48 protein-coding genes, 1 other RNA gene and 1 pseudogene (2 of these 50 cut by a window edge) are annotated in these 57,671 nt (G+C 66.3%); 17 read left to right on the top strand and 33 right to left on the bottom strand.

Features of this window, described 5'->3' with window-relative positions; translation table 11 throughout:
• Positions 1-256 carry the 5' portion of a hypothetical protein gene (locus K9B35_RS06065; protein WP_224920903.1) on the bottom strand. It extends 74 nt beyond the left edge of the window, so only the first 256 of its 330 coding nucleotides appear in the window; its start codon is at positions 254-256; its stop codon lies off the left edge, out of view.
• A gap of 141 nt (positions 257-397) precedes the next feature.
• Between K9B35_RS06065 and K9B35_RS06060 the strand changes: the two genes are divergently transcribed.
• Both K9B35_RS06060 and K9B35_RS06055 read left to right on the top strand, forming a co-directional pair.
• Positions 398-1,714 carry a bifunctional folylpolyglutamate synthase/dihydrofolate synthase gene (locus K9B35_RS06060; RefSeq protein WP_224920902.1) on the top strand — a complete coding sequence of 439 codons (1,317 nt, stop codon included), beginning with the start codon at positions 398-400 and terminating at the stop codon, positions 1,712-1,714.
• A gap of 67 nt (positions 1,715-1,781) precedes the next feature.
• Positions 1,782-2,231 carry a DUF6628 family protein gene (locus K9B35_RS06055; protein ID WP_224920901.1) on the top strand — a complete coding sequence of 150 codons (450 nt, stop codon included), beginning with the start codon at positions 1,782-1,784 and terminating at the stop codon, positions 2,229-2,231.
• Here K9B35_RS06055 and K9B35_RS06050 read toward each other — a convergent pair.
• The gene (locus K9B35_RS06050; RefSeq protein WP_224920900.1) at positions 2,228-3,871 is read right to left on the bottom strand and encodes an AmpG family muropeptide MFS transporter; all 1,644 of its coding nucleotides are present in this window, start codon (positions 3,869-3,871) and stop codon (positions 2,228-2,230) included. The genes K9B35_RS06055 and K9B35_RS06050 overlap by 4 nt on opposite strands.
• A gap of 66 nt (positions 3,872-3,937) precedes the next feature.
• Positions 3,938-4,372 (bottom strand): response regulator, encoded by a 435-nt coding sequence (locus tag K9B35_RS06045; protein ID WP_224920899.1) that lies wholly within the window; start codon positions 4,370-4,372, stop codon positions 3,938-3,940.
• 64 nt (positions 4,373-4,436) lie between these two features.
• Here K9B35_RS06045 and K9B35_RS20340 point away from each other — a divergent pair.
• The 4 genes and pseudogenes from K9B35_RS20340 to K9B35_RS06025 all read left to right on the top strand — a co-directional run.
• A pseudogene (locus K9B35_RS20340) lies at positions 4,437-5,237 on the top strand (pseudouridine synthase); the annotation flags it as partial.
• A 569-nt stretch (positions 5,238-5,806) separates the two neighbouring features.
• Positions 5,807-6,346 carry a 16S rRNA (guanine(966)-N(2))-methyltransferase RsmD gene (gene rsmD, locus K9B35_RS06035; protein WP_224920897.1) on the top strand — a complete coding sequence of 180 codons (540 nt, stop codon included), beginning with the start codon at positions 5,807-5,809 and terminating at the stop codon, positions 6,344-6,346.
• A gap of 17 nt (positions 6,347-6,363) precedes the next feature.
• Positions 6,364-6,540 (top strand): stability determinant, encoded by a 177-nt coding sequence (locus tag K9B35_RS06030; protein ID WP_224920896.1) that lies wholly within the window; start codon positions 6,364-6,366, stop codon positions 6,538-6,540.
• A complete protein-coding gene (locus K9B35_RS06025) occupies positions 6,530-6,808 on the top strand; it encodes a type II toxin-antitoxin system RelE/ParE family toxin (protein ID WP_224920895.1) in 279 nt (92 codons plus the stop codon). Before K9B35_RS06030 ends, K9B35_RS06025 begins: the two co-directional genes overlap by 11 nt.
• Positions 6,809-6,848: 40 nt before the next feature.
• Here the strand turns inward: K9B35_RS06025 and K9B35_RS06020 are convergent, their stop codons facing one another.
• From K9B35_RS06020 to K9B35_RS06005, 4 genes are all read right to left on the bottom strand, one after another.
• Positions 6,849-8,951: a catalase gene (locus K9B35_RS06020; protein ID WP_224920894.1), complete on the bottom strand. Its 2,103-nt coding sequence runs from the start codon at positions 8,949-8,951 to the stop codon at positions 6,849-6,851.
• Between the two features lie 81 nt (positions 8,952-9,032).
• Complete coding sequence (locus K9B35_RS06015) at positions 9,033-10,298, bottom strand: MFS transporter (RefSeq protein WP_224920893.1); 1,266 nt, start codon at positions 10,296-10,298, stop codon at positions 9,033-9,035.
• Positions 10,299-10,333: 35 nt separating this feature from the next.
• On the bottom strand, positions 10,334-10,549 hold the full coding sequence (locus tag K9B35_RS06010; protein WP_224920892.1) for a hypothetical protein: 216 nt from the start codon (positions 10,547-10,549) through the stop codon (positions 10,334-10,336).
• A 60-nt stretch (positions 10,550-10,609) separates the two neighbouring features.
• Positions 10,610-11,737 carry an aspartyl protease family protein gene (locus K9B35_RS06005; RefSeq protein ID WP_224920891.1) on the bottom strand — a complete coding sequence of 376 codons (1,128 nt, stop codon included), beginning with the start codon at positions 11,735-11,737 and terminating at the stop codon, positions 10,610-10,612.
• A 106-nt stretch (positions 11,738-11,843) separates the two neighbouring features.
• Between K9B35_RS06005 and K9B35_RS06000 the strand changes: the two genes are divergently transcribed.
• A complete protein-coding gene (locus K9B35_RS06000) occupies positions 11,844-14,174 on the top strand; it encodes an ATP-dependent helicase (protein ID WP_224920890.1) in 2,331 nt (776 codons plus the stop codon).
• 74 nt (positions 14,175-14,248) lie between these two features.
• On the opposite strand, the gene K9B35_RS20160 is transcribed toward K9B35_RS06000, so the two are convergent.
• The 3 genes from K9B35_RS20160 to K9B35_RS05990 all read right to left on the bottom strand — a co-directional run bounded on the left by K9B35_RS20160 (position 14,249) and on the right by K9B35_RS05990 (position 15,281).
• Positions 14,249-14,377 (bottom strand): hypothetical protein, encoded by a 129-nt coding sequence (locus K9B35_RS20160; RefSeq protein ID WP_263622346.1) that lies wholly within the window; start codon positions 14,375-14,377, stop codon positions 14,249-14,251.
• Entirely contained in the window at positions 14,374-14,670 is a 297-nt protein-coding gene (locus K9B35_RS05995) for a type II toxin-antitoxin system ParD family antitoxin (protein WP_224920889.1), read from the bottom strand. The genes K9B35_RS20160 and K9B35_RS05995 overlap by 4 nt, the downstream gene beginning before the upstream one ends.
• A gap of 218 nt (positions 14,671-14,888) precedes the next feature.
• Entirely contained in the window at positions 14,889-15,281 is a 393-nt protein-coding gene (locus K9B35_RS05990) for a hypothetical protein (RefSeq protein ID WP_224920888.1), read from the bottom strand.
• 180 nt (positions 15,282-15,461) lie between these two features.
• Between K9B35_RS05990 and K9B35_RS05985 the strand changes: the two genes are divergently transcribed.
• Positions 15,462-15,911: a hypothetical protein gene (locus K9B35_RS05985; protein WP_224920887.1), complete on the top strand. Its 450-nt coding sequence runs from the start codon at positions 15,462-15,464 to the stop codon at positions 15,909-15,911.
• A gap of 21 nt (positions 15,912-15,932) precedes the next feature.
• On the opposite strand, the gene K9B35_RS05980 is transcribed toward K9B35_RS05985, so the two are convergent.
• Positions 15,933-16,367, bottom strand: coding sequence for a hypothetical protein (locus K9B35_RS05980; RefSeq protein ID WP_224920886.1), 435 nt, complete (start codon positions 16,365-16,367; stop codon positions 15,933-15,935).
• 3 nt (positions 16,368-16,370) lie between these two features.
• The gene (gene tpiA / locus K9B35_RS05975; protein ID WP_224920885.1) at positions 16,371-17,117 is read right to left on the bottom strand and encodes a triose-phosphate isomerase; all 747 of its coding nucleotides are present in this window, start codon (positions 17,115-17,117) and stop codon (positions 16,371-16,373) included.
• Positions 17,118-17,272: 155 nt separating this feature from the next.
• Here tpiA and K9B35_RS05970 point away from each other — a divergent pair, with 155 nt between their 5' ends.
• Both K9B35_RS05970 and trpE read left to right on the top strand, forming a co-directional pair.
• Positions 17,273-19,219 (top strand): SurA N-terminal domain-containing protein, encoded by a 1,947-nt coding sequence (locus K9B35_RS05970; RefSeq protein WP_224920884.1) that lies wholly within the window; start codon positions 17,273-17,275, stop codon positions 19,217-19,219.
• 5 nt (positions 19,220-19,224) lie between these two features.
• Positions 19,225-20,739, top strand: a complete 1,515-nt coding sequence (gene trpE, locus K9B35_RS05965) for an anthranilate synthase component I (RefSeq protein ID WP_224920883.1) — start codon at positions 19,225-19,227, stop codon at positions 20,737-20,739.
• On the opposite strand, the gene K9B35_RS05960 is transcribed toward trpE, so the two are convergent.
• Complete coding sequence (locus tag K9B35_RS05960) at positions 20,740-21,165, bottom strand: hypothetical protein (protein WP_224920882.1); 426 nt, start codon at positions 21,163-21,165, stop codon at positions 20,740-20,742.
• A 364-nt stretch (positions 21,166-21,529) separates the two neighbouring features.
• Between K9B35_RS05960 and K9B35_RS05955 the strand changes: the two genes are divergently transcribed.
• On the top strand, positions 21,530-22,894 hold the full coding sequence (locus K9B35_RS05955; protein ID WP_224921118.1) for a class II 3-deoxy-7-phosphoheptulonate synthase: 1,365 nt from the start codon (positions 21,530-21,532) through the stop codon (positions 22,892-22,894).
• Positions 22,895-22,914: 20 nt separating this feature from the next.
• On the opposite strand, the gene K9B35_RS05950 is transcribed toward K9B35_RS05955, so the two are convergent.
• The 12 genes from K9B35_RS05950 to K9B35_RS05890 form a co-directional block, all read right to left on the bottom strand.
• On the bottom strand, positions 22,915-24,675 hold the full coding sequence (locus K9B35_RS05950; protein WP_224920881.1) for a hypothetical protein: 1,761 nt from the start codon (positions 24,673-24,675) through the stop codon (positions 22,915-22,917).
• Positions 24,675-26,381, bottom strand: a complete 1,707-nt coding sequence (locus tag K9B35_RS05945; RefSeq protein ID WP_224920880.1) for an Hsp70 family protein — start codon at positions 26,379-26,381, stop codon at positions 24,675-24,677. Before K9B35_RS05945 ends, K9B35_RS05950 begins: the two co-directional genes overlap by 1 nt.
• A gap of 89 nt (positions 26,382-26,470) precedes the next feature.
• Positions 26,471-31,018, bottom strand: coding sequence for a CHAT domain-containing protein (locus K9B35_RS05940; RefSeq protein WP_224920879.1), 4,548 nt, complete (start codon positions 31,016-31,018; stop codon positions 26,471-26,473).
• Between the two features lie 72 nt (positions 31,019-31,090).
• Positions 31,091-31,487, bottom strand: an RNA gene (rnpB, locus tag K9B35_RS05935) — RNase P RNA component class A.
• Positions 31,488-31,504: 17 nt separating this feature from the next.
• Positions 31,505-32,140 carry a DUF2306 domain-containing protein gene (locus K9B35_RS05930; RefSeq protein WP_224920878.1) on the bottom strand — a complete coding sequence of 212 codons (636 nt, stop codon included), beginning with the start codon at positions 32,138-32,140 and terminating at the stop codon, positions 31,505-31,507.
• Positions 32,137-32,502: a hypothetical protein gene (locus K9B35_RS05925; RefSeq protein WP_224920877.1), complete on the bottom strand. Its 366-nt coding sequence runs from the start codon at positions 32,500-32,502 to the stop codon at positions 32,137-32,139. Before K9B35_RS05925 ends, K9B35_RS05930 begins: the two co-directional genes overlap by 4 nt.
• A 25-nt stretch (positions 32,503-32,527) precedes the next feature.
• The gene (gene ilvD, locus K9B35_RS05920; RefSeq protein ID WP_224920876.1) at positions 32,528-34,249 is read right to left on the bottom strand and encodes a dihydroxy-acid dehydratase; all 1,722 of its coding nucleotides are present in this window, start codon (positions 34,247-34,249) and stop codon (positions 32,528-32,530) included.
• A 7-nt stretch (positions 34,250-34,256) separates the two neighbouring features.
• Complete coding sequence (locus K9B35_RS05915) at positions 34,257-34,988, bottom strand: N-formylglutamate amidohydrolase (protein WP_224920875.1); 732 nt, start codon at positions 34,986-34,988, stop codon at positions 34,257-34,259.
• Positions 34,985-35,713, bottom strand: a complete 729-nt coding sequence (locus K9B35_RS05910; RefSeq protein ID WP_224920874.1) for an enoyl-CoA hydratase/isomerase family protein — start codon at positions 35,711-35,713, stop codon at positions 34,985-34,987. The genes K9B35_RS05915 and K9B35_RS05910 overlap by 4 nt, the downstream gene beginning before the upstream one ends.
• Positions 35,714-35,888: 175 nt before the next feature.
• Positions 35,889-36,722 carry a 4-(cytidine 5'-diphospho)-2-C-methyl-D-erythritol kinase gene (locus tag K9B35_RS05905; RefSeq protein ID WP_412103445.1) on the bottom strand — a complete coding sequence of 278 codons (834 nt, stop codon included), beginning with the start codon at positions 36,720-36,722 and terminating at the stop codon, positions 35,889-35,891.
• Complete coding sequence (locus K9B35_RS20275) at positions 36,719-38,239, bottom strand: tetratricopeptide repeat protein (RefSeq protein ID WP_318245954.1); 1,521 nt, start codon at positions 38,237-38,239, stop codon at positions 36,719-36,721. The genes K9B35_RS05905 and K9B35_RS20275 overlap by 4 nt, the downstream gene beginning before the upstream one ends.
• A gap of 73 nt (positions 38,240-38,312) precedes the next feature.
• A complete protein-coding gene (locus K9B35_RS05890; RefSeq protein ID WP_224920872.1) occupies positions 38,313-39,974 on the bottom strand; it encodes an electron transfer flavoprotein-ubiquinone oxidoreductase in 1,662 nt (553 codons plus the stop codon).
• 115 nt (positions 39,975-40,089) lie between these two features.
• Here K9B35_RS05890 and K9B35_RS05885 point away from each other — a divergent pair, with 115 nt between their 5' ends.
• The 3 genes from K9B35_RS05885 to moaB are packed head-to-tail and all read left to right on the top strand — an operon-like array spanning position 40,090 to position 43,113.
• Positions 40,090-40,824 (top strand): uracil-DNA glycosylase family protein, encoded by a 735-nt coding sequence (locus tag K9B35_RS05885; protein WP_224920871.1) that lies wholly within the window; start codon positions 40,090-40,092, stop codon positions 40,822-40,824.
• Positions 40,821-42,596 (top strand): lytic transglycosylase domain-containing protein, encoded by a 1,776-nt coding sequence (locus tag K9B35_RS05880; RefSeq protein ID WP_318245953.1) that lies wholly within the window; start codon positions 40,821-40,823, stop codon positions 42,594-42,596. The genes K9B35_RS05885 and K9B35_RS05880 overlap by 4 nt, the downstream gene beginning before the upstream one ends.
• Positions 42,586-43,113, top strand: coding sequence for a molybdenum cofactor biosynthesis protein B (moaB, locus tag K9B35_RS05875; RefSeq protein WP_224920870.1), 528 nt, complete (start codon positions 42,586-42,588; stop codon positions 43,111-43,113). Before K9B35_RS05880 ends, moaB begins: the two co-directional genes overlap by 11 nt.
• A 113-nt stretch (positions 43,114-43,226) precedes the next feature.
• On the opposite strand, the gene K9B35_RS05870 is transcribed toward moaB, so the two are convergent.
• A complete protein-coding gene (locus K9B35_RS05870; RefSeq protein WP_224920869.1) occupies positions 43,227-44,429 on the bottom strand; it encodes an MFS transporter in 1,203 nt (400 codons plus the stop codon).
• Between the two features lie 130 nt (positions 44,430-44,559).
• On the opposite strand from K9B35_RS05870, the gene K9B35_RS05865 reads away from it, so the two are divergent.
• On the top strand, positions 44,560-45,630 hold the full coding sequence (locus K9B35_RS05865; protein WP_224920868.1) for a PA0069 family radical SAM protein: 1,071 nt from the start codon (positions 44,560-44,562) through the stop codon (positions 45,628-45,630).
• On the opposite strand, the gene K9B35_RS05860 is transcribed toward K9B35_RS05865, so the two are convergent.
• The gene (locus tag K9B35_RS05860) at positions 45,627-47,579 is read right to left on the bottom strand and encodes an ATP-binding protein (RefSeq protein ID WP_263622345.1); all 1,953 of its coding nucleotides are present in this window, start codon (positions 47,577-47,579) and stop codon (positions 45,627-45,629) included. The genes K9B35_RS05865 and K9B35_RS05860 overlap by 4 nt on opposite strands.
• Before the next feature lie 306 nt (positions 47,580-47,885).
• Here K9B35_RS05860 and K9B35_RS05855 point away from each other — a divergent pair, with 306 nt between their 5' ends.
• Together K9B35_RS05855 and K9B35_RS05850 are read left to right on the top strand one after the other, a co-directional pair.
• Positions 47,886-48,329, top strand: coding sequence for a helix-turn-helix transcriptional regulator (locus K9B35_RS05855; RefSeq protein WP_224920867.1), 444 nt, complete (start codon positions 47,886-47,888; stop codon positions 48,327-48,329).
• Between the two features lie 102 nt (positions 48,330-48,431).
• A complete protein-coding gene (locus K9B35_RS05850) occupies positions 48,432-48,974 on the top strand; it encodes a DUF4199 domain-containing protein (RefSeq protein WP_224920866.1) in 543 nt (180 codons plus the stop codon).
• Between the two features lie 37 nt (positions 48,975-49,011).
• Here K9B35_RS05850 and K9B35_RS05845 read toward each other — a convergent pair whose 3' ends face one another.
• From K9B35_RS05845 to K9B35_RS05820, 6 genes are all read right to left on the bottom strand, one after another.
• Entirely contained in the window at positions 49,012-50,607 is a 1,596-nt protein-coding gene (locus K9B35_RS05845) for a long-chain fatty acid--CoA ligase (protein ID WP_224920865.1), read from the bottom strand.
• A gap of 82 nt (positions 50,608-50,689) precedes the next feature.
• Positions 50,690-54,172: a DNA polymerase III subunit alpha gene (dnaE, locus tag K9B35_RS05840; protein ID WP_224920864.1), complete on the bottom strand. Its 3,483-nt coding sequence runs from the start codon at positions 54,170-54,172 to the stop codon at positions 50,690-50,692.
• Positions 54,173-54,401: 229 nt separating this feature from the next.
• Complete coding sequence (locus K9B35_RS05835) at positions 54,402-54,881, bottom strand: glutathione peroxidase (RefSeq protein WP_224920863.1); 480 nt, start codon at positions 54,879-54,881, stop codon at positions 54,402-54,404.
• Positions 54,878-55,561: an ABC transporter ATP-binding protein gene (locus K9B35_RS05830; protein ID WP_224920862.1), complete on the bottom strand. Its 684-nt coding sequence runs from the start codon at positions 55,559-55,561 to the stop codon at positions 54,878-54,880. Before K9B35_RS05830 ends, K9B35_RS05835 begins: the two co-directional genes overlap by 4 nt.
• Positions 55,554-56,804 (bottom strand): lipoprotein-releasing ABC transporter permease subunit, encoded by a 1,251-nt coding sequence (locus K9B35_RS05825; RefSeq protein WP_224920861.1) that lies wholly within the window; start codon positions 56,802-56,804, stop codon positions 55,554-55,556. The genes K9B35_RS05830 and K9B35_RS05825 overlap by 8 nt, the downstream gene beginning before the upstream one ends.
• Positions 56,805-57,324: 520 nt before the next feature.
• Positions 57,325-57,671 carry the 3' end of a TonB-dependent receptor gene (locus K9B35_RS05820; protein WP_224920860.1) on the bottom strand. The gene runs 2,143 nt beyond the window's last position, so 347 of the gene's 2,490 nt are visible here — the last part of the coding sequence; the start codon falls outside the window, past its right edge; the stop codon is at positions 57,325-57,327.

Below are 57,671 nucleotides of genomic sequence, written 5' to 3'. Positions count from 1 at the left end.
GCACGGCATTGTGCTCGTCGCCCGCCCGCATATACGCCCAACTCTGGTTGATCTTATCCTTCATCACCGCATTCGCGCGTGCATTCTTCACAAAGCGATCAGCGCATTTGAGAAAATGCTCATAGTAAACATCGAGGTTACTCTCGTTCACCTCTTCATTCGGGTAGTCGAGCGTAGAAAGACAGAACCATCCCAAGCCGTCAACAAACTCGCCCCGCGTCTCGGCTTGAGCATAGTAGTAGGAGATATCTTTCATCAAATCCGCCCTCCCGCCCTGGCAAACGCGGTGTGAACACAGTTGCGCAACACCCCTAAGGGACACTCTCGCCTCTCTCATCGAGTCCCTCGCCACACAAGCCCCTCCCCACCGCCCCCACACCCGCTATACACCCCCGCGATGCCCGACCACGCGACCTCCTCCCACCCCGCCGTCCAACGCCAGCTCGACCGTCTCTGGGCGCTCGGCCCCGGTGCCGATGTCCTCGGTCTCAGCCGCATTACCGCGCTGCTCGACCGGATCGGCAACCCGCACCTGCACCTCCCCCCCGTGCTCCACGTCGCGGGTACCAACGGCAAGGGCTCGACCTGCGCCTTCCTGCGCGCTGCGGTCGAGGCCGCGGGCCTCACCGCCCATGTCTATTCCAGCCCGCATCTCGTCCGCTTCAACGAGCGTATCCGCCTAGCTGGCCGGCTGATCGACGACGCCACCCTCGCCGCCCTGCTCGAACAGGTGCTCGACGCGGGCGGTGACATCGGCGCGAGCTTTTTCGAGGTGACGACCGCCGCCGCCTTCCTCGCCTTCGCCCGCACCCCGGCGGACGCCTGCATTATCGAGGTTGGCCTGGGCGGACGCCTCGACGCCACCAACGTCATCCAAACCCCCGCCTCCTGCGCCATCGCCCAGCTCGGCATCGACCATCAGGCGTTCCTCGGCGACACCGCCGAAGCCATTGCCGGCGAAAAGGCCGGCATCGCCAAGCCCGGCGTCCCGCTCGTCACCATGTCCTATGGCGACAGCGTCACCGCCCGCATCGCGGAGGTCGCCACAGCCGCGCAAGCCCCGGTCCACGCGCGCGGCACCGCCTGGGACTTTACCGTCACGCCCGATCGCCTGCTCTACCGCGACGCGCAGGGCGAGGTCGCAACCCCGCTCCCCACCCTCGCCGGCCCGCACCAGCCCGCCAACCTCGCGCTCGCCATCGCCACGCTGCGCCATCAGAGCAGCCTGTGCATCCCCGACAACGCCTTCGCCGCAGCCGCCACCGCCGCCCGCTGGCCCGCGCGCATGCAGCGTCTGACCCCCGGCCCGCTCCACGCGCGCCTGCCCGCCGGAGCCGAAATCTGGCTCGACGGCGGCCATAACGAAGCCGCCGCGCAATCGGTCAGCGCCACGCTCGCGCAGGTCGCGAACGGCCGCCCCGCGCACCTGATCCTCGGCATGTTGTCAAACAAGGACGCGACCGGCCTGCTCGCCCCCTTCGCCCCGCTCGCCGCCAGCTTCACGGCGGTCCCGGTCCCCGGCCACGCGCACCACGATCCGGCGGACCTTGCCGCCACCGCCCGCGCGCTCGGCATCACCACGACCGGGATCGCGCCCGATGTCCCGACCGCGCTCGCCAGCCTGCAAACCGCCGACGCCCCGCTCGTCCTGATCCTCGGCTCGCTCTACCTTGCAGGCGAAGTGCTCCGGGAAAACGACGAACTCCCCGACTGATGCTTATTGCGATTGACTATCAATAGAAGAATGGCAGACTGGCACTCCAGAGCAAGGAGTCGCCCCGTTGCGCCACACACCCGCCCGCCCCCTCACCGCCGAAAGCCTCGGCAACGCCCTGCCGCGCGTCCAGCCCGAAGACCCCGCCGCGCGCCTGTTGCTGTTCGGCATCCGTCAGCTCGGCGCACACGGTCTCAATGACGCGGCCACCGCCCACGCCTTCATCACCGCATTCGGCAAGGAGTTCCGCCGCCCACTGCTGCTGCTGCGCACGCTGATGGCAGAGATGTCGGCGGCCAGCTCAGGCCCGATCCAGATCGCGCCATGGTGCTGCGCGCGCATGACCGCGTCGGAAGGCGCGCTGATCGAGGTCGTCGCCAACGTCGAACGCGACAGCGAACGCGCCCGCCTCCTGCTCGGCGATTTGCTAGGCATCCGCCGCGTCGACGGCATGCTGGCCACCGCCCACGCGCTCGCCAACGCCTTCGCCGATTCCGGAATGCCGGTGGAGGTTTAGGTCGCGCGCTCCGCCGTCTCGGTCGCCGCGGTCCCGATCGAGCGATCGACCAATCCGGCGCGCATCATCCACCAGAAGATGACGACGCCCGGCAGCGCGAGCAGGGTCGTGAGCAGATAATAGTTCACATAACCCATGCCCTCGATCAGCCGCCCCGCGCTGGTCCCCGACAGGAACCGGCCAAGGATGCTCGCCGCCGCGGAAAGCAGCGCGAACTGCGTCGCGGTGAAGCTGAGGTTGCACAGCGCCGACAGGTACGCGACCACGCACACCCCGCCGACACCGCTCGCGAAATTCTCGAACCCCATCGCCAGCGCCATGCCGATGTTGCTCTTGCCGCTCGCCGCCAGCCACGCAAACGCGGCGTTGGAAATCATCATCAGGAACAGGCTCAACAACACCGACCGCTTCATGCCCAGCTTCACGTACAGCACCCCGCCGACGAAAATGCCGGCCAGCAGCGCGATGAACCCGACGAACACGTCGTAAAACGCGATCTCGCTATTGGTGTAGCCAAGGTCGTTGAACAACAGCCGCAGGGTCAGGTTCGCCAGCGTATCGCCCAGCTTGTGCACCAGCACGAACAGCAGCACGACAAGCCCGCCGTCGCGGCGGAAGAACTCCATCAACGGCCCGATCTTGCCGCTTTCGATCGTGGTCATCGCGATCGGCGTCAGGCTCGCGATCCATAGCAGCACCGCCGCGCCCAGCCCGCACAGCCCGATCGCCACCGGGTCGCTCCAGCCAAACCACAGCCCCGCCGCGACACCCGCGACCGGCACCAGCCCGGCCCAGGCCAGCGCGCTCGGCCTGCCCGCGTCGCGCGCGCGTCGCGCGGTCAGGTCGAACAGCGGGAACAGATACCCGACCAGCACCATGTTGGAGAGGATGTTGACCCCCAGCGCCTGATCCATCCACCGCGCGCCCAGATACAGCGGCACGAACGCGAGGATGAAGGCGAAATACGGCTTTTGCCCCATCCGCTCGGGCCATTCGCGGAACACCTTGCGCTCGGGCTCGCCGACGATCAGCCCGGCGAGCACCGCCGGAAGCGCAAAGATCGCGCACGCGGCATAGGCAACGCCCCAGCCCGCGCCCTCGGCGACATAGAGTGCAAGTCCCCCCGCCGCCGCCGATCCGATCCGCCAGCCATATTGCGACATGCCCGATCCGACGCCCAGCTGGCGCGGCTCGAGCAACTCGATGCGATAGGCGTCGATCACGATGTCGAACGTCGCGCCCGCCAGTCCCACCATGATCGCCGCCGCCGCGACCCAGCCAAGCGATGCGGTGGGGTCGAGGCTGCCGAGGAAGATCACCGCCGCCGCAACCAGCGCCCCCGTGACGATCAGCCAGCTGCGCCGCGCGCCGATCGCGCCCAGCACGGGAATCCGGAACTTGTCCACCACCGGCGCCCACGCCCATTTGAGGTTGTAGGCGAGGAACGTGAGCGCGAATGCGGTGACGGCCGACTTGGTGATCCCGTCCTGCGCCAGCCGCGTCGTCAGCGTCGCGCCGATCATTGCAAAGGGGAAGCCGGACGAAATGCCGAGCGCAAGCGCGGCGAGCGGCGCCTTTTCGAAATAGGGCCGGATCCCGTCGATCAACGATCCACTGGCCGGCGTCACCGCGTCACTCATGCAATCCCCCACGCTTTCGCCGCGGACCCTAGCGACAAATTCGACGCTGCAAAGCCCGGCGAAGGATTATTGCGCGACGGGCTGGAACAGGCGCAGGGCGGATGGAATGCGCTTGGGCGTGCGCCCGTCGGTCAGCGCTTCGCAAATGTCGATCGCGGCCACCAGATCGCGCTGCTTGTAGGGTTTCATCAGGCAGCCAAGCCCGATCGCCTCGAACTCGTCGGGATTGCGCCCGGTGACGATCAGCACGGGAATATTTTCGGCACAGGCGGCATGGGCAACATCTTTGCCACTGCCATCGCGCAGCCCCAGGTCCACCAGCACGATGTCGGGCTTCTCAACCGCGATGATATGCCCGATCGCCTCGCCCACCGAATCGGTCGTGGCGACGACTGTAAACCCTTCTTCCGACAGGAAATGTTCGGTGTCGAACGCCACCAATGGCTCGTCCTCCACGATCAGCACCCGAACGATCCGCCGCTTCTTCTTCCCGAACACCATGACCCACCCGAACGTTACGGTCCAACAACGCGTTAGGCCCACTCCGGGTTCGCCCGCGCACAAGATTTTTGCGCGAAACCGAAACCCGCTGTATCGCGCGCCAATGTCCCCTTCATCCACCAATGAATCTGAACCGCAAGGTACCAGGTCCGGCGAGCGTATCGCCAAGCTGCTTGCCCGTGCCGGAATCGCGTCGCGGCGAGAAATCGAACGCATGATCGCCGAGGGTCGCGTGGCGATCAACGGTCAGGTCCTGACGACCCCCGCGACGGTCCTGACCTCGCTCCACGGCGTCACCGTCGATGGCGAGCCGGTCGCGGCTGCGGCGCCCGCCCGTCTGTTCCGCTTCCACAAGCCCGCCGGTCTGCTGACCACCGAACGCGATCCGGCTGGTCGCCCAACCATCTACAGTCGCCTGCCCAAGGGCCTTCCGCGCCTGATGCCGGTCGGCCGCCTCGATCTCGCGACCGAGGGGCTGTTGCTGATGACCACCGATGGCGAGCTCAAGCGCCAGCTCGAACTCCCCGCCACCGGGGTCGAGCGCAGCTACCGCGCCCGCGCTTACGGTCAGGTCAGCCAGGAGCAGCTCGAAGAACTGATGCTCGGCGTGGAGATTGAGGGCATCCGCTACGGCTCGATCAACGCCAACCTCGAACGCCGCACCGGCGCGAATGTGTGGATCGAACTGACCCTGACCGAGGGCAAGAACCGCGAGGTCCGCCGCGTCCTCGAACATCTCGGTCTCAAGGTCAGCCGCCTGATCCGCACCCGCTACGGTCCGTTCGAACTTGGCGACATGCCCGTCGCGGCGGTGGACGAGATTCGCCAGCACGACCTGATCGTGTTTCGCAAGGCGCTGACCGGCCCCGGCGGCGGCAAGGCCGCGTCGAACCTGCAACTGTCGGGCAAGTCCAAGGCAGTCGACGCAGACCCCGAGGAGGTGCCCAGCGCACCCGCCACCGCGCTCCCCGCCAACCGCGCCGAACGCCGCAAGGTCGGCGCGCAAATCAGCGAGCCCGAAGCCTACAAACCCGCGCGGCCCCAACGGCCCAAGGCCGAAAAGAAAGGCCCCGAGAAATTCGGCGTCGCCCAACGCCGCCGGCATCAGGCCGCGGCGGAAAGGCAAGCCAACCCTGCCGCGTTCGGCGAAGGGCAAGGCGACCGGCACCGCGCGAAGCGGGGCGCCACGCCTGACGCAGCTGCGAAATCCCCTCGCCCCCCGCGGCAAGACTCGCCCGGCCGCCCCCTTCAACAGAAGGGCAAGCCGTTCAACAAGCCAGCACCCGCGCGTCATGCCCAGCATGACGACGACGCCGGCCCGCTGCTCGACCGGCCCAAGCGCGCCTTCCGCCCCAATGATCGCCGCCCCGGCACCCCTGCGGGACCACGTCCGCCCGCTGGCAAGGGCGGCCCAGCCAAACGAGGCCCCCGCAAATGAGGATCATCGCCGGCACCTTCCGCGGCCGTCCGCTGGTCGCGCCCAGGGGCGAAGCCACCCGCCCCACCGCCGACCGCACGCGTGAGGCATTGTTCTCGATGCTCACCAGCCGCGTCGGCAGCTTCGAGGGGCTGGCCGTCGCCGACCTGTTCGCGGGTTCGGGCGCGCTGGGGCTTGAGGCGCTATCGCGCGGCGCCGCGTCGTGCCTGTTTGTCGAACAGGATCGCGCCGCACTCGACGCCTTGCGCGCCAATGCCGACAAGCTCGGCATCCGCCCCGACATCCGCGCCGGATCGGTCCTGTCGCTCGGCCCCGCAGCCAAGCCGCTCGACCTGATCATGATGGACCCGCCCTACGGCACCGGCGCAGGCGCAGTCGCGCTCGACAAGCTCGCCCGCCTCGGCTGGACCAGCCCCGCAACCTGGGTCAGCATCGAAACCGCGAAAGGCGAAAAGGTCGAGGTGGACGGCTTCGTCACCGATACGGAGCGGGTTCATGGCAAGGCGATGCTGACGATCTTGCGCGCCAGAGCCTGAGCGCGCATAATTAAGGCATGGGAAAGCTCGACCCAATCATCTCGGAATTCGACACCGAGGAGGACGCGCTGGCGTACGACGCTTGGTTTCGCGCCCAGGTAGAGGCGGCGCTCAATTCGACCGAGCCGGATATCTCGCACGAACAGATGAAGGCTGAGATTCGCGAGATCATCGAAAAGCACGGTGGCGCATAAACTCGTTTGGTCGGCGGATGCCCGGCGCGATTTGCGCGACCTGTTTATGTTCGTCGCCGTTCGAAACCGCGACGCTGCTCATCGGCTGGAACAACTGATTGTGGATGGTGCGGAGCGCGTGGCGGCGCTTCCACTCGCCTACCGCCCAGGCCGCGCTCCCGAGACGCGCGAGGCCATTCTCCACCCAAATTATCTTTTGATTTATCAGGTAGATGATCGTCGTGTTCGAATCTTACGTGTCCTTCACGCGCGCCAACGCTACCCATAAGGCGACGGCGGCTCCCCAACTGGAAGCCGCCGCTTAAGCATCAGGGTAGCATCCGCACGCCCGGCTCACGGTCCCAATACCGCTTCGCCGCCGCTGCGATGAACCCGTCATCTAGGCCCATCACACCCTCGTCAGGCTCCACGCCCGCCTTGTCGAGCAGCGGCTGAGCCTCGTCACTCGCCGCAATCGCCTTCAAATGTGCGAACGCGTCCATCACGAACTGCACCGCTGCGCCTTCCTTAAGCAGCATCGCGGTGCCTTCCTTCGACAGCGCGATCACCACCGCATCCGCCATCACCGACGGATAGCCCGCCAGCTGCGCATCCGCCTTCAGCAACGACCCATCCGACATCTTGGCACCGCCGACCTTCGGCGCGACGATCACCGCGCGCGCACCCGCGCCCTCGATCGCCTTGGTCATCTTGGCGACCGCAGCCGCGTCCGATCCGTCCGCGACCAAAATCGCGATCGACCGGCCGACAATGTCCTGCGGCTCCAGCGGCCCGTCGATGATCCGCAACGCCGGTGACAGGTCGAAATCCTGCACCTCAGCTGCGGCCTTCGACGCCTTGGGCACCGGCATCCCGATCCCGCCCGCCACGCGCTTGGCCAGATCCGGATCGACATTCACCAGATTGGCCACCGTCCGGACCCGGATATGCTCGAGCCCGACCTTGGACAGCTCGAACACCAGCGCGAACGCAACATGCGCCTGCTCCGCCTCGGCCAGCGAGCGATAGAACATCCGCGCCTGACTATAGTGATCGGCAAAGCTTTCCGGCCGCAGCCGCAGCTTGTCGCCCTGCTCCTGCTCGGCATCGCGGCCCGGATGCGTCTCGAACCCCGTCACCGGGCATTCGCGTGGCCCGGTCACTTCGCCCGCCATGTCCAGGCTATTCGGCTCGTAATTCGCGCGCCCCTTGGGCACGTTCATCTGCATCCGCCCATCGCGCTGGAAATTCATCACCGGGCATTTCGGCGCATTGATCGGCAGCTGGTGGAAATTCGCGGTCCCCAAGCGGCTCTTCTGCGTGTCGAGATACGAGAATAACCGCCCCTGCAGCAGCGGATCGTTGGTGAAGTCCAACCCCGGCACGATATTCCCCGGGCAGAACGCGACCTGCTCGGTCTCGGCGAAGAAATTGTCGGGATAGCGATCCAGCACCATCCGCCCGATCGGGCGCACCGCCAGTACTTCCTCGGGGATGATCTTGGTCGGGTCGAGCACGTCATAGGGCAGGCTGTCGGCGAACTCTTCGTCGAACGCCTGAATGCCCAGCTCCCATTCAGGGAAATTGCCCATGTCGATCGCCTCGAACAGGTCGCGGCGATGGAAATCGGGATCGGCCCCGGCGATCTTCACCGCCTCGTCCCAACAGGTCGACTGCACGCCCTGCTTGGGCTTCCAGTGGAATTTCACGAACGTCGACTTGCCGGCGGCATTGACCATGCGGAATGTGTGGACGCCGAAGCCCTGCATCGTGCGCAGCGAGCGCGGGATCGTGCGGTCGCTCATCGCCCACATGATCATGTGCATCGATTCGGGCATCAGGCTGATGAAGTCCCAGAAGGTATCGTGCGCCGACGCCGCCTGCGGATAGCCGCGATCCGCCTCCATCTTCACCGAATGAACGAGGTCCGGGAATTTGATCGCGTCTTGGATGAAGAACACCGGGATGTTGTTGCCGACCAGATCCCAATTGCCCTCTTCGGTGTAGAATTTGACCGCGAACCCGCGCACGTCGCGCGGCGTATCGACCGACCCTGCGCCGCCCGCCACTGTCGAAAAGCGCGTGAACACCGGCGTCTTCTTGCCCTTCGCGCTGAACAGCCCGGCCTTGGTCAGGTCGGACAGGTCCTCATAGCTTTCGAAATAGCCATGCGCCGCAGAACCGCGCGCATGCACGATCCGCTCAGGGATCCGCTCATGGTCGAAGTGAAAGATCTTCTCACGCAGCACGAAGTCTTCGAGCAGCACCGGCCCGCGCACGCCCGCCTTCAGCTGGTTCTGATTGTCGGACACGCGAATGCCCTGATTGGTGGTCAGGTGATCTGCGCCCGCATGATCGCCCTGTTCGGGCACGCGCTGATGCGTTTCGCCACCATTGCCAAAGTCGGTGTCGAACTGTGTTTCGTCTGCCATGTGGGAAGCCCCTTGTGATGTCTTCCCCGCTCAACGGGCAGCATCGGGCAAGGGTCCACCGACTAACGTGGATCAGTGCGATTACGCTGCGTCGCGTCCTTTCAGCGCCAGCAAAGCGATCAGACTCAGCACCGCCGCTCCGCTCAGATACCAGCCGACCGGCGCCAGCCCCGCGTCCATCGCCAGCTTCTGCGCGATCACCGGGGTCAGCCCGCCGCCGATCACCCCCGCGACGTTGAACGCCATCGACACACCGGTATAGCGCACCCGCGCCGGAAACAGGTCGGTCAGCCAGGCGCTCAGCGGCCCGTAGACGAACCCCATCGCGAACAGCAGCAACGCCAGAAACGCGAACACCCCGCCCAGCCCGGCGGCCATCAGCGGCGCAATCACGAACCCCGCCAGTGCAACCATCACGCATCCCCCGGCGAGCACCCGCCGCGGGTCCCAGCGCCCATCAGCAGCCCATGCGGCAAGGTAGATGCCCCCAGCCATGAACAGGATCGCGACCAGCTGAACCCCCAGGAAATCCTGCATCGGATAGCCCAGCGTCTTGGTCCCCCAGCCAAGCAGGAACGCGGTCGCGATATAATAGGTCGCGAAACAGCATACGGCGCCCAGCGTCCCGCCCACCAGCACCGCTCCGTGCCGCGAGACGACCTCGCCCAGCGGTACCTTGGCCGGCGGCGCTTCGGCCAGCGACGCCTTGAACTCGGGCGTCTCGCCCAGCTTCAGCCGCACCCACAGCCCGACCAGCACCAAAGCCGCCGACAGCGCGAACGGGATGCGCCAGCCCCAATCGGCGAACTCAGCCGGGCTCATCCAGCTAAGCAGCAGCAGGAACAGGCCATTGGCAGCGATGAACCCCGCCGGCGCGCCCATCTGCGGCGCGCTGCCGAACCGCGCGCGCCATCCCGGCGGCGCATTCTCGACCGCGAGCAATGCCGCCCCGCCCCATTCGCCGCCCAGACCAAAGCCCTGCCCGAAACGCAGCACACACAGCGCCAGCGGCGCGACGATGCCCGCCATCTCATAGGTCGGGAGAAACGCCACCAACGTGGTCGACAGGCCCATGGTCAGCAGCGACGCGACCAATGTCGCCTTGCGCCCAATCCGGTCGCCATAATGGCCGAACACTGCGGCACCCAGCGGACGCGCAAAGAACGCAACGCCCAGCGTGGCAAAGCTCAGCATCTGCTGAACCCCGGCATCGCTTTTGGGAAAGAAGATCTGCCCGAACACCAATGCTGCGGCGGTCGCGTAGATGTAGAAATCGTAGAACTCGATCCCCGTACCCACGAAACTCGCCCACAGCGCGCGCCGTCGCCGCGTCCGGTCAGCGTCCATCCATGTCCTCCCCGTGCAGGCGCCCCCCGGCGCCGTTACTTCTTGTTTTCATAACAGGTCGTGCGCGTCACCTGCACCACCTTGCCGTCCTTGTCCTTGATCTCGTTGCGGCCCTCGACGCACGGCTTCTGCTCGGGCTGCTGCCCCTCGAACCCACCGGTCCGCCACCCGACATACAGCGCCACCCCGGCGAGTGCCGCGATCAGCACCAGCCTGCGTTTGTCGAACCTGCGCTTCAATTTCTCCAGCATTTCGCCTCCCTGCCCCAAGCAGGATCACGGTGCAACGCGTCCGTTCGCGCCCCGCCAGGGTTAGAGGAAATCCTCCAGCGTCAATGCCACCGAACGGCTCGCCCCGTCCCGCTCGACCGTCAGCGGCAGCACGGTCCCCACCGGCCCGGATGTCTCGCGGATCAGGCGCTCGAACGGCATCCCCGACAGCTGGTCGCCAGCCTTGATCCCGGCCTTTTCCGCCGGGCTCCCCGCACCCACGACACCGACCACCGTCCCCCGCCCCGCGCGATCGAGCCACATGCCCGCGCGGTTGTAGCGCGCCGGCTGCGCAGCCTGGCGGTTACGCGTCAGCAGCACCGCGCCATCGCGGTTGCTGGTCGCGATGTTGAACTGGCGCAGGATCGGCAGGCCGATAATCCCGGTGTCGAACTCGTCCCAATCGGGCTTGTCGCGCATCTGGATCACCGGCCGCGCGATCGTCGCACCGGCCAGTTCCAGCCGATCGGGCCGGATCACGCGCGTCTCGCCACGCGGCGCCGCCGGCGTCCAGCGCGGCGCATCCCACAGCCCCGCAGCCTCCGCGGTCTTGCGATAGATCCGCATGACGGTCGGCATGCCGGTATCAAGCCCGAATCGAAAGCTGCGCCCGTTCAGCGCAGCATCGGCGAACAGGAAGCGTTTGTCCGCCGTCGCGCCCTTCTGAACGATCGCCTTGTCAAACCGCGTCGCGCCGGCAAGCGTCGGCAAACCGCCCTCATAGGCGCGCCACAGCCCCGCATCGAAATCAAGCTCGCCATCCGCCAGCGTCAGCACCCAGGCGGGAAGCGACCCGATCGCGCCATCGCCCAGATCGCGGTCGATTCCGGCCAGCTCGAGCGTCTCGAGCCGGATGCGCCCGCCCAGCATCACGTCCTTCGCCTGAAACACCGGATAGTCGGTATTGCCCCAGGCCAGCCTCAGCCGCTTGCTGCCGATCTTCTTCAGGCCCATCGTTTCGGCGATCCCGGTGTTGATCAGCCCCATCTGCCCACCGGTATCGAGCGCGAGCAGGAAAGCGCGATTCCCGCCGAACATCGCCTCGACCAGCACCCGGTCCTCGGTCAGCCGAATCGGCACGCTGTAGGACGTGGCCGCCGCCACCCGCGTCGCGCCGCCCAGCGCCCCTGCCGCCGCCCCGATCAACAATGGCCGCCGTCCGATAATCATTGCCGATCTCCTTGAGGATACACGATAAAGCCTCCCCCAGCTTGATGACGATAGCAAGACGGCAATCGCGCTTGCCCCGACTCGCCGCGTTCCCTACCTGTTCACAATGTCCGTACCTCAGCCTTCCGCCGACGATCCCCCCTATCTGCGCGGCCTCAATGCGCCGCAGCGTGAAGCCGTGCTCACCGTCGACGGCCCCGTTCTCGTCCTCGCCGGCGCCGGCACCGGCAAGACCGCCGCGCTCACCGCCCGCCTCGCGCACCTGCTCTGGACGCGCCGCGCTTACCCGTCGGAGATCCTGTCGGTCACCTTCACCAACAAGGCCGCGCGCGAGATGCGCGAACGCGTCCGCCACCATGTCGGCGACTCGGTCGAGGGGATGCCGTGGCTCGGCACCTTCCACGCGATCGGTGCCAAGATGCTCCGCCGCCACGCCGAACTGGTCGGGCTGCAGAGCAACTTCACCATCCTCGACACCGACGACCAGCTCCGCCTGATCAAGCAGCTGATCGTCGCCAACGACCTCGACGAAAAGCGCTGGCCCGCGCGCCAGCTCGGCGGCCTGATCGACGGGTGGAAGAACAAGGGCCTGACCCCGGCGATGCTCGACGCGGGCGAGTCCGAACATTTCGCCAATGGCAAGGGCCAGTCGCTCTACCAGCAGTACCAGGACCGCCTGCGCGCGCTCAACGCGTGCGACTTTGGCGACCTGCTGCTCCACATGCTCACCATCCTGCGCACCCATCGCGACGTGCTGGAGCAGTACCAACAGCGCTTCCGCTACATCATGGTGGACGAATATCAGGACACCAACAGCGTCCAGTATCTCTGGCTCCGCCTGCTGGCGCAGGAGCGCAAGAACATCTGCTGCGTCGGCGACGACGATCAGTCGATCTACAGCTGGCGCGGCGCGCAGGTCGAAAACATCCTGAAGTTCGAAAAGGACTTCCCCGGCGCCAAGGTCATCCGCCTCGAACAGAATTACCGCTCCACCCCGCACATCCTCGCCGCCGCCGGCGCGGTGATCGCCAACAATAGCGGCCGCCTCGGCAAGGAACTATGGACCGAGATCGACGAGGGCGAAAAGGTCCGCGTCATCGGCGTGTGGGACGGCCCGGAGGAAGCCCGCCGCGTCGGCGAGGAGATCGAATCCGCCCGCATCCGCACCGGCAAATCGCTCGACGATTTCGCCATCCTCGTCCGCGCCCAGCACCAGACGCGCGAGTTCGAAGACCGCTTCATCGCCACCGGCCTGCCCTATCGCATCGTCGGCGGCTTCCGCTTCTACGAGCGCGCCGAGATCCGCGACGCGCTCGCCTATCTGCGCTTGGTCCAGCAGCCCTCCGACGACCTCGCCTTCGAACGCATCGTCAACGTCCCCAAGCGCGGCCTGGGCGACAAGGCGATCGCCAAGATCCACATGCTCGCGCGTTCCGAGGGCATCCCGCTGCTCGTCGCCGCCGCACGCATCCTCGACACCGACGAACTGACGCCGCAGGCCCGCCGCGCGCTCGGCAGCTTCGTCGGCGACGTCGCCCGCTGGAGCCAGATGCTCCGCGCCCCCGTCCCCGATGGCGAGGCAGTGCCCGAAACCCGCATCGGCCACCTCCCCCACACCGAACTCGCCCAGATCATCCTCGATGAGAGCGGCTACACCGCGATGTGGCAGGCGGACCGCACCGCCGAAGCCGCCGGCCGCCTGGAAAACCTGTCCGAACTCGTTCGCGCGATGGAGGAGTATGAAACGCTCGGCGCGTTCCTCGAACACGTCTCGCTCGTCATGGACAATGACGCCAGCGCCGACGAGCCCAAGGTCACGATCATGACCATCCACGCCGCCAAGGGGCTGGAATATGACACCGTCTTCCTTGTCGGCTGGGAGGAAGGCGTCTTCCCCAGCCAGCGCTCGCTCGACGAAGGCGGCCTCGCCAGCCTCGAGGAGGAGCGCCGCCTCGCCTATGTCGCGATCACCCGCGCCCGCCGCCTCGCCACCATCTTCCACGCCGCCAACCGCCGCATCTACGGCCAATGGACCAGCAGCATCCCCAGCCGGTTCGTCGGCGAGCTGCCCAAGGCGCATATCGAGGAGGAATCCACGATGACCGGCGGCGCGAGCCTGTGGCGCGCCAACTGGAGCGAACACGCCGACCCCTTCGCCCATGTCGGCCGAGGCACCGGCCGCGGCCCCGGCTGGCAACGCGCCGCCGCGCCCTCGTCTAGCTTCACCACAGCCCCCAAGCGCGTGGTCGAAAACCGCGGCAGCGCGGTCAGCCTCGGCAACAAGGGCCGCGACGACCTGTCGCTTGGCATGCGCGTCTTCCACCAGAAGTTCGGCTATGGCGAAATTGTGGAGATCGAAGGCAACAAGCTGGAGATCGAGTTCGAGACGAGCGGGCGGAAGCGGGTGATGGACAGCTTCGTGACCATCGACGCCTAAGAAAAGCCCCTCCTCTTCAGAGGAGGGGTTGGGGTGGAGGAGTCATGGCAGAAAGCGGGGCGACATCGCCCCACTCAGTCCGCCAACCAAGCTTCCACATAGCGGGTCGCGATTTCCGGCGTGGCGCGCTCACCGATATACGCTTCGATCGCAGCGAGCTGATCCCGCGCCTGCTGCCCCAGCTCGACGCGATATCGCCTCACTCAGCGGCGTTCCGCGCATCCCGCGCCTGCTGCAAATACGCGCGCACTTCCTCGACCGAATAGGTGCGCTCCGTCCCAGCCTTGAGGCGGTCATAAGTAGCTGCGACTTCGGTCTTCAGCCAGCGCTCGACCTCGGCATCCCAGGCCGGATCATCGTCCCGCTCCGCCAGCGCCCGCAACCCGTCCGCCACCACGTCGCTCACACTCGCATACTCCCCCGCACTGACTCGCGCCTCAACGGCGTCGGCCAGATCTTCGGGCAGTTCGATATCAAGGCGGCGGGTGGACTCCATCGGATGACCTCTGGCGCTATGCGGGGAGGATATGATGGAAGGCGGGGCGGTTCAAGCGAACGCTGAGCTGCCCTTATATCCTGATCTTGTCCATGCGTTTCAGAATTGGCTCAGGAAAGATATCAAGTCGTTTGGCATGCAGATCGACCAAGAAAACCGCCAAGTCACTTTCGTTCAGGCCCGCCGGATATATCGAGATATTCTCAACGCAAGCATCGTTAGAGACAAGCTCTAAGTTCTGGTACGGCATTAACCGCGTAACGGGTGGGCCGGAGTTCGGGGGGGGCATAACCTTTCATATCCCCCATCTCTTCGAAGGTCATCGAATGGTAAGGGTAGCGCTGAAACAGTAGATTTCGGAATCCCCAGTTGCGCATATAGACCCGTTCATCATCCCAAGCCACCCGATAGCCGCTGTGATTGGTATAGATCAGCAATGCCAGTCCGCCCCCTAGCGATGCCATCAACACCGCGACATCATACTGCTTGGTTTGGAAAACTGCGCTCCAGGCCGCGATCAGCATGACTGGAATCCCGTACCCAAGAACGATCTTCATCGGGGTGGGGAGTTTGTGACGGATCCACTGTACTGAACGATCGGCATCACTCATCTACTGATATCCTCATTGTGGACATTGCCAACGCCACATGTGCTGGCACGCCCCCTTAATGTGTCTTGATGCTAGGCAAACCGCGCAGCCGCAAGCGGTCAGGGCCCTTTCGAAATCAAAGCGAACAAACCAAAAACAAACCCTTTCCTACAAGCCCCGTTCCAGCACATAAACTGGTGGATGAACGACTCACCCACCCCGCCCGCCCCGCCCTCCACCGGCCTGTCTGACGAGGATGAAGCCATCCTCGCCTTCACGCCCGCCCCCACCTGTGGCCGCGCCGATGGCTGGACCGCGCTCCGACAAACGGACTTCATCCACGCCCTCGCCGTCATGGGCACCGTCACCCGCGCCTGCAAAGCCGTAGGAATGAGCCGCCAGACCGCGTACAAACTGCGCGAGCGGCCCGAGGCGGCCGACTTCGCCCGCGCCTGGGATGCGGCGTTGATGATGGGCTATGACCGCATGTTCAGCATGGCGATGGACCGTGCGCTCAACGGCGTCACCCGTCCGCGCTATTATCGCGGGCGTCAGATCGGCACGATCACCCGCCCCGATTTCCGCATGGCGATGGCCGCGCTCGCCGAACCGCCCGAAGTGCCACAGCGCCATCGCAAACTGACAGAATGAAGCGCGTTGCGCGGAACTTCGTCAGTTTCCCGCCGCCGCCACGCTGCGCTCCACCCGCACCGCGCCAACCGCCCACAGCGCCCACGCGATCAGCAACGGCTGCGCCAGCAAGCGCGGCACATGGTACCATGCCGACAGCCCCGTCCCGCTCCCGCCCAGCCACGCCAGGTCGATCATCGCGTGCTGCACATTGGCCGGCCACACGCACAGCGCATACAGCGCCAGCGCCCAGCCCGCCGCCAGCCGCCACTTCCGGGTCATCAGCGCGGCGGCACAGATCAGCTCGGCCGCGCCGGTGGTCAGCACCACCTCACGCGGATCCCATGGCACCCATGCCGGCACGATCCGCACCATCGCATCGGTAAACAGGAAATGCGCCACCCCCGCCGCCGCATAGAACAGCGCGAGCAGCCACCGCCCGATCCGCCGTCCCCGCGTCTCAGGCAGCTCTGCCATCGCCTACAGCGTCGCCGCCGCCGCGATGATCGGCACGAACTTCTCGGCGGTCAGGCTCGCCCCGCCGACCAGCGCGCCGTCGACATTGTCGACCGCCAGGATGCTCGCCGCATTCGCCCCGGTCACCGACCCGCCATATAGGATGCGGATCGCCTCGGCCTTTTCCGCGCCGACCATCATGCCCAGCTTGGCGCGGGCGATGGCGTGGATCAATTCGATTTCCTCCAGCGTCGGGGTGCGCCCGGTGCCGATCGCCCAGCGCGGCTCATATGCCAACGTGAACCAGCTGCCGTCCGCATCCTCGGGCACCGATTTCTCGATCTGCGCCTGGACCACCCGCTCGGCGCGGCCGGCATTGCGCTCTGCCTCGGTCTCCCCGACGCACAGGATGACGTTGAGGCCATGGCGATGCGCCGCCGCCGCCTTGGCCCAGGCGTCATGGCTGGTTTCGTTCTGGTCCGCCCGCCGCTCGCTATGCCCGACGATGGTCAGCGTGGCGCCGGCATCCTTCAGCATCGGGGCAGAGATGCAGCCGGTATGCGCGCCGTTGTCATTCTCATGGCAATCCTGCCCGCCGATCGGCATCCCGCCCGCGACGGCCACCGCCGGGGCGATCAGCGTCGCCGGGGGGCACAGCGCGACATCGACGCCGGGATTGGCCGCCGCCGCTTCGGCAATCGCCGCGACTTCGCCGAGCGAATCGGTGACGCCGTTCATCTTCCAATTGCCCGCCACCAGCTTGCGCCGCATCCCGCTTCCCCGTCCTGTCCACTATTGGACAATCGCGATAGGCCGCAGCGGCAGGCCGCACAAGCACCTTGCCCGCCCACGCTACCGTTGTCGCTTGATGCCCGTGCCCCTCACCCCTAAAGCGGGGCCAATCCTTCCCATTTCAGCGGGTTTTCATGCTCACCAATTTGCGCCGCGTCATTTTCTCGACCCCCGGCAAGATCGTTGCCCTGCTGCTGCTGGTGGCACTTGGCGTCGGCTTTGCGATGATGGACGTTCAGAGCCTCGGCGTCGGCGGCGCATCGTCCAGCGGCGCGCTGGTTCAAGTCGGCGACAAGAAGCTGACCGAGCAGGAGTTGCAGGACCGCCTCCGCAACGCGTTGGAGCGGGTGCGTCAGCAGCAGCCGATGCTGGACATGGCCCAGTTCGTCCGCACCGGCGGGTTCGATCAGGTGCTGAACCAGGTGATCGACGGCATGGCGCTCGAGGAATATGCTGCCCAGCAGGGCATGGCCGTTTCGACCGCCGCGATCGATGGCCAGATCGCATCGATCCCCGCCTTTCAGGGCTTCGACGGCAAGTTCAGCCAGCAGCGCTTCGACCAGCTCCTGTCGGAACAGCGCCTGACCGCCGAACAGGTGCGCAACGACATCCGCCGCGAAACGCTGGTCCAGTGGCTGATGGCCCCGATCGCCAACCCCGGCCCGGTCCCGGCCGAGCTGGCGACCCCCTATGCCTCGCTGATGCTGGAGCGGCGCAAGGGTTCGGTCGGCTATGTTCCGATCGGCGCGATTGCCCCCGGCACCCCGCCGACTGGTGCCGAGATCCAGGCCTATTACCAGAAGAACTCGGGCCGCTACACGCTGCCCGAGCGCCGCGTGGTCCGCTACGCCGTCGTCACCCCGGCGCAGTTCGAAGCTGGCGCGAAAGCGACCGACGCGGAAATCGCCGCCGAATACAAGAAGAACGCCGCGCAATATGCCGCGACCACCCGCCGCAATCTCGCGCAGATCATCGTCGCGAACGAAGCCGCGGCCAAGGGCATCGCGGCAAAGGTGAATGCCGGCACGTCGATGGCCGACGCCGCCAAGGCCGCTGGCCTTCAGGCATCGACGCTGCAGAATGCCGAAAAGGCCGCCTTTGCCCGCGCCAGCAGCACCGCGATCGCCGACGCCGCCTTTGCCGGTGCACAGGGCGCCGTCGTCGGCCCGCTCCGCTCGCCGCTCGGCTGGCACATCGTCCGCGTCGAGAGCATCGAACAGGTCGCCGGCAAGTCGCTGGATCAGGTCCGCGCCGAGCTCGCCGACACGATCGCCAAGAACAAGCTGGCCACGGCACTCGCCGATCTGCGCGCCAAGATCGACGGCGAGATCGCCGGGAATTCGACCTTTGACGAACTGGTGGCCGGCTCGAAGCTCAAGGCGGAAACCAGCGCTCCGCTGTTCCCCGATGGTCGTGCCGCGCTGGCCGGTGAAACCGCGCCTGACCCCACGCTGGCGCAGATCGCTCAGGCTGGGTTCTCGATGGAAGCAACCGACGATCCCCAGCTGATCCCGCTGGGCGGAGAAGGCGCCTTTGCGCTGGTCAAGACCGACCGGATCATCGCCGCCGCACCCCGCCCGCTCGCCGAAATCCGTCCCAATGTCGCCGAGGATCTGGTCCGCAGCCGTCAGCTTGACGGCGCACGCAAGGCCGCCAACGCGATCCTCGCCAAGCTGAACAAGGGCATGCCGATCGCTCAGGCGATGAAGGAAAGCGGCCTCAACCTGCCTGCGATCCAGCCGCTCGACGCCTCGCGCGGCCAGCTGTCGCAGATGGGCGACCAGCTGCCCCCGCCGGTCCGCCTGATGTTCAGCATGGCGGAGAAAAAGGCCAAGACCATCCCTGCACCCGAGCAGGGCGGATACTGGATCGTCCAGCTCGACGATATCGAAGAGGGCAATGCCAAGGGCAACGCCGACCTGATCGGCCAGACCCGCGGCCAGCTCGCCCAGCTGATCGGCAATGAATATGTCGAACAGTTCGCCGCCGCTGCCCGCAAGGCCGTGAAGGTCAAGCGCAACGAAGCCGCCATCGCCGCGCTCAAGGCGCAGCTGAGCGGTCAGGCGACGGGCGGCAACTGATCGCGATGCGCGGGGGGATTGAAGGGATCGATGCCGCCCGCGCGGCGCTTGCCGCTGGCCGGCCTGCGCTGATCTGGCGGCGACAGCTGGCGGATACCGACACCCCGGTCGCTGCTGCACTCAAGCTGATCGAGCCGGGCCGCGGCGACTTTTTGCTGGAATCGGTTGAGGGCGGCGCGGTGCGCGGCCGCCACAGCATGATCGGCCTCGCCCCCGACCTCGTCTTCCGCGCCCATGGCGAAGCGGCTGAGGTCAATCCGAGCTGGCTCACCGACCGCAACGCCTTCGCCCCGGCAGATGCGCCGACGCTGGATGCCTTTCGCGCGCTGGTCGAATCGTGCCGCATCGACGTCCCGGCTGAACTGCCGAGGGCGCTGGCCTGCCTTGTCGGCTATTTCGGCTATGAGACGATCGGACTGGTCGAAACCCTGCCCCGTGCCGCGAACGACGCGCTGGGGCTGCCCGACATGATCTTCGTCCGGCCGACCGTGATCCTGATCTTCGACCGGCTGGCGGACTCGCTGTTCCTCGTCGCGCCGGTCTGGCCCGATGCGGCGCGCGATCCGGAGCAGCAGATCGAAGCCGCCGCCGAGCGGATCGAGGCAACCGCCGCGCGCCTGTCCGCTGCCCCGCTCCCACCGCGCGCCACTGCCCACCCGACCGACGTGGTGCCGCAGCCGGTGGTGCCCGCCGCCGACTATGCGAAGATGGTCACCCGCGCGAAGGAGTACATCACTGCGGGCGACATCTTCCAGGTCGTCCTCGCCCAGCGCTTCACCGCGCCCTTCGCGCTGCCGCCGATCGAGCTGTACCGCGCGCTGCGCCGCGTGAACCCCTCGCCCTTCCTCTATTTCCTCGACCTGCCCGGCTTTGCGCTGACCGGGTCCAGCCCCGAAATCCTCGTCCGAGTCCGCGACGACGAGGTGACGATCCGCCCGATCGCCGGCACCCGCCCACGCGGCAAGGATGCCGCCGAAGACGTGGCGAACCGCGACAGCCTGCTCGCCGATGCCAAGGAACGCGCCGAGCATCTGATGCTGCTCGACCTGGGCCGCAACGATGTCGGTCGGGTGGCGGAGGCCGGATCGGTCAAGGTCACCGACAGCTACACCGTCGAATTCTACAGCCATGTCATGCACATCGTGTCGAACGTGGTCGGCAAACTGCGCCCCGATGCCGATGCGCTCGACGCCCTGTTCGCGGGTTTCCCCGCCGGCACCGTCAGCGGCGCACCAAAGGTCCGCGCGTGCGAGATCATCGCCGAACTCGAACGCGACCAGCGCGGCCCCTATGCCGGCGGCGTCGGCTATTTCTCCCCCGACGGATCGATGGACAGCTGCATCGTCCTGCGGACCGCGATCGTGAAGGACGGGACGATGCACGTCACCGCCGGCGCGGGCATCGTCGCCGACAGCGACCCGGTCTATGAACAGCGCGAGTGCGAGGCAAAGGCCGGCGCACTGTTCGCGGCCGCACGCGAAGCCGTGACCCGCGCAGCCGAGCCCGGCTTCGGCCAGTAACTAATCGTCGAGTTCGGAGCCGCGCGGCATCGCCGCTTCCTCGTCCTTCTTCGCCTTCATCTCGGCCTTCCACTGCTGCAGCATCCGGATTGTGCAGCCGCTCTGGCCATAGCTGCCGATCGGGCTACAACTGCCGGGCAGCGTCGCGCGGTTGACCTCATCGACGAGTTCGGCGCGGCGGACCCAGCTCGTCCCCTCCGGCCCCGGCTCCGTCTTCCGCAGCGCCTTGGGAATGCGGAACGGCGAGTCACCGGGCCGGGCGCAGATCACCACCTCGTCGGGCCCGTCGGGCTTCGGGCATGATTCCTCGCCATACAGCAACACGCTACGCACCCGCTGTGGCGGCGCGCTGCCATCAGCGCTCTCCCCTTCCTGTGCCAGCACGGGGGAAGCGGCCAGCAATGCGATCAGGAAGGGACGGATCATACAGGTCTCCACGGCTACATCCCGCGTATCGCACGCCGCCCGATTAAGCTTCGCTGAACCGCCGTGCACAGGCGCAACGACATTTACCCCGGCCGGGTGAATTTCGCGCTTGCATTTATTTACCCCGCGCGGGTAAGGCCGCGCCATGACAACGTTAGCCGGTTCCAAAATTCGTCGCTTCCGTGAGGAACGCTCCATGTCGCGCGCCGCATTCGGCGCTTGGTTCGACACGCCCGGATCGACCGTGCAGGGCTGGGAAGAGGACGGAAAACGTGCCTCCCCCGCCGTTCTCAATCAGATTGCCGCGAATGGTATCGCGCATCATCAGGACTGGTACGTCCATGTCCGCAATTTGGAGCAGGCGATGGACTGGACCCCTGACAGCTGGACCCGTGCCGAAGCTCGGCAGCTGCCGATTTACCCCGACAGCGCTGCGCTGACCGCTGCGACCGACACGCTGTCCAATTTCCCCCCGCTGGTCTTTGCGGGCGAGGCGCGCGCGCTGACGCAGGAGTTGGCCCGCGTGTCGCGCGGCGAGGCGTTCCTGCTGCAAGGTGGCGACTGCGCCGAGAGCTTTGCGGAGTTCCACCCGAACAACATCCGCGACACGTTTCGCGTGATCCTCCAGATGGCGGTCGTCCTCACCTTCGCCTCGAAGCTGCCGACGGTGAAGCTGGGCCGCATGGCCGGCCAGTTTGCCAAGCCGCGTTCGGCGGATACCGAGACGATCGACGGGGTCGAACTGCCCAGCTATCGCGGCGACAACGTCAACGACATCGCCTTCACCCCCGAAGCGCGCATCCCAGATCCGCAGCGGATGATCCGCGGCTATACCCAGTCGGCGGCGACGCTGAACCTGCTGCGCGCGTTCGCCAGCGGTGGTTATGCCAACCTGCATCAGGTCCACAAATGGACGCTCGACTTCATGGGCCGCAGCCCCTGGGCCGACAAGTTCGCGAACGTCGCCGACCGCATCGGCGAGTCGCTCGACTTCATGGAGGCGTGCGGGATCAACCCCGAAACCGTACCGCAGCTCAAGCGCACCGATTTCTACACCAGCCACGAAGCGCTGCTGCTCCCCTATGAGCAGGCGTTGACCCGGCAGGACAGCCTGACCGGCGACTGGTACGATACCAGCGCGCACTTCCTGTGGATCGGCGACCGCACCCGCTTTGACGGGTCGGCGCATGTCGAATTCCTGCGCGGGATCGGCAACCCGATCGGCATGAAGTGCGGGCCGAGCCTTGAGCCCGACGCGCTGCTACGCATGCTCGACACGCTCAATCCGACGCGCACTCCGGGCCGGATGACGCTGATCACCCGCTATGGCCATGACAAGATCGAGGACGGCCTGCCCAAGCTGGTGCGCGCGGTGAAGCGCGAGGGGCATCCGGTGGTGTGGAGCTGCGACCCGATGCACGGCAACGTCATCAAGGCCGCGAACGGCTACAAGACCCGCCCGTTCGATCGCATCCTCGCCGAAGTGCGCGGCTTCTTCGCCGTCCACCGCGCCGAGGGCACCTATGCCGGCGGCATCCATGCCGAGATGACCGGACAGAATGTCACCGAATGCACCGGCGGCATGATCGACGTCAGCGAACACGACCTTGCCGACCGCTACCACACCCATTGCGACCCGCGCCTCAACGCCGGGCAGAGCATCGAGCTCGCCTTCCTGCTCGCCGAAATGCTCAACGAGGAGATGAGCGAGCGGCGCAAGGCGGCGTAAGGGCCAGCCGATCCCGCGGGCTACAGCGCCCGTAGGATCGGGAGCCCTTGCTTTCGCGGCATCCGCAGAACGGCGTCAAGCAGCGCAATCCTGACCGCGCAGCGATCGGTCGCATCGCCGTCGCCCCTCATGCTTGCACGGACCCGCGCTTCAGGCAAACGCGTACGGGTCAGGACGTCCGCCACGATTTCACCCGGAATCGTGACCTCGCTCCCGCCCGGTGCGAAGGGAGCCTTGGCGGTGCGCAGCACACGCTCCTCGATCTCCCGCTCGCGTCGCTGAAACTCAACCCTGCCTGCCACGGGTGGCGTGTCCCCTCGCTGCAGATAGTCGTCACACAAGACGACGCCCCGCTCGCGATAGGCCTGCGCCCATGCGACGCGGTTGCGCTGATAGTCGGCCACGTCCTCGTAACCACCGCCACGGATTGCCATGACCAGCCGCTCGCTCAGCGCGGCGGCCAACCGATCCTCGAAGCTACCCATGCCCCGGCCTTCCTCTGCGACCACGATCCAGTTGCTCTTGAGCATCTGTGCCAGCTCCGGATTTTCCTGCTCGGCAACCGCAAGCGTGAGGTCAGTATAGCCCCGCGCCCGCAATGCATTGTCGATCTGGAAGCGCTGCTGCGTCAGATCAGGCGCGATGTAACCAGGGCCGGCGACTTCGCTCGGCGGCAGCGGCGATCGGCTCATCTCCTGTGAACATTTACCGAGGACCGACAGCAACAGGAATCCGCCCACGACAATCTGGACCCACGGAAAGCTGCCCCATTCACGCTTGGTTTCCCACAGGGCGACCCGCGTCCCGTCGAAATGCTGCTCAAGGTCGGGATTTTCGCTTCGCACATGCTCAAGCAGCTCACGAACATGCTGGCGCTTGACGCCCCAGCCGCGCCGCGAATGCTCATGCGCGTAAGTCGTAAGTTCGGTCCACGCCTTGTTCCAGGGATGCTCCGGCTTTGAAACCGTCTCGATGAACTCGAAGACTTTCAGGCGGCGGTTGATGAACGCCACCGCCTCCCCCTCGCCCAGCTCCCCGGCGCGCTCACGCCAGCGGAAAAAAGCTGCGGCAGGCGCCATCAGGCAGTTCGACGCCGGCGCGCCATGCGCAATGATGTCGGCGCACCAGCGCTCAACATCGGCGTAATAGTTCATTTCACCGATGCGACGGCCATGCTGGATACCGTCAAAATGCTCCAGCAGCATGCGTTCCTCATCGGCCGACGGCATGGTGTCGCGGCGAACGCCATCCTGAAACAGGATCGCGATGATGGCCTCGAAATGATCGAATTCCGGTTCCGATCCGGCGATCGCGCCAAAGGCCATGATGGTCTGCGCCACATGCGCGTCGAGCCGCGGCGGCTTCAGCGTGGCACGATCCGGAATCGGGATGGTCGCATCAACGCCATCGTCGGAACGGCCGATCACCTCGCTCCAGCGCCACATGATCGGATCGGCGGGCAGCGCAATGGTGCCGAGCGACAGCCAGCCACCACCTTGGGCCGGCGCCATGATCGCGGGCGCATGGAATGGGTTCACGCGAAGGCGCAGCTCGCCCTCGCTTTGCGGACCGGATTGGTCCGCGCCGTCCAGCCGATCACCGCCATCGCCCTGCCCATTCGCCAGCCGCAGCGCGGCGTCACGGGCGAGGCGCAGTGCGGCATAGCCTTCGGGATCGGTGTCGATTTCGATGGACTTCAGTCGCGCGGCATAGGCCCGGCGGACGGCACGAACATCGTCGGTCGGCGCGATGCCGAGCACGTGCCATGGATCAGAGACCATCACAGGAAGCGCTCGCCTTCGAGCGCGTCGAGCAATGCGGTCAGTTCTTCGTGCGCGACGCGGATCGCGCGCGGATCCTGTCGATCCAGCGCCGACTGGAACAACAGCATCGACTGCCCGATGCGCTCGCGATGCTCCCCGATAAAGCTCTCGTAACAGCGCGTGGCGCGCGCGGTCAGCGCGGCATTCTCGCTCCCGTCACGCGGATGGAATTTGAGCGCGGCCAGCGCTTCGCGGCGCTCGCCCAACTCGCGTTCCGACATCGCGTCGGCCTCGTCGATGATCACCAGATTGCGCGTCATCCCGGTTTCGGGGACCCGCACATCCACTTCCAGCAGTCCGCTGGAGTCGTAGCTGAAACGGCACTCAACGGAGATTTCACCGGCCGGACGCGGCGGCACTGGCACGCTTAGTTGACCCAGCTTGATGTTGTTGCGCACTTCGCGCGCTTCGCCCTGATAGATGCCGAACTGCACCTCGCGCTGATTGTCGGAGAGGGTTCGGAAGTGGCTGATCCGGCTGGCCGGGATCGGCGTGTTGCGTTCGATGACGGGAGAGAACAGCCCCGGATGCCACGCGCCGCGCGCGTCGCGTTCGGTCGTGTCCACGCCGAGGGAAAAGGGACAGACATCGGTCAGCCGAATCTCGTCCAGCGCGGCATCCTTGGCGAGCAATCCGGCCTGAACCGCCGCCCCCAGCCCAACGGCATGGTCGGGATGCACCGATGCGTTGGGGAAGCGGCTGAACATCCGGGTCACGGCCTTGCGGACGATCGGCATGCGGGTGGCACCGCCGACCAGCACGATCTCGCTCAACCCATCGACCCGGATGTCGCTCTCGCGCAGCGACCGCAGGACCGGGTCACGCAGACGATCGAGCAGTGCGGCACCCTGCGCTTCGAATTCCTGAGCCGAGATATCGGCTTCGAACACCGTATCTCCGACCGTGATCCGAAATGCCGCGCGCTCGGACACCGTCAGTTCGCGCCGCGTCCGCTCGGCTGCGGCGCGCATCAATTCGTGGAGGACCGCCGGACTGACGCGTGTTCCGATCGTCTCCATGTCGAGCCGGGTCCGCGCGAATGCCGCCAACATGTCGTTGAAGTCCTCGCCGCCCAGGCGGTTGTCACCCGCCGAAGCGCGGACCTCGACCACCCCATCGAATACCTCGACGATCGAGACGTCGAAGGTTCCGCCTCCCAGGTCAAACACCAGAAACGGCTCGCGCTCCGCATTGTCCTGAATGCCAAAGGCAAGCGCCGCTGCGGTGGGCTCGTTGAGCAGACGCCGTACATCGAGACCGGCAAGCTCGCCCGCGCGGCGGGTTGCCTTGCGCTGGCGGTCGTTGAAATAGGCGGGCACAGTGATCACCGCCTCGGTCACCGGCTCCCCCAGATGCGCCTCGGCATCCGCCTTGAGGCGCCCCAGCACGATCGCCGAAAGATCTTCGGCGCTGAATTCGATGCCGCCGAGTTTGGTGAGGTGACGCGTCCCCATATAGCGCTTGAACGCGGTCGCCGTGTCGCGCGGATGGGTCGATTGACGGTCCCGCGCAGCGATACCGACCAGGATCGTGCCATCATCGGTCACACTGACCGCCGATGGCGTCAGATAGTCGCCGATCGCATTCGGGATCAAATGCGCTTGCCCATCCCGCCAAATCGCAACCGTGCTGTTCGTCGTTCCGAGATCAATCCCGATGATCATCTTAAGCCCCCCGACCCGGCGGATGCCCGCCGGCAACGGGAGCTATCGCGATCTGCCCTCGCGCATCAAGTGTCTAAAACTCCCCGCTTTCACTGCCAATTCCCCAACAGAACGAAGGGCGCCCAGTAGAACGGATGTGCATAGCCGGTGACCGCCGGGCCGGTCGGCCCGTCCGGCCCGGAACGGCCCTTGCCGCGATCGACGCCGGTGGCGCCCTGCGCTGTCATCAGCGCGAACTGTGCCTGGCGCAGCGCCTCGGCCTTGCTTGTCCCGCCCTTGGAGTGGATGGCATAGAAACGCTGCATCAGCACCGCGGTGGATTCATCCGCCACCGACCAGAGTGAAGCCAAAACCGCCGACGCACCCGCCTTTTGCGCCAGCTCGGCGAGGCTCGCATCGACTTCCGACCCGTTCTGGTTGCCCCCCGGCACGCCGGTCTGGCACGCCGACAGCGCGAGCAGGTCGACGTCGATCGCCGTGAAGCTGCCATCCTTGATAAAGTCGGTCAGCGGCAGTTCCTTGCCCGTGCCGAGCAGCAGAAACGATTTGTCGGCGCTAGCCGGGTCGAGCGCGAAGTGCGACGCGATATGGATCACGCGATAGCCCCCGGCCATCGCCGCCCCCAATGCGGCCCGGTCGAACGCGCCATCGAGGCTGACCACGCCGGGGAACACGCCGGTGGCCCTACCCTCGGCCCGGACAATTCCCGACAGCTCGGCCGGAACCGCGGGCAATGGGCTGAGCCCCGCACCGCCCTGGCTCGCCCCCAGCGCCGCCACGCGCCATTCGGTCGCGTCCGACGGCCCCGTCTGCACCTCGTCGATCGATCGGAACGCGCTGAAGGCATAGCGCTCGGCCAGCCACTGCTTGCCATCGTGGAGCGCAGCCATCGGCAGATAGCGCAGCGCATCGTCGAGCGAGAGCATCACCTGCCGGATTCCTGCAGCACGCAGCGCTTTGTCCACCGGCTCGAACACCGACTGGTACAGCTTCGAGGCCGGGTCGGTGATGAACACCGCCTTGTCGCTGATCGCCTGGCGGTATAGGCCGACTTCCTTACGCATCGCGGTGATGTCGACCGGCACCACGACCGATTTCTGGTAGTTGGCGGTGGTGATCAGCCAGTGGATGCTGTCGGGCAACACCACGGCGTGCAGCGCCGCGACATCCTTGCCCAACCGCCGCACGGTGGAAATGAGCCGCGGCTGGATCGCCGCAACGCGATCCGCCTTCGCCTCCTGATCCGGCGTCATCGCGGCGTCGAGCCCGGCGACGACATTGGCCAGATCGCCCAGTTCGCCGCGAAACGCCGTCTGCGCAGCCCCCAGCGCGGTCGTCGCGGCGGCCAGTTCCTGCTGCTGCTCGGCAGTCAGCGTGCCCTGCCGCTGGAGCGCGATCAGCCGGTCGCGCGCCGCCCCCGCCTGTGCCAGCGCTGCGGTCGCCGCGTCGAACGCCGCGATGCTTTGCGTTTGCTTGGCATCGAGTGGCATCTGGTCGAACGCCTCACCCTCACGCCGTTTGTCGCGGGTATAATTGTAGCTCTCGAAATCCTTGAGCATCGCCAGCACATGCTCGGCTTCGCCGAACCGCCCCATCTCCATGAAGATGCCGGCGAGGTAGCGATAGCGGTCCTGATGCACCCGGATGAAGCATTCGCGGATCGATGGATCGAGGTCGGAAATCCGCTTGCGCGCGTCCTGCAGCTTGTTGACCGCGACCTTGGCGAAGAACAACGCCGCCTCTCGCCGCCCGCCGCCATTCGCCTCCTTAGCGGCGCTCGACCAGTGGCAGGAGCTTTCGATCAGCGCGAAGTAATTGTCGCGGCTCCCGAACCGGTTGGTCAGCGCCGCTTCCTTGATCGCCAGCGAGCGGACCTTGGTTGCGAGATACTGGTCCATCTTCCCGTAAAGGAGATAGTGTTCCTCCAGGCTGCGGAACCCTTCGAACACCGCGAATTCGGATCCGTTCTCGACCGCGGCGTCGAGATCCTTGCGCAGCAGTGCCTCACGCGACTCGAACGCGGGCTCGGCCGTCACACCTTCGGTTTGCGGACCGATCGGGATCGGGGTGAAGCCTTCGATCTTGATCAGGCATTTGATCGTCGCCTGCGCTCCGCACGCCTCCTGCCATTTCTTCGCGTCGTCACTGCCGCGCCGCACCGCTTCGGCCAGCCAGTAGCGGGTCTGCTTCGCATCGGCCTTCATGCCCCAGCCCAAGGCGGATGCGCGGACCATCGCCAGCGCGCCGCCGCTCCATCCCGTACCCGCGGCGTGCTTGAACCAGCGCAGCGCCATTTCCGGGTCTTTCGCCACACCGGAACCGTGAAGGTAGGCCTCACCGAGCGCGACCCGGGCGCTATAGTCCCCACAATGCACCGCCCAACGCAGCAGGCGGATCGCTTCTTTCGGGTTGGCCTTGGTCCCGTCACCAGCGAGATACATGCGGGCCAGCAAAACCGCATTAGCATAGCTGAACGACGCCGCGCGCTGCATCCATTCAAACGCCTGTGCGCGATCAACCTGCGGCGCGCCCGCGCGCTCGGCGTCGCTGAACTCGAGCTCGCCCTTGTAATAGAGCGCAAGGCTCATCGCCGCGCTGGTCTCGCCCCGGCGATAGGCCTCTTCCCAGGCCCGCACCGCCTTGACCGCGCTCTTCTCAACCCCAAAGCCCTTGAGGTGGAGGTATCCGATCGCGCGCTGCGCATCGGCCGAGCCGCGTTCGGCGGCGATCTCGAACCATTTCAACGCGGCGACGGGGTCACCCGCGCCGTCATCGAGCAGCCGCCAGGCATATTTGGCCGCAGCCTCACGCATCCCCAGCTTGGCAAGCGCTTCGAACAGCGGGATGTAGGATGCATCGCCGTTGAAGTTGAACGCGTAGGGCGTGTCGAACTGCGCGAGCAGCGCGGTCCTGCGATCCTCCGGAAGCGCCTTGAACTCCTCCCCCTCGGCATAGCGCGCCAGCTCGCGCAGCGCCGCCTCCTGCAGCTTGAGGTCGAGCATCAGCTTGAGCTGATACTCTTTCGCCACCGACGGGTCGCTCGCAGCCTTGGCATATTGCACCGCCAGTCCGAATTGCTGCTTCGCGAGCTTGCCGGCCTGCAACGCTTGGGCGACATCCGTCAGCGCCTTGGAATCGGTCAGAGTCGCAATCTTCGCCCGCCACGCCGCGCTATCGATCCGGAGCCCGGCCGCTGCTATCATCGGCCCTGGATGCGCCAGCGCCGCGAGCGCCCACCCCTCGCCCTTGCCTGCGTGCTCGGTCAGGATGCGCAGGGCATAGGCGCGCTCGGCGTCAAGGGGATTGTCGCGCAGGACGGTTTCGACCAGCGGCCGCGCGCTGTCCTCGACACCGCCTGCGAGCGCCTTTTCATAGTATTTCCGCGCAGCCTTGAGATCGAGCGGTACTGCCTTGCCCTCGGCGAGTGCGTCCGCGGCGAAGGCGGCGTCCTTCGGATCGTCGGTTTCGGCGAGCTTATGATACCATTTGAGCGCAGCAGGATTGTCGCTTGGCACCCCGGTGAACTCGCTCGATGCCAGGTCATAGGCAAGCTTGCGCATGCCGCGCGCATTACCGGCCTCGGCTGCCTTGCGGTACCAGTCCCGGCTCGCGGCTTCGTCGCGGGGCATCCCCTTGCCGCTGGCGGCGAGATCGCCCAGCTCGACCATGGCGTCGTCATCCTCCGCGTCGGCCGCCTTGCGATACCAGGCGATCGCCATGTGGATGTCGCGCTCAACGCCGGTTCCGTCGCGATAGTAATTGCCGAGCCGCCGCATTGCGCTGGTCTGACCGCGATCGACCGCCAGCCGGATGTAACGCGCGGCCTCCACCGGATCCTTGGCCCCACCCCGACCAACCTGGAACATCCAGCCGAGATTTTCCGCGCCCCAGCCTGATCCGCGATCCGACGCGACCTTGTACAGTTTGCGCGCCTCAACCGGGTCCGCAGTCCCGCCAAGGCCGTTGTCGATCATAAAGGCAAGAGCCGCCACCGCATCGTCATGGCCCAGCGCCATCGCACGGCTGTACCATCTGCGGGCGAGCGCAGGGTCGCGTGTCACTCCGTAACTGCCCTGGCGGTAGGTCTCACCGAGTGCGTTAGCGGCGAGCGCATTGCCCAGTTCTGCCGACCGCGCCCAGAATGCGAGTCCGCGTCTGGTATCGACTGGGGTACCGATGCCTATCATATAATGGTCGCCCAGAATCCCGGCGACGGTCACATTGTCGCGATGTTCGGCAGCCTTTGAATAGGCAAAGGCGCGCGCGGGGTCCTTCGCTACCCCGCGACCTTCCTTGTACATGTTGGTCAGCGTATTCAGCGCCTGGATGTTGCCGGCCTTGACCGCCCGCTCGAGCAGGGGCAGCGCCTCTGCATAACGTTCCGCCTTGTAGAGCGCACGCGCCAGGTTGGCCATGATCGCCGCATCGGCTGGTGCGGCGTCAAGCGCGCGCCGGCAAATCTCGATCGCCCGGTCCGGCACCATGTCGGCATATGCGATTCCGGACTTGTCGTCCGGCGTCGGCATCTTCGCTTCCTGCACACACGCCTTGCGTAGATCGCTCTGCCCCGCCTCGGCGTGGCCGGAGATCATCGCTGCGAGCGACACACCCGCGCCGAACAGGATTCCGCGTTCCATCGGTCTCGCCTCCGCCTCCCTTATCCCCCAGCGGGGGATGCGGTGACAAGTCCTGCAATTCAGACGAAATCAGGTGCCAGAGGGCCTGTAAGCCGGGTTCTGTCCACGCGGCCCTTTCCCCAAGGGGAGGTGCGCGCGATAGGCGACCATTCCTCTAGGCCCACATTTGCATGGGGGCTCAAGCAATCAACCCGGACCGCGGGGCGGAACTCCCCATGCGCGGTCCCTATTCGATCTTGCTCCCGGTGGGGTTTGCCGTGCCGCTTCCGTTGCCGGTCGCGCGGTGCGCTCTTGCCGCACCCTTTCACCCTTGCCCTCAGTCCGAAGACCAGTGGGCGGTCTGCTCTCTGTGGCACTTTCCCTGACCCCGGCGAACCGGGACCGCCGGGCGTTACCCGGCACCGTTTTTCCGTGGAGCCCGGACTTTCCTCGGTGCACTTGCATGCAACGCGGCCGCCCGGCCCTCTGGCGGAGACGGCGATAGGCTCAATCGCGGCGTGGTGCAAATAGCAGTTTGGCGGCCGGCCACCACGACAGCCACGCCTCAACCACGAGGAGTGGCAGGACAAAGCTGAGCCAGCCGCGCGTTGCTGCGCGCAGTTCGGCATTCTCAATAAACGCCAGCAGCACCCCATCCCCGGCGGCCATCATCCGTACCCACACGAACGACAGCGCGATCGCGGTCGCGCGGATGACAAAGCCGCGATGCAGATCGAACCGCTTCCGCCGCGCTGCCTGCCATGCCAACACGACAAAGCCGATCCAAACCGCTGCAAACAACGTCAGCGGCACCTGCGTCTCCTGCGCGGCGATCGTGCTGCCCAGATGCAGCGCAGACAGCCCGCCAAGCAGCGATGCGGCAAGATACACCCGGCCCAGCGCACGATGCAGCCATGGCCAGCGCCCACGCACCGACGCCGCAAACTGGATCGGCGCGATCAGCAGCACGGGAATGGCGAGCGCGACATGCGCGAAATACCAGATTTGACGACCCCAGAAGGTCTCGCCGGTCGGCGCCTCGCGCGTGGCGATGAAGCGGAACGAGTCGGTCAGGAACGACGCTGCTGCGACCGCGATGATCAGCCAGAACAGCGCCCAGCCCCATCGCCGCGTTGCGTTCACTTCCTGGCCGCGCCCTTCACCGTCGCGGGCAGGCGATAGCGCGCATCGTCGATCGCCACCTCGATCGCATCCTTATCGATGATCGTCACGCTTGCCGCACTGGCGCCATCGGCGGCGATCACGCCGCGCCCGTCGCGCGTGACCCGCAGCCGGTGGAACCCGCCATCGGGGTGGCGAACGGTCAGGATCAGCCCGTCCTGCGTCTGCGCGCGGTCGATCGTGCAGCGCGTGGTGAAGTCATCGCCGCCGCCGAGCGCACACGGGATGCGCCCCTCCGCCGCGTCACGCGCCTGCTGCGCGCGGGCGTCCTGCGCATGGTCCGCCTTGGTCTTGACCGGTCCCGGATCGCAGGCGGCGAGCATCAGCAACGCCGCCGCGCTCAAACAACTAGATATCCGCAAAGACATGCGTTTCGGACTTCGCCCCCGGATGCGTCACCGCGCCCTTATAGGCAGGTCCGACATTCTGCGCATAGCGCCACAGCGCACCCGATTGATAGTCATTGCTGCGCGGCTGCCAGCGCGCAAGGCGCTCGGCCAGCACATCGTCGGCGACGAGTAGGTCGATCGTCCCCGCCTCCGCGTCGATGCGAATCGCATCGCCATCCTCGACCAGCGCGATCGGCCCGCCCTCGGCCGCCTCCGGCCCGACATGGCCGATGCAAAAGCCACGCGTTCCGCCCGAGAATCGCCCATCGGTGATCAGCGCGACCTTCTCGCCCAGCCCCAGCCCATAGAGCGCGGCAGTGGTCGAGAGCATTTCGCGCATGCCCGGTCCGCCCTTTGGCCCTTCATAGCGGATGATGATTACCTCGCCCTCGTTGATGGATCGCGCCTCAACCGCAGCAAAGGCATCCTCTTCGCAGTCGAAACAGCGTGCTGGCCCTTCAAACACGAGGCGGCTCATTCCCGCCACCTTCACGATCGCGCCATCGGGAGCCAGGCTGCCGCGCAAGCCCACAACGCCGCCGGTCGGCGTGATCGGCGTCTTGACGTCATAGATGACCTTCTGGTCCGGATTCCACGTCACCTGATCGATATTCTCGCCCAGCGTCTTTCCAGTGACCGTCATGCAATTGCCGTCGAGCAAATCATTGGCGAGCATCGTCTTCATGAGCATGTACACGCCGCCGGCCTCGTACATGTCCTTTGCCACATACTTCCCACCCGGCTTGAGGTCAGCGATGTAAGGTGTTGATTTGAAAGCATCTGCAACATCGAATAGGTCGAAGTCGATGCCCGCTTCATGCGCCATTGCCGGCAGGTGCAGCGCCGCATTGGTGGACCCACCGGTCGCCGCCACGACGCGCGCGGCATTGATGAATGCTTCGCGTGTGCAGATGTCGCGCGGCCGCAAATTGCGCTCGATCAGGTCCATCACCTGGTACCCGGCGGCGATCGCGATCTGCTCGCGGCTGCTATAGGGCGCAGGGACCATGTTGCTGTTGGGCAGCGACAGGCCGATCGTCTCACCCACACAGGCCATGGTGTTGGCGGTGAACTGGCCGCCGCATGCGCCGTGACCGGGGCATGCGACCTTTTCCATCGCGTGCACCTCGCTGATCGGGCAGTTGCCCGCAGCAAAACGGCCGACGACTTCGAACACGTCGACGACGGTGATATCCTTCTCGTGGAAGCGGCCGGGCAGGATCGATCCACCATAGACGAAGATCGACGGGATATTGAGGCGCAGCATCGCCATCATCATGCCCGGCAGCGACTTGTCGCACCCGGCAAAGCCGACCAGTGCGTCATAGCAATGGCCGCGCACGCTCAGTTCGACCGAGTCGGCAATCACTTCGCGGCTGACCAGCGAGGATTTCATCCCCTGATGCCCCATCGCGATGCCGTCGGTCACGGTGATCGTGTTGAACCGGCGCGGCATCCCGCCATTGTCGCTCACGCCCTTGCGCGCGGCATCGGCCTGGGCGTCGAGCGTGGTGTTGCAAGGCGCGCTGTCATTGCCCGCGCTGGCAAGCGCGACGAACGGGCGGGCGATTTCTTCCTCGCTCAGGCCCATGGCGTAGTAATAGCTGCGGTGCGGCGCGCGCTCGGGGCCGACGGAGACGTGGCGCGAGGGCAGGCGGGATTTGTCGAAACGGTTGGTCATGGCGCGCCTATGTCGCCGCAGGCCGCCCCTGCGCAAGCGGATTGCGCACAAATGTTACTAAATTTCCAAGAATTTCGCACCACATCGTCACGCCAGCGTCGCTGGAGATAAGATCATTACGAATCTCGATGCCAAGATACGGCGTTCCGGTCGCCTCGGCGTGCCGGTTCATCGTCGCGTTGAGCAGGCGTCCCGAATAGGGTTCATTGTCGCCGGTGACGATACCCTGCGCCGCCAGCCAGTCCACCGCCAGCCGCGCGGCGCGAGCATCGCGATTGTAGAGGATGCCCGCTTCCCACGGCCGGGGCGCGGCGATGCCGCTTTCCAGTGCCGGGGTGAAGCTGTGGACCGAGACGATCAGCGCCGGACGCTGAGTCCGCACCTGCGCGGCGATAGTGCGATGATAGGGAGCGTGGAAGCGCGCGATCCGCTCCGCGCGATCGGCCCCGTCATTCCCTGGAATTGCATGGCCGTCGCTGGCGTGCGGGATTAGGCCGAGCGCATCAGTCTCACGATTGAGGTCGATCACCAGCCGAGAGACGGTGGCAAGGACCGCGGGCGCTCCCAGCCGCGCCGCCAGCCCCCGGCTCACCGCCGCCGCGCCGATGTCGATCGCGATGTGGCGGTCAAGCAAGGCCGGGTCGATGCCAAGATCGATATCAGCGGGAACATGATTGCTGGCGTGATCGCACAGGATCAGCACGTCGCCATCGCCCTCGATCCGTTCAACGATACTCATCGTTTCCCCGCCAGAAACGCATCGAGCCGCTGGGCAAAAGCGGGCGAGCCGAATGCGTCCTCGAACGCCTGATCATGGCCGGGCGCATCAGGATCGCAAAGGACCGCCTTCAGCATTCGCACGGCATCGGCATCGTTGGTCGCGATCAGCTCGGCCATCGCCCTTGCCTCCACGCCCGCATCCGCTACCCTGCGATGCGCGAGCCCGATCCGCGCAGCCTCGTCCGCGTAGATCCGGTCGCCGGTAAACAACATCCGCGCCGCCTGCCCCATCCCCACCCGCGCACGCAGCCGTCCCACATCGCGCGCCGGATAGCCGATGCCGAGCTTTGCCGGAGTGGTCGCAAACACCGCCGCATCGCCCGCAACGACGATATCGCACCCCAGCGTCAGCGCGACGGCTGCGCCAAAGCACCCACCATCAACCACAGCGATCACCGGGATCGGTAGCGCCGCCACCGCTTCAATCCCGCGCGCCATCGCGGTTCGGAACCGGGTGCGCAGCGCAGGATCGGTCACCAGCGCCGCAAACTCGGCCAAATCCGCGCCCGCCGAGAACATCCCCGGCATCGCCGATTGCAGGATCAGGACACGCGCCTCGCTCGCCGCAACCGCCTCAGCAGCGTCGGCAATCGCATCCCACGCCGCAATCGGCAGCGCGTTGCGCGCACCCGCGCGATCAAGGGTCAGCAGCGCCGTCGCTTCGGCGAACTGGAGGCGGATCATCGGTGCCGCGCGGGGCGAGGATGGCGCCCGTCCGAAGACGGGGGCCACCCACGGGCGTCTCGCTCCCGGCGCATGACCCGCAGTGAAGCCTCAGCAAGAACGGGGCCAGTCGCCCGCCCCCTCCTGTGCGGACTGGTTCGGGGCACGGGCAGTCCCATTATGACGCAGCAAAGTGTCACGACAGCACCGTTTCGAGACACCACCAGCCGGGACATTGCAGCGGTAGCCGCCGGGCGGCATCCGCGCATGCTGCGGCCGTATCAAACGTGGCAAAGCACGTCGCCCCCGACCCCGACATCCGACAAAGGTCCGCGCCCGGCTGCGCGTCCAGCCAAATGATCGCAGTCTGGATGTCGCGCGCGATCTGCATTGCGGGCGGATAGAGATCGTTGCGTCCAGCTTTCGCGCGCTCGATCAACGATCCAGCCGACGGGATCGGGCCGTGATCAAGCCCGTCCCACGCACGAAACACCGCGCCGGTCGAAACCGCCACCCCCGGATTGACCAGCAAGACCGGCACGCCCGGGGCACCGTCGATCCACTCCAACTGCTCGCCGCGCCCGGTTCCGATTGCAGTTCGCCCATAAAGGCACGCCGGAACGTCCGACCCCAGCGCATCGGCTACCGCGAACAGCCGCGGATCATCGATCGACACACCCGCACGCCGCGCCAGCAGCCGCAGCGTCGCCGCCGCATCCGCCGACCCACCGCCCAGCCCCGATGCGACCGGCAGGCGTTTGTCGAGCGTGATCCGTCCAGGCGTCGCCATCCCGAACGCCGCGCCAAACGCATCGCGCGCCCGCGTCACCAGATTGTCGCCCTCGCCCGCCAGCACCGCGCCAAACGGCCCCTCGACCGCAAAGCCCTCGCCGTCCGGGTCCAGCCGCACGACATCACCGTCGCGCACGAACGCAAACAGCGTCTCCAATTCGTGATAGCCGTCATCCCGCCGCCGCCGCACGTGCAGCGCCAGGTTGAGCTTGGCCGGAGCGTGCTCGATCAAGGTCAGTTTGCCGCCATCCTCTGCACGACGCCATCGGCCAGCTTGGTCGCCAGCCGCGCCTTCTGCTCACCCTCGGCATAGATCGACGCCGCGCGCCAGGCATAGCGTGCCTCGAACCGCCGCCCGGCACGCCAATAGGCGTCGCCAAGATGCTCGTTGATCGTCGCGCTCCCCGGCTGCCCCTGCGCCGCCTGTTCCAGCAGCGGCAGCGCGCGGGCGATGTCGCCGCTGCGATAATAGCCCCAGCCGAGCGAGTCGGTGATCGCGGGATCGTCGGGCCGCAGCCGGTTGGCGCGTTCGAGCAGCGCGACCGCCTCCGCCAAATTCTCGCCGTGCTCGACCTGCGCATAACCCAGATAGTTGAGCGCCACCGGCTCGTCCGGCGCCAGCTCCACCGCCTTGCGCAAATGGGGCAGCGCCCCTGCCCAGTTCCCCGATCGCTCAAGCGCGCCGCCAAGCTGCAAATGGTGGATCCAGGTCGCGTCCGCCCCAGCCCGTGCCAGCGCGTCGGCATAGAGGGGCGCCGCCTCGGCATCGCGCCCCTGATCGGACAGGATGTCAGCATAGCGCCGCACATCGCGCTCGCTCGCCCCGCGCGCGGTCGCAAGCGATTGCGCGAGCGCCAGCGCCTGCGCGGGATCGCCCTGCTTGCGGCGAAGCTCGATGCGCTCGGCCTGCGCCGCGCCGTAGAAGGGGCTGGTCGGTCTGATCGAACCCAACACCAGTTGCGCCCGGTCGAACGCGCCCTCCCCGCCCAACGCGGCGGCCAGCAACAGCCGCGCGCGATCGTCGCCTGGATCGAGCGACAGCGCCGAACGCGTAAGCAGGATTGCGAGCGTCTGGGTTTCCTGCCCGCCAAGGTCGGCAGCGAGACGTGTCAGCACGCGGCTGGTCGCGAACGCGGCACCGGGCCGCGCGCCAACCAGCCCGTTGCGCAGCCCGACCATCGTCGGATCGTCGCCCGCGAGTAGCTCGCCCGCCAGCCGCCGCTCGCCAATGCCGGCGAGCAGGCTTGCCGCGTTCCAGCGCAGGTCGATGCTTCCGGGGTCAGTCCCCATCGCCGCGCGCAGTGCCGCAATTCCTTCGTCGCGACGCTTCGAGGCGAGCAGCAGCAAGGCGCGATGCTCGGCAATGTAGCGGCGGCTCAGCCCGCTTTCGCTGGCGCCGTCGAGGATCGGAAACGGATCGCCCCCGCGATCGAAAGCAACCCATGCGCGCAGAACTGGCGTCAGGAAATCGAGCGGCCCCGCCCCGATCCGCCCGAGCGCGTCGTCGATGGCAAGCTTGTCCCGCGTGCGCACCGCATCGGCAAAAGCGAGGATCGCGGTATCCGGCGGCGCAACGTCCGATCGCACCAGCACCGCCGCCGCGCGCCGCGCCAGCACCAGATCGCCCGCCGCCAGTGCGTTGCGATAGGCACGGATCGCCACCACCTCATCGCCCGGCGCCGCCGTCAACGCAGCGGCATAGCCCGCCGCAGCGGCATCGACCGCACCGTCCGCCGCCGCCGCACGCGCCTTCACATATTCGCCAAGGTCGGCGCGGGCGGTTCCGGGCAGCGCCAGGGCAAGTACCGCGATCGGCAGAACGAGATGCTTACATGTTGGGATAGTTCGGACCTCCGCCGCCCTCGGGGACGACCCAGTTGATGTTCTGCGTCGGATCCTTGATGTCACAGGTCTTGCAGTGGACGCAATTCTGCGCGTTGATCACGAACTTCGGGTCGCCCGTTTCCTCGCCGACAATCTCGTAAACGCCCGCCGGGCAATAACGCTGCGCCGGCTCGTCATACATCGGCAGGTCGTAGGCGACCGGGATGTCCGGGTCCTTCAGCGTCAGGTGGACCGGCTGGTCCTCCTCATGGTTGGTGTTCGACAGGAACACCGACGACAGACGGTCGAAGGTCAACACGCCATCGGGCTTGGGATAGTCGATCGGCTGGACCAAATCCTTGCGCCACAGGCTCTCATGGTCGGGCTTGTGCCCGAGCGTGAAGGGCATTTTGATGCCCCAGCTCTCAAGGAACATGGTGACGTTGGCGAGGCCCGATCCGACCAGATCGCCGAACTTCTTGACCAGCGGCACCACGTTGCGGACGATGCTCAGCTCCTTGTAGAGCCAGCTCGCCGCGAACGCTTCGGGATAGGCGGTCAGTTCATCGCCCGAGCGATCCGCAGCGACCGCCGCGAACGCCGCCCCGGCTGCCATCATGCCGCTCTTCATCGCGCCATGCGTGCCCTTGATCCGCGGCACGTTGAGGAAGCCCGCGCTGTCGCCGATCAGTGCACCGCCGGGGAACACCAGCTTCGGGATCGACTGCAGCCCGCCATCGCTGATCGCCCGCGCGCCATAGCTGACGCGCTTGCCGCCCTTGAGCAGCTCCGCGATCGCCGGATGCGTCTTCCAGCGCTGCATCTCCTGAAACGGCGAGAGATAGGGGTTGGAGTAATTGAGCCAGGTGACGAAGCCCAACGCCACCTGCCCGTTTGCCTGATGGTACAGGAACCCGCCGCCATTCGACCCGGCGGTCTCGTTAAGCGGCCAGCCCTGGGTATGGATCACCCGGCCCGGCTCATGCAGCGCAGGGTCGATGTCCCACAATTCCTTGACGCCAAGGCCATAGATTTGCGGCTCGACACCCTCGCACAGCGCGAACTGGCGCTGGACCTGCTTCGACAGATGGCCGCGCACGCCCTCACCGAACAGCGTGTAGCGCGCGTGCAGCTCAAGCCCGGGCTGATAGTCATGCTTGCGCGTGCCATCGCGCGCCACGCCCATGTCGCCGGTCGCGACGCCCTTCACCGACCCGTCGTCATTGTACAGGATTTCGGCAGCGGCAAAGCCGGGGAAAATCTCGACCCCCAGCCCCTCGGCCTGTTCGGCCAGCCAGCGGCACAGGCTGCCGAGGCTGCCGGTATAGGTGCCCTCATTGTGCATGAACTTGGGCGTGATGAAGTGCGGGATCGCCCACTTGCCCTTTTTCGACAACAGCCAGTGCTGGTTGTCGGTCACCGGCACCTGCGCCAGCGGGCAGCCGGACTCGCGCCATTCGGGAAGCAGCTCGTCGAGCGCCTTCGGATCGATCACCGCACCCGACAGGATATGCGCGCCGACCTCTGACCCTTTTTCGAGCACGCACACGGCGATTTCGCTGCCCGCTTCATTGGCCAGCTGTTTCAGCCGGATCGCCGCCGCAAGGCCCGCCGGCCCCGCGCCCACGATCACCACGTCATACGGCATCGACTCGCGTTCGCTCACTTCCTGTCTCCTCTCGGAACACCGGCGTAACATCTCGTCGTGTGTCCGGCGCATTCTGTCCCTGCCCCGATGAAGGCAGATTGACGCTGGCGTCAAGGCATGACTCTGTGGGTTTATGGGTATTGAGGGGGTCATGGACTGGCGGGCCGAAGCCGCAAGCGCACTCAACTGGTGGCGCGATGCGGGGGTCGACGTGCTGGTCGAAGACGATCCGCGCGACTGGACCGCGCGCCCTGCCCCTACGGCACAGCCCGAAACGCCAGGCCGCCCGATCCCATCCGGTCCCGAACCCGAAGCCCCGCTGCCCGCGACGATCGAGGCGTTTCTCGACTGGCGCTACGGTTCAGGCGCTCCGGAAGCCGCGACAGGCGAACCGATCGCCCCGGCCGAGGGTGATCACACGGCGCCGCTGATGGTCGTCACCGACCTTCCCGAGTTCGACGGCACCGCCCCCGCATTGCTGGATGGCGCGGCAGGCAGGCTGTTCGACCGGATTCTCGCGGCGATTGGCCAGTCGCGCGAGTCGATCTACCTGGTCCCGCTCTGCGCCGCGCGGCCGATCACGGGGCAGGTGCCGCGCGATCTCGATGAAAAACTCGGCGAGATTCTGCGTCACCACATCGCGCTCGCGGCTCCCCAGCGCCTGCTCCTACTCGGCCAGGCGACGAGCCGTGCCGTTCTCGGGACTGACGCCGACAAAAATCGTGAAGGTTTAACGCCATTTAACTATTCTGGCGGAAAATCGGACGTCGTCGCCATTCGTCACCCGCGCTTCCTGCTGAACAAGCCGGCGGCGAAGGCCGATGCCTGGAAAGACCTGCAATTGTTGATCGGGGGGCAGAGCCTGTGACTGCGCGTATCCTGCTAGCCGCCTGCGCCTTGATCGCGCCGCTGATGGCGCACGCCTCGGACGAGCGGATCCCGTCGAGCGTCGAACGGCGCGAAGCGAGCGACGGCGTCCCCGCCCAGCTGTCGCGTGAAGAGCGTGAGGCATATCGTGCCGTGTTTGCCGCGATCAGAGAGCAACGTTGGGCCGACGCGCAGATCAAGCTCGCCGCAATGCGCCCTGGCCTGCTCCACGCCACTGCTCGCGCCGAACTCTACCTCGCGAAGGGATCGCCGAAGGTCGAACTGCCGCAATTGATGGAAGTCCTGGGCGAAGGGCCGCAATTGCCGCAGGCCGATCAGATCGCCCGCCTCGCCAAGCTGCGTGGCGCGGCCGAATTGCCCGCACTTCCCGTCGCCCAGCGGATGATCTGGCATGCAGGCGCGCCGATCCGCAAACGCTACCGCTCGGCCAAGTCGGATGCCGCCGCTGCTCAGGTCGCCGCCGCGATGACCCCACTGGTCAAGCTCGACGACGCCCCCGGGGCTGAGGCGCTGATCGACACCCGCGCCGCCGAACTCGACCCGGAAACGCTGACCGAATGGCGCCAGCGGATTGCGTGGATGTACTATACGATCGGTCGCGATGCCGATGCGCGCCGCGTCGCCGCGCTCGCTCAGACCGGCAGCGGCGAGTTCGCCCCGCTCGCGGACTGGGTGCAGGGCCTTGCTGCATGGCGCCAGAATGACTGCGCCGGCGCGCAGGCCGCGTTCACAGCGGTCGCGCAGCGCGCTGCCGACACCGAAAAGCGCACCGCCGGTCTCTATTGGGCTTCACGCGCCGACATGGCGTGTGGCCGCCCCGACCTCGTCAGCGCGCGCCTCAAAAGCGCGGCGCAGCATGACGAAACCTTTTACGGCATGCTCGCGCGTCAGGCGCTGGGCATGAAGGAAGCGCCGGTCCGCGCCGAGAAGTTCGTCGCCGCCGACTGGAAGGCGCTCGACCGCCGCCCCAATGTCCGCGTTGCGGCGGCGCTGGCCGAGATCGGCGAGGATGCGTTGGCCAGCGAGGTCATCAAGCATCAGTCGAAGATCGGCGACGCGCGCGAACACGCCTCGCTCACCCGGCTCGCCGGGCGGCTTGGCCTGCCCGCGACGCAGCTGTGGCTGACGCATAACTGCCCGGTCGGCGCGCGCCCGGTTGAGGAAGCGCGCTATCCCGCGCCCGACTGGACCCCCGATGGCGGCTGGCGCGTCGACAAAGCGCTGGTGTTCGCCCACACGCTTCAGGAATCGCGCTTCGACGCCAAGGTACAGAGCCCGGCCGGAGCTTATGGTCTGATGCAGATCATGCCCGCCGCCGCCACCGATATCGCCCGCAAGCGCGGCGTCAGCATCGGCCGCGCCGACCTCACCCGCCCCTCGACCAATATCGAGGTCGGCCAGTCCTACATCGAACAACTGCGCGACCAGCCCTTTACCGGCGGTCTGCTGCCCAAGGTGATCGCCGCCTATAATGCCGGGCCGACCCCGGTGACCAACTGGAACGTACAGATCCGCGACAAGGGCGATCCGCTGCTCTACATCGAGAGCATCCCCTATTGGGAGACGCGCGGCTACGTCATGACCGTGCTGCGCAACTACTGGATGTATGAGAAGCATGCCGGGCGCGAGAGCAGCAGCCGCGCGGCGATGAGCCAGGGCATGTGGCCCAAGGTTCCGGGCAGCAACGGCGCGACGGCCGTGCGCATGACCGCTTCGGTGCCGCAGGACGATCGTGTGACCGGTGCCAATTGACGACAGCATCGCGTTCCGGCCCGTCCGGATCGCAGTCCTCACCGTCTCCGATACCCGGACCCACGCGGACGACCGCTCGGGAGACACGCTGGTCGAACGGCTGACCGGCGCGGGCCATGAACTGGCCGACCGTGCGATCGTACGAGACGATCCCGACCTGATCGTCGGCAAGCTCCATGCATGGATCGATGACGAGCAGGTCGACTGCATCATCACCACCGGCGGCACCGGCGTCACCGGTCGCGACGTCACGCCCGAAGCACTGGAGCGCGTCGCCGACAAGATGATCCCGGGCTTTGGCGAGCTGTTCCGTTTCCTCAGCTACGCCAAGATCGGCACCTCGACCATCCAGTCACGCGCCACCGCCTGCGTCGCGCGCGGCACCTATATCTTCGCGCTTCCCGGCTCTACCGGCGCGGTCAAGGATGGCTGGGACGACATCCTCGCCACCCAACTCGACATCCGCCACCGCCCCTGCAATTTCGTCGAACTGATGCCGCGCCTGCGCGAGGAATAGCCCTCAGCCGCACCACGCGATGACTGCGCCGAGCGCGACATCAACGCCGACGCGCTGCCACAGCCACCAGCCGCCCGCGAGCAGCGCCGCGACGCCGATCAGCGCCAGTGCCTTCACGTCGCCACCTCGCGCAGCCGCGCAACCGGCCGCTCGGAAATCGGCAGATGAACCAGTGCCGCGATGAAGCCGAGCGCGACCGAGGCGACCCAGATGCTGTCGTAACTTCCCGTCCAGTCGAACATCAGGCCCGCGATCCACGCGCCGCAAAAGCTGCCCAGTTGATGCCCCAGAAACACGATGCCGTAGAGCGTCGACAAATACCGCATCCCGAAGATCTGCCCAACCAGCCCGCTGGTCAGCGGCACCGTGCCGAGCCACAAAAAGCCCATCGCCGCGGCGAACAGCAACGCACTCACCGGGGTCAGCGGCGCAGCGAGGAAGGCGATCATCACCACGCCCCGCGCGGCATAGAGCGCAGCCAGCAGCCCTTTCTTGCTCCACTTGCCGCCCCACACGCCGAACAGATAGGATCCGAAGATGTTGAACAGACCGACGAGCGCCAGCGCATTGGCGCCGATCGCCAGCCCCAGCCCCTTGTCAGTCAGATAGGCCGGGAAGTGCGTCGCGATAAACGCGACATGGAACCCGCAGACGAAGAAGCCCGCGTTGAGCAGCCAGAACCCACGATGCCCCGCCGCCTCGCCCAGCGCCTGACGCAGTGTCTGACCATCCCCGCCAGCCTGCGCTCCCGTCGCCTGCGGCTTGCCCGAAACACCGACTGCCAGCGCCAGCATCACCGCGATCAGCCCCGCCAGCGCGACCAGCGCCATCCGCCAGCCCAGCTCGCCGATCAGCAACTGCCCCGCCGGCACCACCAGAAACTGGCCCAGCGATCCGCCCGCGGTGACGATGCCGAACGCCATGCTCCGGCGCTCCGGCGTCACCACCCGACCGACCGCGCCGAGCACGACGACGAATGTGGTCGCCGACAGCGCCATGCCGACCATCAGCCCGAACGACAGATGCAGCCCGATCGCACTCCCCGCGAATGAGGCGGCGATCAGCCCGGCGGCGTAGAGCAACGTCCCGCCCGCCACCACGCGGCCCGCGCCGTGCCGGTCCGCCAGCGCGCCGACAAACGGCTGGGCCAGCCCGAACAGCAGGTTCTGAAGCGCCAGCGACAGGCCAAAGCTCGATCGCCCGATACTCAGGTCGGTGCTCATATCGGGCAGGAACAGCCCGAACGCCTGCCGCACGCCCATAGCGATTGTCACGATCGCCGCAGCGCTGAAGATCACCCAGCCTGTACGCTTCATCCGGCCCTCCACGGCTTCACGCCGCCCCGCTAGGCTGTTCAGGACAGTTCGACCAGTCCGCACACGCCGCAAAAGGTGACATAGCCACACATGTTCTTGTTTTGTTTTATACGGTCGCTATGCTGGCAACATGGCTGGCCCCCGCCCCGTTCGCGGCGCGACGCACAATCGCGAAAGCACCCGCTTCGTCCTCCCGACGCGCGAAGCGGACGGCGACTGGCTGGACGCGCGTGACGACATCGACGGAGCGCCGCCGCCCCTCCGCACAACGGTGACGGTCGAACATTCCCGCACGATCCTGTCCCGCAACCAGTCGCCCGACATCCCGTTCGACCGCTCGGTGAACCCCTATCGCGGGTGCGAGCATGGCTGCATCTATTGCTTCGCGCGGCCGACCCATGCCTGGCACGACTTGTCACCCGGCCTCGATTTCGAGACGAAACTGTTCGCCAAGCCGGACGCCCCTGCCCTGCTCCGCGCGGCGCTGGGCAAGCGCGGCTATGACTGTCAGCCGATCGCGTTCGGCACCAATACTGACCCCTACCAACCGATCGAGGCGACCTGGCGGATCACACGCGGCTGTATCGAGGTGCTGGCGGAATGCGACCACCCGATCACCATCACCACCAAATCCGACCGCGTGACCCGCGACATCGACCTGCTCGGGCCGATGGCGGCCAAGGGGCTGGCGGCGGTGATGCTCTCGATCACCTCGCTCGATCCCAAAGTCGCCCGCACCGTCGAGCCACGCGCACCGCACCCCGAACGCCGCCTCGCTGCAGTGGCCAAGCTGCGCGCGGCGGGTATCCCGACCTTCGTGTCGCTATCGCCGATCATCCCGCAGATCACCGATCACGAGGTCGAGCATATCATGGAGCGCGCGGCGCAGGCGGGCGCGCTCGGCTGCTTCTACCTCCCCGTCCGCCTGCCGCACGAAGTTGCACCGCTGTTCCGCGCCTGGCTCGATGAACATTTCCCCGACCGCGCGGCAAAGGTGATGGCAACGATCCAGTCCCTGCGCGGCGGGCGCGACAATGACCCCAATTTCCACACGCGCTTTCGTGGGCAAGGGCCTTGGGCCGACCTGCTGCGCACCCGCTTCAAGATCGCGGCGAAGCGGTTCGGGCTCGACCAGCCCTTCCCCCCGCTCCGCCGCGACCTGTTCCGCCCACCCGCCGGGGATCAGGGGGAGTTGTTTTAGAAGCCCATCCGCCCCTGCCCTCCCGGCTTCGCCGCCACCTCGGCCCGCAACAGGTCGATCAGCCGGGCCGGATCGGCCTTTCCAAACCGCAACTGCCGCCGCACCACCGCAAAGTCGCCCGGGGTCAGCCCCGCAACCTCCATCAGGTCTGCCGGAGCGGGAAGCCCAAAGAACCGCTCGAACGCCAGTGCGGCCCGCGCGCAACTCAGCGGACCCAGTTCCAGCTTGAACACAAACCGACGCAACGCCGCCGGGTCGAGCCGCCCTTTATGGTTGGTCGCGGCAACGACCGGAAGCGGATGCCGATCGAGCCAGGTCAGCAGCTCATTGACCTGCGTCACCTCCCAACTGGCCTTGGCCGTGCTGCGGTCGAACAGGATCGAATCCGCTTCGTCGAACAGCAACAGCCCCTCACGCCGTTCCGCCTCGGCAAATGCCTCGGCAATGTTCGCCTCGGTCTCCCCCACCCATTTGGACAAGAGGTCCGACGCGCGCTTGACGATCAGCGGCCGCTCCATCGCCCGCGCCAGATGCGCGGCAAGCTCGGTCTTGCCCGTCCCCGGCGGCCCGGTGAGCAGCAGCGAGACGTCGGCCGGCGCATCGCGTGCGGCCATCGCCGCGACCAGTCCGGCCATGTCGCGATCCGCTTCATACAGGTCGAGATCGACCACCCCTTCCGCCTCACGGATCACCCGCCCGCCGCGCAGCGCGCCGACCAGCGCACGCGCCGCAAGCATCGCGTCCTCGGGCTCCCCTGACAATTGCCCCACCCTCGCCGCAACGCGCGTAACGCTCGCCGTTTCGGGCGCAGCATCGGCGAGCGCGACAAAGCCGGGCGGCAGCGCCAGTTCCTCCTCCTGCGCGATCCGGTCGATCATCGCGATCGCCCCCTTGCCCGCAGGCGGATCGAGCCTCAGCACAAAGCTCATCCGGCGCAGGATCGCGGGGTCGATGTTGCCGATCGCGTTGCTGGTCCAGATGACGGGAACGGCGTTGGTCTCGATCTGGCGATTGACCCACAGCTTCGATCCACGCCGCCCGCGCATCCAGTCCCCCTCGCCCGGCGCTGCGTCGCCGATCAGATCCTCCATCTCGTCGAACAGCAACGCCGCGCCGCCCCGCGCCGCAAGCATCCGCTGCGCCAGCCGGAGCGCCGAGACCCGCTCGCTGCGGGTCGGTTCCTCGCCATATTCGTCGCTCTCACCCACGCTGAACAACGCCGCCCCCGCCGCAGCCGCAAGCGTACGGGCGAGCTCGGTCTTTCCGGTTCCGGGCGGCCCGTGGATCAGCACGTTGATGCCCGGCGCACGCGCAGAAACAGCGCCCGTTAGCAGCCGGATCAGGAACGCGACCTCGGTCCCGACCCGCGCAAAGTCGCGCGGCTCCAGCCGGGCCTGCTGGCGCGGGCCGATCACCGCCTCGAGCAACTCATCATCCGTGATTGCGCCGCGCTCGAGCACACGCTCCAGCGTCCAGCTGCATTCGACATCGACCCCGCCGCCGCGTCGATCATGCAGGCTGACCAGCCCCAGTCGCACCGGCGCGAGCCTGCGCACCGCGAGCGCATCCACACCCGCAATGCCGGCGACGATTTCGCCCAGGTCCATCTCCTGCTCGAGCATCAGCCGCGACAACGTGCGGGCATGACTGCACCGCTCGATCGCGACGATGGCAAGCAACGCCCGGCAATCCTGGTCGCCAAGGCCGAGCGCCGTGGCGAGCCGCGCCGTCATTTCGAGCGCACGCGTCGGAGCCTCCGCCTGAGCTTGCTCCTGCGTGACCCGTTCCTTCAGTTCGCGCCAACCCAGCTTCGGCACCGGCGCGCCGAACAGCCAGCGCGCATGCGCCTTCGCCCAGCCCAGCACCGCCTTTGCGAGCGGCGACGTGGCGGGAACGTCCCGCCCGGCCCGCACCAGCATGGCGCGGACCACATCATATTCATGCAACATAGCCCATCCCAGCCGGGCGCACGGCATCCGCCGCTGACCCGGTTCAAGTCGTTGATCGTCGGGATTTGCGCGGGGATGCCATCACCCCCACGGCGCCTGGGCAGGCGTTACGGAAGGGTGCTGGCGATACCCGGGGCAAAGCCCTCTATTCGGTACTGATCCAGCAATGATCGTCTCCAATCAGGCACAGGGACGCCCTCTGTGCGGGCGGGCCATTAGCGCAGATGTTCATCGCGCGCAAGAACCGCCGGCCTCCGGCAAGTTGTACCGGTTGCCTTGCACTAAATGCTGGGCGATGTTCATTGGATGACGAAGCGACGCTGGCCCGAACTAGACTGGTGGCGACATGCCGCGCTCTATGGAGCGTTGCTCGCACTTGGCGCCGTGGTACTGCAATGGCTGGACTATCGCTGGCTTGCGCGGACGCACTCGACCGAATTCTACCTGTTGATTGTCGCGCTGGGGTTCCTGGCGCTCGGCCTCTATGTCGGCGCGCGCGTGATCGGTCGCCCGCCTTCGCCGCGTGCGCCGGGCAATCCACAGGCACAGGAGTCGCTCGGGATCAGCGCGCGCGAGATCGCGGTGCTTGGCGAACTGGCCGGCGGCTATTCGAACAAAGAAATCGCCCGGCGGCTCGCGGTCTCGCCCAACACCGTGAAGACCCATGTCGCGCGCTTGTTCGAAAAGCTCGGCGCGCGCCGCCGCACCGATGCAATTGCGCGGGCACGCGAGCTGGGGTTGCTGCCCTGACTGAATTTCGGGTGATCGGGGCCAAATCACCCCTTTGGGCGATTGCCCATCACGGTCCCCGATGCCCAGTTCGCGCAACCTGAACCGAACGGGAGAACCCATATGCAGCGCATCATCCTGACCTACGGCGTGATCGCTGGCTTCGTCGTCGCCATTCCATTATTCCTGATGGGCACGCTGATGGTCGACAATCCGCCGAGCGGCTGGGTCCGCATGGCGATCGGCTATCTGATCATGCTGATCGCCTTCACCGCGATCTTCGTGGCCGTAAAGCGCCATCGCGACGAAAATTGTGGCGGCGTCATTCGCTTCCTACCCGCCCTCGGCATGGGCCTTGCGATCGCACTGATCGGCAGCCTGTTTTACGTCATTGCATGGGAAGCGGTGCTGGCGACCAACGGCGGCGACTTCATCGCGCAGATGAGCGCCCGGATGCTTGAGGAACAACGTGCGGCGGGTGCCACACCAGGTGAGCTTGCCGCGCTTCAGGCGCAGATGGCACAGATGCATGGTCTTTATGCCAACCCGCTATTCCGCGTCTTGATCACCCTGACCGAAGTCCTGCCGATCGGGCTGCTGGTGGCGCTGGTCGCGGCGCTCCTGCTCCGCAACCCCCGATTCATGCCGGCGCGAACCGCCGAATGAGCAACGGGAGGGCGGGCCGCAACCCGCCCCCACCCGTTCACGCCGCCGCGAACTGAAAGTCGCGATATTGTTCGCGCAGCGCGGTCTTCAGCAGCTTGCCGGTCGCGGTGTGTGGCAACGACTCAACGAAATGGATCTCGTCGGGCAGCCACCATTTGGCGACCTGCGTCGCGAGATGCGCCTGAACCTGCGCCGCATCCACCTCGCTGCCGGGCTTGCGAACAACCAACAGCAGCGGACGTTCATCCCATTTGGGATGATGGATGCCGATCGCCGCCGCTTCGGCTACGCCCGGACAGCCGACTGCCGCATTTTCCAGCTCGACCGAGCTGATCCACTCGCCGCCCGACTTGATCACGTCCTTGGCGCGGTCGGTGATCTGCATGATCCCGTCGGGGTGCAGCACGGCAACGTCGCCGGTGTCGAACCAGCCATCCTCTGTCAGGCACGGGCCGTTCGTGTCCTGGAAATACTGCTTGATGATCCACGGCCCCCGGATCTGCAGCCGCCCCGAACTCACCCCGTCACGCGGCAGCAAAGCGCCATCGTCATCGACGGTGCGCAGCTCGACGCCAAACGGTGCGCGGCCCTGGAACACGGTCTTGTCGACCTTGTCCTCAAAACTCAGATCGTCCCAGTCATGCGTCGGTGCGCCCATCGTGCCGATCGGCGAGGTCTCCGTCATGCCCCAGGCATGGTTGACCCGCGCACCCATCTTCATGATCCGCTCGATCATCGCGCGCGGCGCCGCCGAGCCACCGATCGTTACGACCTTCAGGTGCTGGGGCGCTTCACCGGTCTCGTCGATATGCTGGAACATCGCGAACCACACGGTCGGCACCCCCGCCGTATGCGTCACCCGCTCGCGGTTCATCAGGTCACACAAAGTCTTGCCGTCATTCACCGCCGACATGACCAGCTTCACGCCCGCCATCGGCGCTGCAAAGGGCAGGCCCCAGCCGACCGCGTGGAACATCGGTACCACCGGCAACACCACCGACTGGGTCGACAGGTCGAACACCGCCGGCTGCAGCTCGGCCATCGCATGGATCATCGACGAGCGGTGGGTGTACAGCACGCCCTTCGGATTGCCCGTCGTGCCGCTGGTGTAGCAGAGCATGCACGGTTCGCGCTCGCCGCCCTCGACCCAGGTGTAGTTGCCGTCTTCAGCCCCGATCACCGCCTCGAAACTGTCCGGCCCCTCCCCATCGAACACGATATAATGCTCGATCGTCGTCCATTGCGGCTTCAGCTTGTCGATGATCGGCTGGAACATCCGGTCATAGATCAGCACGCGATCTTCAGCATGATTGGCGATATAGGCGAGCTGATCCTCGAACAGGCGCGGGTTGATCGTGTGGATCACGCCGCCCATCCCGATCGTGCCGTGCCACGCGACCAGATGGCGGCTGTGGTTCATCGCCAGCGTCGCGACGCGATCGCCCGGCTTGATCCCCCGCCGCTCCAGCGCCTGCGCCAGCTTGCGGCTATCGCGCGCGATCCCGGCCCAGTCGGTGCGCGTCTCGCTGCCATCGGCCCAGCGGCTGATGATTTCGCGCGATCCATATTCGCGCTCGGCATGCTCGATCACCCGAGGTACCCGAAGCTCGAAATCCTGCATCGCGCCCAGCATCACACTCTCCTTGTTCCGCGCGGGTTTCCGCGTCCGTAAACCCATCCTGCGGGTTCGAAAGCGCAGATGCAAGGGAGGAGCGTCAGCTTGCGAGCGCCAGCCTCGGTTGCGCAGTCGGCTTGAGCTCGGCCCGCTCGATTCCCGGCAGCCCCTCAATCCGCGTCGCCAGTTCGCCGTCGAGCCGGAAATTCCGCCCCAGCACCAGCTCAGCCTCGCCCCCATCGGGCAGCGGCGCGTCGACCACCACTTCGCACCGCCCGCCGCGCGCGTCCTCCAGCAATTTGGCGACCGCCGCCAGCGTGCCCGGTTCGCGCACCGCCATGCGCAGCGTCAGCCGCACGTCCTTCGCCATTCCCTCGAACGGCTGAACCTTGCGCACCGTCACCCGCGCGCTGTCCTCACCCGCCCGCCGGTCGAGTTCGACGGTCAGGATGCCGCAGCCGCCGACGCGCGCCGCATCCTCCATCTCCTTGGACGTATGCTCCTCAAAACACGTGCACGGCACGGTCCCACTCGCATCGGACAGCGTCGCCATCATGTAGCGCTTGCCGCGCGCCGAGGTGCGCCAGCGCGCATCCTCGATCAGCGCCGCAATCGTCGCGCCCGCGCGGCCGCCCTCGGCAATCTCGATCTCGTTGAGGCTGGCGATGCTGCGCGCCGAATGCAGCTTGGCGAGATGCTGATAGCGGTCGAGCGGATGCGCCGAGAAGAAGAAACCGAACGCCTCCTTCTCCGCCTCGATCCGCTGGCCCAATGTCCAGTTCGCGCTCTTGGGCAGCTGGATCGCCGACCCCACCGGCTCGGCCTCGCCGAACAGGCCGCCCTGCCCGCTGGTGCGGTTTTCATGCGTGCGCTGCGCCACCGCCATGATCGTCTCGGCGGCGGCGTGAACCTTGGCGCGATCGGGCGCGACGCTGTCGAACGCCCCCGCCCCCGCCAGCGCTTCGACCTGCCGCTTGTTGAGCAGCCGCGGGTCCACCCGCCGTGCGAAATCATCGAGGCTCTGGAACCGCCCCTTGGCCTGCCGCTCCTCGACCAGCAGCTCCATCGCCTTCTCGCCCACGCCCTTCAGGCCCGCGAGCGCATAACGGACAGCGAATCCTTCCTGCGTCTCCGCGACCGAAAACTCCGCCTCGCTCGCATTGATATCGGGCGGCAGGCACGGCGTACCGAGCCGCTTCATATCCTCGACGAACACCGCCAATTTCTCGGTCTGCCCAAGTTCGAAGCACATCGACGCGGCGTAGAATTCGTGCGGATAATGTGCCTTCAGCCACGCCGTATGGTAGGCGAGCAGCGCATAGGCCGCCGCGTGCGACTTGTTGAAGCCGTAGCCAGCGAACTTGTCGATCAAGTCGAACAGCTCGTTGGCCTTCGCCTCCGAGATGTTGTTCATCTTCGCGCAGCCCTCGACGAACAGCGCGCGCTGCGCATCCATCTCGGCCTTGATCTTCTTGCCCATCGCGCGGCGCAGCAAATCTGCACCGCCCAGCGAATAGCCGGCCAGGATCTGCGCGGCCTGCATCACCTGTTCCTGATAGACGAAGATCCCGTAGGTCTCCTGAAGGATGCCCTCCAGCAATGGGTGCGGATATTCGATGGGCTCACGCCCGGCCTTGCGCGCACCGAACATCGGGATGTTGTCCATCGGACCCGGCCGATAGAGCGAGACGAGCGCGACGATGTCGCCGAAATTGGTCGGCCGCACCGCCGTCAGCGTGCGCCGCATCCCTTCGGATTCGAGCTGGAACACGCCCACCGTCTCACCGCGCTGAAGCAGTTCGTACACCGCCGGATCGTCCCAGCCGAGCGCGGCCAGATCGATCGTGATGTTGCGCGCCGCGAGCAGATCGACCGCCTTTTGCAGCACCGACAGCGTCTTGAGGCCAAGGAAGTCGAACTTCACCAGCCCGGCGCCCTCGACATATTTCATGTCGAACTGCGTGACCGGCATGTCGGAGCGCGGGTCGCGATACAGCGGAACCAGCTCCGCCAGCGGCCGGTCGCCGATCACCACACCCGCCGCGTGGGTGGACGAGTGGCGCGGCAGGCCCTCCAGCCGCATGGCCAGGTCGATCAGATGGCGGACATCGGTCGCGCCGTCATACTCGGCTTTGAACTCGCTCACCCCGTTCAGCGACCGCGACAGCGTCCATGGGTCGGTCGGATGGTTCGGCACCAGCTTCGCCAGCCGGTCGACCTGGCCATAGCTCATCTGCAGCACGCGCCCGGTGTCCTTGAGCACGGCGCGCGCCTTCATCGTTCCGAATGTGATGATCTGCGCAACCTGATTGCGCCCATATTTCGCCTGGACGTAGCGGATCACTTCGCCACGCCGGGTTTCGCAGAAATCGATGTCGAAGTCGGGCATCGACACGCGTTCCGGGTTCAGGAAGCGCTCGAACAGCAACCCCAGCGCCAGCGGATCGAGATCAGTGATCGTCAGCGCCCAGGCGACGACGCTACCCGCGCCCGAACCGCGCCCCGGCCCCACCGGAATGCCGTTCGCCTTGGCCCATTTGATGAAGTCCGCAACGATCAGGAAGTAGCCGGGGAAACCCATCTGGACGATGATGTCGGTCTCGAACGCCAGCCGGTCGAAATATTCCTGACGCTTCGCCGGATCGGTGATCCCGGCATAGGCCAGCCGCGCCTCCAGCCCGGCGCGCGCGTCGTCGCGCAACTGCGTCGCCTCGCCCTCGATATCGCCGGCCAGGCTGGGAAGGATCGGCTTGCGCTTGGGCGCGGCAAAGGCACAGCGCTGAGCGACGACCAGCGTGTTGTCGATCGCCTCGGGCAGATCGTCGAACAGCCGCTTCATCTCGGTCGCAGGCTTCATCCACGCATCGGGCGAGGACCGCTGGCGATCATCGCTCGCGACATAGGCAGAGCCCGCGATGCACAGCATTGCGTCATGCGCCTGATGGAAATCGGGGACCGAATAGCAGGCCGGGTTGCTTGCCACGATCGGAATGCCACGCGCATAGGCCAGCTCGAGCAACCGCGGCTCGGCGCGCGCCTCAACCTCATCCAGCCGCCGGACGATCTCGATATACAGCCGGTCGCCGAACAGCCCCTGCAGCCGGTCGGCGTACGCGAACGCAGCCTCGTCCTGCTCCTCGGCAAACAGCCGCGTCAGCCCGCCCTCGCGCCCGGCGGTCAGCGCAATCAGACCGTCGGTGCGCCCGTTCAGCGCAGCGAACGGGACATGCGCGTCCTTCTCGATCGGCCGGTCGAGATGCGCCATCGACACGAGGTGGCAGAGATTTTCGTAGCCCGTCGCATCCTGCGCCAACAGCGCCAGCCAGTCGAGCGGCGGAGTAACGCCATCGGGCATGTCGGGCCGCTCGACGCACAGCAGCGACCCGATGATCGGCTGCACCCCCGCCTTCTTCGCGGCGTCGGAATAGGGCATCGCGGCATACAGCCCGTTGCGATCACACAGCCCCGCCGCCGGAAACCCCAGCTCACGCGCCCGCGCCGCAATCGCCTTGGGCTCGATCGCGCCCTCCAGCATCGTGTAGGCGGAGAAGATACGGAGGGGGACAAAGCCGGAATGGGGCATGGGCTGGTTATATGTACCCTTTGCCGGTGGCGAAACCCGCTGGCACAGGTTCTCCACATCTAATTCCTCCCCGGCACGGGGAGGGGGACCGCCGAAGGCGGTGGAGGGGCCGCCCCGCAGAGGGCGGAATTTTGCCGAGATGCTCACGGCCGTCTACGCGGCCGCCCCTCCACCACGCCCTGCGGCCGCGGTCCCCCTCCCCTGAGACAAGCTCAGGGGAGGAATTTCGCTAAAGCAGCTTCTCGATATCCGCCGCGATATCCTCGGGCTTGGTCTGCGGGGCGTAGCGTTCCACGACATTCCCCTCGCGATCGATCAGGAACTTGGTGAAGTTCCACTTGATCCCCTCGGTCCCGAACAGGCCAGGCGCTTCCTTCTTGAGCCAGCGATACAGCGGTGCGGCATCCGCGCCGTTAACGTCGACCTTGCCAAACACCGGAAAGGTGACGTCATAGGTCAGCGAACAGAAATTCGCGATCTCCGCCGCATCCCCCGGCTCCTGCGCGCCGAACTGGTTACACGGGAAGCCCAGCACCTCGAACCCGCGCGTGCCATAGCGGCGGTGCAGCTCCTCAAGTCCGGTATATTGCGGGGTGAACCCGCATTTGGACGCGACATTGACGACCAGCAGCACGTCGCCGGCATAGGACGACAGGTCGGTCCGCTCGCCACTCGCTGCCTTGACGGGAATTTCGGTGATCGCCGTCATTTCGCTTCCTCCAACAAACCCTCGTGCAACCGCACCACGCGGTCCATCTTTGCCGCCAGCCGCTCATTATGCGTCGCGATCAGCGCCGCCGCACCCTCGCCGCGCACCAGCCGGAGGAGTTCGGCGAACACCACATCGGCGGTCTTCTCGTCGAGATTCCCGGTCGGCTCGTCCGCCAGCACCAGCATCGGACGGTTGGCGAGCGCGCGGGCGACCGCGACGCGCTGTTGCTCGCCGCCCGACAGCTGGCTCGGCCGGTGGGTCAGCCGTGCGCCGAGACCCAGTGCCGTAAGCAATGCCTCCGACCGCGCCCGCGCATCGGCATGGGTCGCATTCTGAATGAGCTGCGGCAGCTCGACATTCTCGACCGCGTTGAAATCGGGCAGCAGATGGTGGAACTGATAGACAAAGCCGAGCTTGTCGCGCCGCGTCACCGTCCGCTCATGACTTTCCAACTTGGCGACCTCGATCCCGGCAATGCGGATCGATCCCTCGAACCCGCCTTCGAGTAGCCCCACCGCCTGCAACAGCGTCGATTTGCCCGAGCCGGATGGCCCCAACAGCGCGACGATCTCACCCGGCGCGACGGTGAGGTCGATGCCGCGCAGCACCTCGATCGTCGCGTCACCCTGCACGAAGACGCGGCGCAGGCCGCGGGTTTCAAGGACAGCTTCACTCATAACGCAACACCTGAACCGGATCGGTACTCGCCGCCTTGAACGCGGGGTAGAGCGTCGCAAGGAAGCTGAACCCCAGCGCCATCAGCGCGATGCTGGCGACCTCAACCGGGTCGGTCTTGGCGGGCAATTCAGTGAGGTAACGCATCGACGGGTCCCAGATTTCCTGTCCGGTGATGAAGCCGAGGAAGCTCAGCACTCCCTGGCGGAAATAGAGCAGGATGAAGCCGAGGATCAGACCGGCGAGGATGCCCAGCCCGCCAATCGCGGTGCCGACTGTCACGAAGATCTTGATGAGGCCGCTGCGCGTCGCCCCCATCGTGCGCAGGATCGCGATGTCGCGCGTCTTGGCGCGCACCAGCATGATCAGCGACGACAGGATGTTGAACACCGCGACGAGGATCAGGATCGACAACACCGTGAACGTCACCAGCCGGTCGACCGCCAGCGCCTCGAACAGAGTCGCGTTGAGCGTGCGCCAATCGGACAGCTGCGCGCTCTGCACCACCTTTTGCGCGAGCGGGGCGAGGATTTCGCCGACGCGGTCGGGATCTTCGGTGTCGATCTCGACCATGCTGACCGCATCGCCCATCAGCAGCAGGGTCTGGGCGGTCTCCATCGGCATGACCACGAACGCCTTGTCGTAATCATAGACCCCGACCTCAAAGATCGCAGCAACGCGGTACGACACGATTCGCGGCACGGTGCCGAACGGCGTCGACGGCCCCTGCGGGCTGATCAACTGCACGCTGCTGCCGAGCGATGCACCGAGCGTGCTCGCCAGCCGCGACCCGATCGCGATGCATTCGCAATCCGCGGTCAGCTCGGCCATCCGGCCCATCACCACATTACGGTTGAGCGTCGGGTTGGCGCGCAGATCGGCAACGGTCATGCCGCGGACCAGCACCCCCTCAACCCGCCCCTGAAAGCTCGCCATCAACGGCTGTTCGATCAGCGGAGTCGCAGTCGTCACCCCCGGCGTCTTGCGCGCCTCGGCCACCACCTCACGCCAGTCGCGCAGCTGGCCGCCATAGCCCTGAATCACCGCATGGCCGTTCAGCCCGGTGATCTTGTCGAACAGCTCGGCACGAAAGCCATTCATCACGCTCATCACGATGACCAGAGCGGCAACACCCAGCATCACCGCAACCAGGCTGATCGACGCGACCAGCGCGATAAAGGCTTCGCCCCGGCCCGGCAGCAGGTACCGGCGCGCGATCATGCGTTCATATCGGGAAAGGAACATGGGTGGGGTGTTAGGGGGTGGCGCAGGCACACGCAATCGCGCTGTTGCCAAATCAACACAGGGTTGCCGCAAAGAGTCACGACGCGCCCATCGCCCCGTGACAACCGCCACATGCCATCCTAGCAAAGCGCCACGAAGCAATGGCAACGGCCGTGGTTCGGGGAGGCTCTTCAGCCCCGCCTTGAAAAGGGCGCGCGGGCAGAAGTGGCCACTTAAGGGGGCTGACGAGGCATCGTCACGCAGGGGCCCGGGTCGGAAACGGCCCGGGCCTTTGGCATTTCTGGCCCCGTACACCCGATCTTCCACCGTCGCCCCGGCCTTGAGCCGAGGCTGGGCTTCCTGACAGCATCGAGGAAAGGCAGCCCTGCCCCGGATCAAGTCCGAGGCGACGAGCGTGATGCGTTTCTGGTCGTCGGACAAGGAAGTTCGGGGAGGAGGCCTCGGGAGCCATCCCGGCCCCCTCCCCTGTCCGGCCGTGCGATCCCGCGTGCATGGGACCTGCACCGCACCGGAGTCGCGATCAGAAGTTGAACTTGATGGTTCCACCGAACGTCTGGGGATCGCCGACCTGCGACGCGATCAGGCCGGTGTTGCCGCCGGTGCCCGCAAGGTAGAGGTCGATATAATCCTTGTCGAAGGCGTTGCGCGCCCACACGAACGCGTCGAAACGCTCGGTGCGAAAGCCGCCACGGAAGTTGTGCAGCGCATATCCGTCCACCCAGGTGTAGATCGACGGCGACGGGTTGGACGACCAGCGCGAGCGCGAGCTGGCGTCATAGCCGAGGTAGAATTGCCCATCCTGCCCAAACAACTTGCTCGGCACATTGCCCTCGGCACCCCAGGAGAACGCCCATTTCGACACGCCCG

The sequence above is a fragment of the Sphingomonas sp. R647 genome (assembly GCF_020177055.1).
GTDB lineage: Bacteria > Pseudomonadota > Alphaproteobacteria > Sphingomonadales > Sphingomonadaceae > Sphingomonas.
The sequence above is the reverse complement of the archived record's forward strand: the minus strand, read 5'-3'. Positions and strand labels throughout refer to the sequence as shown.

Excerpts from the sequence above, each read along its gene's own strand:
- K9B35_RS06060 (WP_224920902.1), top strand. The coding sequence starts at position 398 with ATGCCCGACCACGCGACCTCCTCCCACCCCGCCGTCCAACGCCAGCTC.
- K9B35_RS06050 (WP_224920900.1), bottom strand. The coding sequence starts at position 3,871 with ATGAGTGACGCGGTGACGCCGGCCAGTGGATCGTTGATCGACGGGATC.
- K9B35_RS06045 (WP_224920899.1), bottom strand. The coding sequence starts at position 4,372 with ATGGTGTTCGGGAAGAAGAAGCGGCGGATCGTTCGGGTGCTGATCGTG.
- rsmD (WP_224920897.1), top strand. The coding sequence starts at position 5,807 with ATGAGGATCATCGCCGGCACCTTCCGCGGCCGTCCGCTGGTCGCGCCC.
- K9B35_RS06030 (WP_224920896.1), top strand. The coding sequence starts at position 6,364 with ATGGGAAAGCTCGACCCAATCATCTCGGAATTCGACACCGAGGAGGAC.
- K9B35_RS06020 (WP_224920894.1), bottom strand. The coding sequence starts at position 8,951 with ATGGCAGACGAAACACAGTTCGACACCGACTTTGGCAATGGTGGCGAA.
- K9B35_RS06015 (WP_224920893.1), bottom strand. The coding sequence starts at position 10,298 with ATGGACGCTGACCGGACGCGGCGACGGCGCGCGCTGTGGGCGAGTTTC.
- K9B35_RS06010 (WP_224920892.1), bottom strand. The coding sequence starts at position 10,549 with ATGCTGGAGAAATTGAAGCGCAGGTTCGACAAACGCAGGCTGGTGCTG.
- K9B35_RS06005 (WP_224920891.1), bottom strand. The coding sequence starts at position 11,737 with ATGATTATCGGACGGCGGCCATTGTTGATCGGGGCGGCGGCAGGGGCG.
- K9B35_RS06000 (WP_224920890.1), top strand. The coding sequence starts at position 11,844 with ATGTCCGTACCTCAGCCTTCCGCCGACGATCCCCCCTATCTGCGCGGC.
- K9B35_RS05995 (WP_224920889.1), bottom strand. The coding sequence starts at position 14,670 with ATGGAGTCCACCCGCCGCCTTGATATCGAACTGCCCGAAGATCTGGCC.
- K9B35_RS05990 (WP_224920888.1), bottom strand. The coding sequence starts at position 15,281 with ATGAGTGATGCCGATCGTTCAGTACAGTGGATCCGTCACAAACTCCCC.
- K9B35_RS05985 (WP_224920887.1), top strand. The coding sequence starts at position 15,462 with ATGAACGACTCACCCACCCCGCCCGCCCCGCCCTCCACCGGCCTGTCT.
- K9B35_RS05980 (WP_224920886.1), bottom strand. The coding sequence starts at position 16,367 with ATGGCAGAGCTGCCTGAGACGCGGGGACGGCGGATCGGGCGGTGGCTG.
- tpiA (WP_224920885.1), bottom strand. The coding sequence starts at position 17,117 with ATGCGGCGCAAGCTGGTGGCGGGCAATTGGAAGATGAACGGCGTCACC.
- K9B35_RS05970 (WP_224920884.1), top strand. The coding sequence starts at position 17,273 with ATGCTCACCAATTTGCGCCGCGTCATTTTCTCGACCCCCGGCAAGATC.
- trpE (WP_224920883.1), top strand. The coding sequence starts at position 19,225 with ATGCGCGGGGGGATTGAAGGGATCGATGCCGCCCGCGCGGCGCTTGCC.
- K9B35_RS05960 (WP_224920882.1), bottom strand. The coding sequence starts at position 21,165 with ATGATCCGTCCCTTCCTGATCGCATTGCTGGCCGCTTCCCCCGTGCTG.
- K9B35_RS05955 (WP_224921118.1), top strand. The coding sequence starts at position 21,530 with ATGGACTGGACCCCTGACAGCTGGACCCGTGCCGAAGCTCGGCAGCTG.
- K9B35_RS05950 (WP_224920881.1), bottom strand. The coding sequence starts at position 24,675 with ATGGTCTCTGATCCATGGCACGTGCTCGGCATCGCGCCGACCGACGAT.
- K9B35_RS05945 (WP_224920880.1), bottom strand. The coding sequence starts at position 26,381 with ATGATCATCGGGATTGATCTCGGAACGACGAACAGCACGGTTGCGATT.
- K9B35_RS05940 (WP_224920879.1), bottom strand. The coding sequence starts at position 31,018 with ATGGAACGCGGAATCCTGTTCGGCGCGGGTGTGTCGCTCGCAGCGATG.
- K9B35_RS05925 (WP_224920877.1), bottom strand. The coding sequence starts at position 32,502 with ATGCTCGCCGCCTGCGATCCGGGACCGGTCAAGACCAAGGCGGACCAT.
- ilvD (WP_224920876.1), bottom strand. The coding sequence starts at position 34,249 with ATGACCAACCGTTTCGACAAATCCCGCCTGCCCTCGCGCCACGTCTCC.
- K9B35_RS05915 (WP_224920875.1), bottom strand. The coding sequence starts at position 34,988 with ATGAGTATCGTTGAACGGATCGAGGGCGATGGCGACGTGCTGATCCTG.
- K9B35_RS05910 (WP_224920874.1), bottom strand. The coding sequence starts at position 35,713 with ATGATCCGCCTCCAGTTCGCCGAAGCGACGGCGCTGCTGACCCTTGAT.
- K9B35_RS05885 (WP_224920871.1), top strand. The coding sequence starts at position 40,090 with ATGGGTATTGAGGGGGTCATGGACTGGCGGGCCGAAGCCGCAAGCGCA.
- K9B35_RS05870 (WP_224920869.1), bottom strand. The coding sequence starts at position 44,429 with ATGAAGCGTACAGGCTGGGTGATCTTCAGCGCTGCGGCGATCGTGACA.
- K9B35_RS05865 (WP_224920868.1), top strand. The coding sequence starts at position 44,560 with ATGGCTGGCCCCCGCCCCGTTCGCGGCGCGACGCACAATCGCGAAAGC.
- K9B35_RS05860 (WP_263622345.1), bottom strand. The coding sequence starts at position 47,579 with ATGTTGCATGAATATGATGTGGTCCGCGCCATGCTGGTGCGGGCCGGG.
- K9B35_RS05855 (WP_224920867.1), top strand. The coding sequence starts at position 47,886 with ATGACGAAGCGACGCTGGCCCGAACTAGACTGGTGGCGACATGCCGCG.
- K9B35_RS05850 (WP_224920866.1), top strand. The coding sequence starts at position 48,432 with ATGCAGCGCATCATCCTGACCTACGGCGTGATCGCTGGCTTCGTCGTC.
- K9B35_RS05845 (WP_224920865.1), bottom strand. The coding sequence starts at position 50,607 with ATGCTGGGCGCGATGCAGGATTTCGAGCTTCGGGTACCTCGGGTGATC.
- dnaE (WP_224920864.1), bottom strand. The coding sequence starts at position 54,172 with ATGCCCCATTCCGGCTTTGTCCCCCTCCGTATCTTCTCCGCCTACACG.
- K9B35_RS05835 (WP_224920863.1), bottom strand. The coding sequence starts at position 54,881 with ATGACGGCGATCACCGAAATTCCCGTCAAGGCAGCGAGTGGCGAGCGG.
- K9B35_RS05830 (WP_224920862.1), bottom strand. The coding sequence starts at position 55,561 with ATGAGTGAAGCTGTCCTTGAAACCCGCGGCCTGCGCCGCGTCTTCGTG.
- K9B35_RS05825 (WP_224920861.1), bottom strand. The coding sequence starts at position 56,804 with ATGTTCCTTTCCCGATATGAACGCATGATCGCGCGCCGGTACCTGCTG.